This window comes from Rhodovarius lipocyclicus (genome assembly GCF_009900765.1).
In the GTDB taxonomy this organism is placed as follows: Bacteria; Pseudomonadota; Alphaproteobacteria; order Acetobacterales; family Acetobacteraceae; genus Rhodovarius; species Rhodovarius lipocyclicus.
The window spans coordinates 1-46,300 of record NZ_JAAABL010000032.1; the positions used below are offsets into that span (position 1 = coordinate 1).

Consider the following 46,300-nt stretch of genomic DNA (forward strand, 5'->3'; position numbering starts at 1 on the left):
ACCGCCCCCGCCACCGGCGTGCGGCAGCTGACCCCCCCGGGGCCGCCCGCCGCCCCCGCGCCCCGCCGCCCGGCCACGCCCCCCGGGTTCGAGCCCGCCGCCACCCCCACCATCCGCCGGACCGATGCCATCGTGCCGGGCCCCCGCGTCACGCTCGCATCCCATCCGATCGTCTCGGGGGATCCGCAGCTTGCGCCTCGATGAGCTGACCGCCGGCATCGCGCACGCGGCCGGGGATGCCGGCACCGCCGTCACGTCCATCACCGCGGACAGCCGCCAGGCCGGGCCGGGCGCGGTCTTCGCCGCCCTGCCGGGGGCGAAGCTGGATGGCCGCGCCTTCATCGGCGCCGCCGTCGCGGCCGGTGCCGCCGCCGTGCTGGCGCCCGAGGGCACCGTGTGGCCCCAGGATGTGCCCGCCCGCCCGCTGATCACCGCCGCCGACCCGCGCGCGGCGCTGGCCCGCATGGCCGCGCGCCTCGCGGGGCCGCAGCCCGGGGTGGCCGTCGCCGTCACCGGCACCAACGGCAAGACCAGCACGGCCGATTTCCTGCGCCAGATCTGGGGTGCCGGGCACGCCGCCAGCATCGGCACGCTGGGCATCCTGGCCCCGGGCTTCGAGACCGGCCCGGGCCTGACCACGCCCGACCCCGTGCTGCTGCACAACACGCTGGCGGCGCTGGCCCGCGCCGGCATCGGGCATGTGGCGATGGAGGCGTCCTCCCACGGCCTGGAACAACGGCGGCTGGATGGGGTGGCGCTGACGGCGGCGGGGTTCACCAACCTCACGCGCGACCATCTGGACTATCACGGCACCATGGCGGCCTATCGCGCCGCCAAGCTGCGCCTGTTCGACACGCTGCTGCCCCAGGGCGGGCCCGGCGCCTACAGCACGGAAATGGACGGCGAAACGCGCGACGCGCTGCTGGCCATCGCCGCGCGGCGCGGGCTGCGGCTGCTGGCGGTGGGGGCCGGGGGCGCCGATATCGACATCCTGCGGGCGCGGCCGCTGCCCGATGGGCTGGCGCTGGACATAGCCTGGTTCGGCGCGCGCGAGACCCTGCATCTGCCCCTGCCCGGCCGTTTCCAGGCGGACAACGCGCTGCTGGCCGCCGCACTCGCCGTGGCCTCTGGCACCGCGCCCGCGGCGGCGCTGGCCGCCATCCCGCGCCTGAAGGGCGTGCGCGGCCGGATGGAGCTGGCGGCCAGCCCGAACGGCGCCGCCGCCTATGTCGATTTCGCCCACACCCCCGATGCGCTGGAGCGCCTGTTGACCGCCCTGCGCCCGCACACCACGGGCCGGCTGATCTGCGCCTTCGGCGCGGGCGGGGACCGCGACCCGGGCAAGCGCCCGCTGATGGGCGGCATCGTCGCCCGGCTGGCGGATATCGCCATCATCACCGACGACAACCCCCGCAGCGAGGACCCCGCCCTGATCCGCGCCGCCATCCGCGCCGAGGCACCGGCGGCGCTGGAGATCGGCGACCGCCGCGCCGCCATCGCCCATGGCCTGGCGCTGCTGCGCCCGGGCGATGTGCTGGTCGTGGCCGGCAAGGGGCATGAGAGCGGCCAGACCGTGCGGGGCGTGACCACCCCCTTCGACGACGCCCAGGTGATCCGGGAGTGCCTGGCGTGACCGCGCTGTGGACCAGCGCCGAGCTGCGTGCCGCCACCGGCGGCGCCCTGGCCGCCGAGGTGGCGGTGCAGCGGGTGGGTTTCGACAGCCGGCAGGTGGCCCCGGGCGACCTGTTCGTGGCGCTGAAGGCCGCGCGCGACGGGCATGAATTCGTCCCCGCCGCCTTCACCGCCGGCGCCGCCTGCGCCCTGGTGGAGCACGGCGAGGACCCGCGCTGCCTGATCGTGCCCGACACGCTGGCCGGGCTGACGGCGCTGGGGGCCGCCGCCCGCGCCCGCAGCGGGGCGCGCTTCGTGGCCGTCACCGGCAGCGTGGGCAAGACCACGACGAAGGAGATGCTGCGGGTCGCGCTCTCGGCCTTCGGCCTGACGCACGCCGCCAGCGCCAGCTTCAACAACCACATCGGCGTGCCCGCCACCCTGGCCAACACGCCCCGCGACGCGGTGTTCGCGGTGAATGAGCTGGGCATGAACAACCGGGGCGAGATCGCGCCCCTGGCCCGGCTGGCGCGGCCGCATGTCGCCATCATCTCCAACATCGGCACCGCGCATCTGGGCCGGCTGGGCAGCCAGGCGGAGATCGCGGCCGAAAAGGGTGACATCATCGCGGGGCTGGAGCCCGGCGGCACCGCCATCCTGCCCGCCGACAGCCCCTTCCTGCCGGAGCTGCTGGCCCGCGCGCCCCGCGCGCTGACCTTCGGTGAGGCCCCGGGCGCCGATATCCGGCTGCTGGACTACACGGCCGCCCCGGAATCGGGCACCGCCCGCATCGCCACGCCACAAGGGCAGATCAGCCTCGCCCTCTCGGCCCCCGGGCGGCACCTGGCGCTGAATGCCTGCGCCGTGCTGGGTGCCGTGGTCGCGCTGGGGCTGGAAGCCGGGCGCGCCGCCCAGGCGCTGGCGGGCTTCGGCGCGGGCGCCGGGCGCGGGCTGCGCCGGTCGATTCCCCTGCCCCGGGGCGGCTCCATCCTGTTGATGGACGAAAGTTATAATGCGTCGGAGGCGTCGGTCCGCGCCTCGGTTTCCGTTCTGGCATCGCAACAGGGCCGGAAAATCGCTGTTCTGGGCGATATGCTGGAGCTGGGCGAGCAGGGCCCAGCCATGCACCGGGCGCTGGCGCCCGCGGTGGCCGCGGCGGCCGACCTCGTCTATGTGTGCGGCCCCCTGATGGGGGGCATGTTCGCGGACCTGCCCCCTGACAGGCAGGGTGCGGCAGCGCCCGATTCCGTTTCGCTCGCGCCCCTGCTGCGCGCGGCCCTTCAGCCCGGCGATACCGTGCTGGTGAAGGGAAGCCTCGGCATGCGCATGGCCACCATCATCCAGGCCCTGGACGCCCCTTCATGATCCCGTTCCTTTTCGGCCGCTTCGCTGAGGATTTCATCCTCTTCAACCTGTTCCGTTACACCACCTTCCGCGCGGGGGCGGCCTGCATGACGGCGCTGTTCATCGCGCTGGTCTTCGGCGGGCGGATCATCGCCTGGCTGCGCAGCTTCCAGCGCGGCGGCCAGCCGATCCGCGAGGATGGGCCCGCCCGCCACCTGATCGAGAAGAAGGGCACCCCCACCATGGGCGGTGTCATGATCCTGTTCGCGCTGGGGGTCTCGGTGCTGCTGTGGGGGGATCTGCGCAACCAGTTCCTGTGGGCGGTGCTGATCGTCACCTTCGGCTATGGCGCGCTGGGCTTCATGGATGACTGGCTGAAGGTCACCAAGCGCAACACCAAGGGCGTGTCGGGCAAGACCAAGCTGGTGGCGCAGGCGGGAATTGGCCTGCTTTCCGCGATCTGGATGCACTTCCTGCTGCCGCCGGCCATCGCCGATGGCGTGACGGTGCCTTTCCTGAAGGATGTGCTGATCCCGCTCTCCTTCGCCTTTCCCCTCTTCGCCATGTTCGTGATGATGGGCTCCTCCAACGCCGTGAACCTGACGGATGGCCTCGACGGGCTGGCGATCGTGCCGGTCATGATCGCGGCGGCGGTCTTCGCGCTGATCGCCTACCTCGTGGGCAACCGCATCTTCGCCGACTACCTGCAGCTGAACGCCGTGCCCGGCGCGGGTGAGCTGGCGGTGTTCTGTTCGGCGCTGATCGGCGCCTCGCTGGGCTTCCTGTGGTACAACGCGCCGCCGGCGGCCGTGTTCATGGGCGATACCGGCAGCCTGGCGCTGGGCGGGGCGCTCGGCGCCATCGCGGTGGCGACCAAGCATGAGATCGTGCTGGCCATCGTGGGCGGGCTGTTCGTGGTGGAGACGCTGTCGGTCGTCATCCAGGTGTTCTGGTTCAAGCGCACCGGCAGGCGGGTGTTCCTGATGGCGCCCCTGCACCATCATTTCGAGAAGAAGGGCTGGGCCGAGCCCACCATCGTGATCCGCTTCTGGATCATCGCCATGGTGCTGGCGCTGGTCGGGCTCTCGACCCTGAAGATCCGGTAGGAGGCTGGGATGAGCGGCTTCACCCCTTTCGCGGGCCGGCGTATCGCCGTGGTGGGGCTGGGCAAGGCCGGGCTGCCGGCGGCGCTGCGGCTGCGGGAATGGGGGGCCGCCATCACCGCCTGGGACGACAAGGAGAACGCCCGCGCCGAGGCCGAGCGCGCCGGCCTGACCGTGGCCGAGCCCGTGGCGGGCGGCTTCGACACGCTGCTGCTCTCCCCGGGCATTCCGCACATCCGCCCGCGTATCCACCCCGCCGCCGAAGCCGCGCGCGCCTGCGGCGCGCCGATCGTGGTGGATGTGGAGCTGCTGTTCGAGGCCGTCCGGGCCTCCGGCAGCCGGGCACGTTTCGCGGGCATCACCGGCACCAACGGCAAATCCACCACCACCGCGCTGCTGGGGCACATTCTGGAACAGGCGGGCGTGCCGGTGGCCGTGGGCGGCAACCTGGGCACGGCGGCGCTTTCCATGCCCATATTGCCTGACAACGGCGTGTATGTGCTGGAAATGTCCTCCTACATGCTGGAACGAATCGCCCATGTGCGATTCAACACGGCGGTGATGCTGAACCTCAGCCTGGACCATATCGACCGGCACGGGGACATGGCGGGCTATCGCGCCGCCAAGCTGCGCATCTTCGCCAGCCAGACGCCGGACGACCTGGCCATCCTGGGCGATGACGACGCCATGACCGCCGAGGTCTCGGGCCTCGTGGCGCACACCATCCATGTCTCGGGCGAGCATGCCTGCCCGGGCGGGGTTTGGGCCGAGAGTGGCGTGCTGCGCGACGATGCCGGCGTCATCATGGATTTGGCCGAGGCCCCCACCCTGCCGGGCGCGCACAACGCGCAGAACGCCGCCGCCGCCGCCGCCATGGCGCTGCATCTGGGCGTGCCGCGCGCGGGCCTGCCCGCCGCCATCCGCAGCTACCCCGGCCTGCCGCACCGGCATGAGCAGGTGGGCGTGATCCGCGGCGTGCGCTTCGTGAACGACAGCAAGGCCACCAACGCCGACAGCACCGCCCGGGCGCTCGCCAGCCACGCGAAGGTGGTCTGGATCGCGGGCGGCACCGGCAAGGAAGGCGGCATCGAGCCGCTGGTGCCCTGGTTCGGCCGCATCGCCCATGCCTTCCTGATCGGGCGCGACGGCCCCGAATTCGCCGCCACCCTGGCGCGGGAGGGCGTGCCCCACACCGTGCTGGACACGCTGGAACAGGCCCTGCCCGCCGCCGCCGCGGCCGCCTGGGCGGGGGCGGCCGATATCGTCCTGCTCTCCCCGGCGGCGGCCAGCTGGGACCAGTTCACCGGTTTCGACCAGCGGGGCGACCGCTTCCGCACCCTTGTGCAGCAGATGGGGGCCGCATGATGGATGTCTCGCGCACCGACACCTCGACGCTCGGCCGTTGGTGGTGGGGGGTGGACCGCTGGACGATGGGCGCGCTGTTCCTGCTCATCATCATGGGCTGCCTGATGGCGCTCGCCACCGGCAGCAGCCGCATGCGCGACCTGTCGGCCGCCGCCGCCACCTTCCGGCAGTTGTTCTTCCCCACCCTGGCCATCTGCATCATCGTCAGCGTCTCCCTGATGCCGGTGCGCGGGGTGGTGCGCTTCGCCTTCCTGGGCCTCGCGGCGGCGATCTTCCTCACCGCCCTGACGCTGGTCATCGGCACGGAGATCAAGGGCGGCCGGCGCTGGATCCATCTGCTGGGCCAGTCCATCCAGCCCTCGGAGTTCCTGAAGCCGTTCCTGGCGGTCTGCTGCGCCTGGCTGATGGTCTGGGGCCAGAAATACGGCAAGTTCGCCGCCATGCTGGTGGCCGTGATCCCGGTGCTGATCGCCGCCCTCATCCTGAAGCAGCAGCCCGATGTGGGCATGCTGGTCGTCATCGTCAGCGTGTTCATGGCGCAGTGCTTCATGGCCGGGCTGCCGATGATGCTGGTGGGCATCGGCGCCGTGGGCGCCGCGGCGCTGGGTGTGCTCGCCTATTTCATGCACGGGCATGTGCGCATGCGCATCGACACCTATCTGAACCCGCCCGCCCCGAACCCCGGCAGCATCACGCAGGAGGAACGCTCCCTGATGGCCTTCGGCAATGGGGGGTTGTGGGGGCGCGGCCCGGGCGAGGGCACCGTGAAGACCCACCTGCCCGACGCCGACGCCGATTTCGTCTTCGCCGTACTGGGCGAGGAATACGGGCTGATGTTCTGCATGGCCGTCATCACCATCTTCGCCTTCGTGGTGCTGCGCGGCCTCGCGCGGCTGACGAAGGAGCGGGATTTGTTCGTGGCGCTCAGTGCCTCCGGCCTGCTGGTGCAGTTCGGGCTGCAGGCCTTCATCAACATGGGCTCGACCCTGCGGCTGATCCCCACCAAGGGCATGACGCTGCCGCTGGTCTCCTATGGCGGGTCCTCCATGATCGGCATCGCGCTGGGCATGGGCATGCTGCTGGCGCTGACGCGGCGGCGGCACTACCGCTGGAATGAGGGCGCATGAACCGCCCCATCGCCATCGCGGCCGGGGGCACCGGCGGGCATCTGTTCCCCGCCGAGGCCCTGGCCACCGAGCTGCTGGCCCGCGGCCACCGCATCGTGCTGTTCACCGATGCCCGCAGCACCGCCTTCGTCTCCACCGCCTTCGCCGAGGCCGAGCGCTTCGTGCTGCGCGGCGAGGGCATGGCCGGGCGCGGCATCCGGCGCGCGCTGCGCGGCGGCGTGCAGCTGCTGGCCGGCACCTGGCAGGCCCGGCGCATCCTGAAGCGCATCGACGCGGCCGCCGTGGTGGGCTTCGGCGGCTATCCGGCCATCCCTCCGGCACTCGCGGCCTTCAGCCTGGGCGGGCGGCGGCCGAAAGTGGTGCTGCATGAGCAGAACGGCGTGCTCGGCCGCGCCAACCGGCTGCTGGCCCCGCGCGCGGATGCGCTGGCGCTCTCCTTCGCGCATACCAGCCGGGTGCCCGCCAATGCCCGGGTGCATGTGGTGGGCAACCCCGTGCGCCAGGCCATCGTCGAACTCGCCAGCCAGCCCTATCCCGCCCCCGATGTCGGGCTGCGCATCCTGGTGCTCGGCGGCTCGTTGGGCGCGCGGGTGTTCTCGGATCTCGTGCCCGGAGCCGTCGCCGCCCTGCCGCCCGAGTTGCGGGCGCGGCTGATGATCACCCAGCAGGTCCGCCCGGAGGACATCGACAAGGTGCGCGCCGCCTATCAGATGATGGGCGTGCCGGCGGAACTGTCTTCCTTCTTCCCCGACGTGGCGCGCCGGCTGGCGGGCTCGCACCTCGTGATCTCCCGCGCCGGGGCGTCCTCGATCGCGGAGCTCGCCTGTTCCGGGCGGCCCTCCCTGCTGGTGCCCCTGCCCGGGGCCATCGACGACCACCAGATGGCCAATGCGCGGGTGCTGGCGGATGCCGGCGCCGCGCGCATCCTGCCCCAGGCGGGGTTGACGCCCGAGGGGCTGGCGGCCGAGATCACCGCCTTCCTGCATTTTCCCGCACGGCTCGAAGCCGCGCACCAGGCCGCCGCCTCCCTCGCCCGCCCCGGCGCGGTGAAGGAGCTGGCGGATCTGGTCCTGAACCTGATCGGTACCCCATGATGCGCGCCCTGCCCCTGTCCATCGGCACCATTCACTTCGTCGGCATCGGCGGCATCGGCATGTCCGGCATCGCGGAGGTGCTGCACAATCTGGGCTATTCCGTGCAGGGCAGCGACATCGCGGAGGGTGCGAACGTGCTGCGCCTGCGTGAGCAGGGCATCCCGGTCGCGGTCGGCCATGCGGCGGAAAACCTGGGCCAGGCGCAGGTGGTCGTCGTCTCCTCCGCCGTGAAGCGCGACAACCCGGAGGTCCAGGCCGCCCGCAAGCGCCTGCTGCCCGTGGTGCGCCGGGCGGAGATGCTGGCCGAGCTGATGCGGCTGAAATGGTCCGTCGCCATCGGCGGCACCCATGGCAAGACCACCACCACCTCGCTGGTGGCGGCGGTGCTTGAGGCCGCGAAGCTGGACCCCACCGTGATCAACGGCGGCATCATCAACGCCTATGGCACCAACACCCGCCAGGGTGAGGGCGAGTGGATGGTGGTCGAGGCCGATGAGAGCGACGGCAGCTTCCTGCGCCTGCCCTCCACGGTCGCCATCGTGACCAACATGGACCCCGAGCACCTGGACCATTGGGGCACCGGGGAGGCGATGGCCGAGGGCTATCGGCAATTCGTCTCGAACATTCCCTTCTATGGCTTCGCGGTGCTGTGCATCGACCACCCGGGCGTGCAGGCGATGATCCCGAAGCTGGACCGCCGGATCGTGACCTATGGCTTCTCCCCGCAGGCCGATGTGCGCGCGGAGAAGCTGCTGACCGACCGGCTGGGGGCGACCTTCGAGGTGACGGTGCAGGACCGGCTCTCGGGCCGTTCGCGCCGGCTGAAGCCCTTCCGCCTGCCCATGCTGGGCGCGCACAATGTGCAGAACGCCCTGGCCGCCATCGCGGTGGGTGTGGAGATGGAGGTGCCGGACGACACCATCCGCTCCGCGCTGGCGGGCTTCAAGGGCGTGAAGCGCCGCTTCACCCGGGTGGCCGAGGTGGGCGGCATCAGCATCATCGACGATTACGGCCACCACCCGGTGGAGATCGCCGCGGTGCTGAAGGCCGCGCGCCAGGCCGGCGCGCGCGACGTGATCGCGGTGATGCAGCCCCACCGCTATTCCCGGCTGGAAGCGCTGTTCAACGATTTCTGCACCTGCATGAACGATGCGGGCACGGTGATCGTGGCCGATGTCTACGCCGCGGGCGAACAGCCCATCGAGGGCATGGACAAGGATGCGCTGGTGGAGGGGCTGCGCGCGCGCGGCCACCGCAGCGTGGTGCCGCTGCCTGGCCCCGAATCCCTGCCGGACATGATCCACGCCATCGCCAAGCCGGGCGACTATGTGGTGTTCCTGGGTGCGGGCAGCATCACCCAATGGGCGCACGCATTGCCCGAGAAGCTGGCCGCCCTGCAGGGCCCGCAGGCCCCGCGCCCCGGGACCGGCCGGGGATGATCGCCCTTCCCCCCCTGCGCGGGCGCGTGCAGCGGGATGCCCCCCTGGCCCCCGTCACCTGGTTCCGGGTGGGCGGGCCCGCCGAGATCCTGTTCCGCCCCGCCGATGCCGATGACCTGGTCGCCCTGCTGGCCGGGCTGGCCGAGGACGTGCCCCTGACCGTGATCGGGGCTGCCAGCAACCTGATCGTGCGCGATGGCGGGGTGCCAGGGGTGGTGGTGCGCCTCGGCGGTGCCTTCGGTGCCATCGAGCGCGACGGGGATGGCTTCATCGCCGGCGCCGCAGCGCTGGATGCCGTGCTGGCCGAACACGCCGCCGCCGCCGGGCTCGCGGGGCTGGAGTTCCTGTCGGGCATTCCGGGCAGCATCGGCGGCGCGGTGGCGATGAATGCCGGGGCCTACGGCGCCGAGGTGAAGGACGTGCTGGACTGGGTGGAGATCGCCACCGCCGCGGGCCTGCGAAAACATTCCGTACCCGAACTGAATTGCCGCTACCGCCATAGCGATCTGCCGCCGCGCGGGGTGGTGGTGCGGGCGCGCTTCCGCGCCCATCCGGGCGATTCCGCCGCGATTTCAGCGCGCATGGCCGAAATCCGCGCGAACCGGGAGGCCAGCCAGCCCGTGCGCGCCCGCACCGGGGGCAGCACCTTCCGCAATCCGCCGGGGGCGAAGGCCTGGGCGCTGATCGACGCGGCGGGCTGCCGAGGCATGGTCCGGGGCGGCGCCCAAGTCAGTGAAAAGCACTGCAATTTCCTGCTCAACACCGGCACCGCCACGGCGGCGGATATCGAGGGACTCGGCGAGGATGTGCGCGCTCACGTCAAGGAGCATTGCGGCACGGAGCTGATTTGGGAGATTATCCGCCTGGGGGTGCCGGCGTGATGCGGGAGGGGTTCCGCATGATGGTCCGGCAGAGTGTTTTGGGGGGCGCCCGGGCGGTCATCCGCCGGCGCGCATGAGTGACATGAAACAGGTTGCAGTCCTTTACGGCGGGATCTCCGCTGAACGCGACGTGAGTCTCGCCACCGGCGAGCAGGTGATCGCCGCCCTCGAACAGGCGGGCTTCGCCGTGCGCCCGATCGACGTCACCGAGGATCTGGGGGCGCTCGTCTCCGCCCTGACCCATCCGCGCCCCGATGCCGTGTTCAACGCGCTGCATGGCCGCTTCGGCGAGGATGGCTGCGTGCAGGGCGTGCTGGACTGGCTGAACCTGCCCTACACCCATTCTGGCGTCCGGGCCTCCGCCATCGCCATGGACAAGACCGCCGCCAAGGCGATCTTCAAGGCGCATGGCCTGCCGCTGGCGCGCCACCTGGAAATCACGCCCGAGGAGCTGGAGGCCCAGGACCCCTTGCCCCGCCCCTATGTGGTGAAGCCCATCCAGGAAGGCTCCAGCGTCGGCGTCTCCATCATCCGCACCGGCGACAACCGGCGCGGCGATGTGGCGCGCAGCTGGAAGCACGGCCGCATGATGGTCGAGGAATTCATCCCCGGCCGCGAGCTGACCGTGGCCGTGATGGGCGACCGGGCCCTGAACGTGACCGAGATCAGCACCCATCTCGCCTTCTACGACTATGAGGCGAAATACGCCGATGGCGGCAGCCAGCACGTGCTGCCCGCCCGCGTGCACCCCGAGATCCTGGCCCAGGCCAAGGAAGTGGCGCTGGCCGCCCACAAGGCGCTGGGCTGCCGCGGCGCCTCGCGCTCCGATTTCCGCTATGACGACACGGCGGGCGAACCCGGCCGGCTGGTGCTGCTGGAAGTGAACACCCAGCCTGGCATGACCCCCACCTCCCTGCTGCCGGAACAGGCGGCGCATGCGGGCATCAGCTTCCCCGAACTGTGCCGCTGGCTGGTGGAAGAGGCGCTGCATGGCACGTGAGCCCAAGGCGGCCCCGCGCGCACCCCGCAACGTCCCCGCGCAGCGCGCCACCCAGGCCCCCGCGCCCCAGCGCCCCAACCCCTGGCGCATGTGGTGGCGCCGGCAGCGGCAGGCCGCGCGCCCCATCCTGGTCTTCGCCATGGGGGCCGCCGGCGTGGGCCTGCTGGCCGCCGGCGTCATGGCGGCCGACCCCGCCGCCCGGCTGAACCAGCTCGCCTCCGCCCTCACTTTCGGCGGCACCGGCTTCACCGTGAACCGCATCCTGGTCGAGGGCCGCGAATACACCCCGCGCGAGGTGTTCGAGAGCGCCCTGAACGTGACCGAGGGCGACAGCACCCTGGCCTTCAACCCCGCCGCCGCCCGCGCGCGGCTGGAGGCCTCGGCCTGGATCGCCAGCGCCCATGTGGAACGCCACCTGCCCGGCACCATCCTGGTGCGCATCACCGAGCGCCGCGCCTTCGCGATCTGGCAGAAGGACGGCCGCTTCCAGGTGATCGACCGCGAGGGGCGGGTGATGCAGGCCGACAATATCGGCGCCTTCGGCCCGCTGCCGCTGGTGGTGGGCGCGGGGGCCGACACCGCCGCCGCCAACCTGATCGACCTGCTGCGCGGCGTGCCGGACCTCGCCGCCCGGGTGGAGGCCGCCGTGCGGGTCTCCGAACGGCGGTGGAACCTGCGCCTGGCCTCGGGAGCCGATGTGCTGCTGCCCGAGGGCCAGGAGGCCGCCGCCATCCAGCGCCTGGCCGAGCTGCACGCCCGCGAGCGCCTGCTGGACCGCCCGCTGGCGGCCCTCGACATGCGCCTGCCGGACCGGCTGGTGCTGCGCCCCCAGCCTGTCGCCGCCCCTTCTTCACCCACACCTGCCCCCCCGAACCGGAGCACGCGCGGATGAACCAGATCGTTCGATTCTCCCCGCCCGAGGCCGAGGCGCCGGCCCGCATGCGCAAGCGCGCCCAGGCGCGCGGCGGCAATTTCGGGGTGCTGGATATCGGCTCCTCCAAGATCGTCTGCATCGTGGCCCGCATCGAGAGCGACGGCACGCCGCGCGCGCTGGGCTTCGGCTGGCGGGGGGCGGCGGGGGTCAAGAACGGCTCCGTCATCGACCCGGCGGAGGCCGAGATCGCCATCCGCGCGGCCGTCGCCCAGGCCGAGGAAATGGCCGATGTGCAGCTGCGCGGGGTGATCGTGAACCTCTCCTGCGGGCAGCCGGAGTCGCGCTCGCTGAACGTGCAGTGGCCGGTGGGCGGGCGCGCCGCGACCGAGATCGACATCGCCGCCATGCTGCATGAAGGCCGCCGCCGGGCCGAGGCCGAGGGCCGCGCCCTGGTCCATGCCCTGCCGCTGGGCTTCACCGTGGACGCGACCCCGGGCGTGCCCGACCCGCGCGGGATGGTGTGCGACAACCTCTCCGCCCGGCTGCATGTGGTGGACGCGGCGGAGAACGCGCTGGCCAACCTCGCCTTGTGCCTGGGCCGCTGCGACCTGGATGTGGAGGAGGTGGTGAGCGCCCCCTTCGCCTCGGGCCTGGCGTGCCTGGACGGCGACGAGATGGAGCTGGGCACCGTGATGATCGAGATGGGGGCGGGCACCACCTCCGTCGCCGTCTTCAACGAGGGCCAGCTGTGGCACACGGCGCAGCTGCCGATCGGCGGCTGGCACGTGACCAACGACCTGGCCCGCGGGCTTTCCACCCCCATCGCCCATGCCGAGCGCATCAAGACCATGCACGGCAGCGCGCTGGAGGGCGACGACAAGGGCGAGATGCTGCCGGTGCCCCAGGTGGGCGATGCCGGCGACCATCTGGCCCGGGTGCCGCGCCGGATGATCGTGAACATCATCCGCCCCCGGCTGGAGGAAACCTTCGAGCTGCTGCGCGACCGGCTGGATGGCGCGGGCCTGCCCCGCGACACCACGCGGCGCATCGTGCTCTCGGGCGGCGCCAGCCAGCTGATCGGGGCGACGGAGCTCGCCTCACGGGTTCTTGATCGGCCCGCGACGCAGATCCGCGTGGCGCGCCCGCACCGGGTGCGCGGCCTGCCGGAAACGGCCCTGGGCCCCGGTTTCGCAACCACCATCGGTCTGCTGCATTGGGCTGGTGGGCACGGGCGCCCGGTGATGGACCTCGGTGCGGCCGCGCCGCATGCGGGAACTCTCCGCCGACTCGGTGACTGGCTGAAGCGGTGGTGGTAGGACTGGTGCGCAAGGGGGGAGTCGCGAACGCGTTGCGAAGCTTTCCTGTGGATAAGGTGAATGACGGGAATTTTCCGGTCATGAACGCAGACACGAATCGTCAAATTTCTTTAGGTTCGCGATACGGAGAGAGCCAATGACCCTCAACCTCACACTGCCTGTCGCGAATCACACCGACTTCAGCCCACGCATCGCCGTCATCGGCGTGGGTGGCGGTGGCACCAACGCGGTCAACAACATGATCGCCATGGGCCTCGAGGGTGTGGAGTTCATCGTCGCCAACACCGACGCCCAGTCGCTGCTGCACAGCCGCGCCGACCGCCGCGTGCAGCTGGGCCCCCACCTGACCCAGGGCCTGGGCGCGGGTGCGAAGCCCGAGATCGGGCGCGCCGCGGCCGAGGAAGCCACCGATGAGCTGGCCAAGCACATCGAGGGTTGCCACATGGTGTTCGTCACCGCCGGCATGGGCGGCGGCACCGGCACCGGCGCCGCCCCCGTCATCGCCCGCATGGCGCGCGAGCGGAACATGCTGACCGTCGGCGTGGTGACCAAGCCCTTCGATTTCGAGGGTGCGAAGCGCAAGCGCGCCGCCGATGTCGGCATCGAGGAGCTGCAGCAGTTCGTGGACACGCTGATCGTGATCCCGAACCAGAACCTGTTCCGCCTGGCCAATGAGCGCACGACCTTCGCCGAGGCGTTCAAGATGGCCGACAACGTCCTGTACATGGGCGTGAAGGGCGTGACCGACCTGATGGTCAACCCTGGCATGGTGAACCTGGACTTCGCCGATATCCGCACCGTGATGGCGGAAATGGGCAAGGCCATGATGGGCACCGGCGAGGCCGAGGGCGACGACCGCTCCGTGAAGGCGGCCGAGGCCGCGATCAGCAACCCGCTGCTCGAGGACACCTCGATGCGCGGCGCCAAGGGCGTGCTGATCAGCCTGACCGGCGGCTACGACCTGACGCTGTTCGAGGTGGACGAGGCCGTGAACCGCATCCGCAAGGAAGTGGACGACGAGGCCAACATCATCTTCGGTTCCTCCCTGGATGAGAACCTGAACGGCCGCGTGCGGGTTTCCGTGGTGGCCACCGGCATCGACGCGGTGCCCAGCGTGGCCGCCCAGCCGGTGCAGGCGCCCGAGGCCGCCCCGCGCCTGTCCATCGTGCAGCCGGGTGCCGCCGCCCGCACCGCGCAGCAGGCCGCGGCGATCCGCCGCCCGGTGGTGCCGAACACGCATGCCGGCATGCCGGGCACGCTGCGCACCGCCGCCACCACCAGCGCGGCGCAGCCCGCCCCCAGCCAGGGTTCGCTGGCTATCCAGGCCAGCGCGGCCCAGGCCACCCAGGCGGCCTATGCCCAGGCCTACGCCCAGCAGCCGGAGGTGGTGCAGGAGCCGATGCCCCAGCCCATCCCCGTCGCCACCCAGCCCATGCCGATGCGTGAGGCCCCGGCGATGCGCCCGGCCGCCATGCAGCATGCGCCCCAGCCGCAGCCCGAGGCGCAGCAGCCCGCCGGTTTCCGCCGGATGTTCCACAACGTCACCGGGCTGATGAAGCGCCAGGTGCCGGTGCAGCCGGAACACCCGCAGCACCGCGCGGAACCGCAGGCCCAGCCGCAGCAGATGGCCCCCCGCGCCGCCGCCCCGCGCGCGCCGCAGGACGACACGGAGATCCCCGCCTTCCTGCGCCGCCAGAACAACTACTGAGGCCAGGCCGGATGGCCGGAACGCGAAAGGCGCCCTCACGGGCGCCTTTTTCGTGTCAGGGCCGCTGTCCTGCCCTTTTTCCGCCGCCGGCCGCCGGCATATAGGCTCCCGATGCGCATCCTCTACGTCTCCCGCCATGAGATCCTGGAATACGACGAGGTCCGGCTGCTGACGGAGCTGGGGCATCAGGTCTTCCCGCTCGGCCATTACCACATGCCCGGCCCTTATCCGGGCGGGCTGCGGCCGCAGCTGGATCTGGGACCGGAGCACGCGGAGCTGCAGCGCCGCTTCCAGGAGAGCGGGAGCCATTTCGACTTCTATGGCCCGCCGGATGCGTCTTTCCTGGCGCCGGAATTCGTGGCGCTGTTCGACCTGACCATCGTGATGTTCGACTGGCCCTTCATCAACACGCAGCACAAGGCCCTGTTCCAGCGCCCCGTGGTGCTGCGCACCATCGGCCAGGGGCTGCATGAATGGGAGGGCGTCTACACCGCCCTGCGCCAGCAGGGTGTCATCATCCTGCGCTACGCGGAGGCCGAGGCCGACCAGCTGGGCTATGCGGGCGGCGACGCCACCATCCGCTTCTACAAGGACCCGGACGACTTCCTGCCCTATCGCGGCGGCCAGCCCAGCGTGCTGAGCTTCGCGTCGAATTTCGACCTCCGCTATCCGGAGGAATACGCGCTGTGGCAGGCCTCCGTCAGCGGCCTGCCGGTGAAGCTGGGCGGGCAGGGCAATGAGGCCGAGCCGAACGCCATCGGCCCCGTCACCCCCCGGGAACAGATCGAGCTGCTGGCGGATTGCCGGGCGTATTTCTACTGCTCCGGCCTGAACCTGCCTTACTCGCTGAACTTCATGGAAGCTTGGATGGCCGGGATCCCGGTGGTGCTGATGAGCGATGAGCTCACGCCCCGCCCGGTCCGCTGTTCCGAGATCGCGCGGGTGATCACGCCCGGAGAGGATGCGCTGGTGGTGCATTCCGCCGCCGAGGCGAATGACGCGCTGTTCCGCCTGCTGTCGGACCCCGCCCTGGGGCGGCGGATCGGGCAGGCGGGCCGGCGCAGCGCCATCGCCCATTTCGGGCGGCAGCAGATCGGCCGGCAATGGGAACAGTTCCTGGAACGGTTCGAGCCGCGGACGGCATCATGACGCACCGCAAAATTATGGCTGAAACAAGGCACGTCCAGACGCAAAAATACACTTTAAAATCAATAGTTTATAACGAAATATCAGGTAACAAGGCTTGACTGGCCTGGACGCAATCGGGCTGCCATCAACAATCCCGGGAAGGCCCGGTGGCGTTACCGGTTGTGACGCTTTCGGTATGTCATCAGGGGACAGCGGGTTCGTGACCCGCCAGGACAGGGGTTTGATGGACGGATTTGTGACATCCGGTGCCGCCCGACGACGGACACTGCGCCAGGCGATCAGCTTCGCCGGCATCGGCCTGCATTCGGGCCGGCGCATCCGTGGGCGGATCACCCCCGCGGCCGCGGGTGCCGGCATCGCCTTCCTGCGCACCGACCTGGGTGTGCTGATCCCCGCCCGCCACGACCATGTGGTGGACACGCGGCTGTGCACCGTGCTGGGCGTGGACGGCGCCAGCGTCTCCACCGTGGAGCACGTGATGGCTGCTCTGGCCGGCAATGGCGTGGATGACGCGGTGGTGGAAGTGGATGGCGCGGAGATGCCCATCCTCGACGGTTCCGCCGAACCCTTCCAGTTCCTGCTGGATTGCGCGGGCATCGTCTCCCGCCCCGGCATCGCCCGCAGCATCGAGATCCTGCGCCCCATCCGCGTGCAGCAGGGCCAGGGCCCCGACGCCGCCTGGGCCGAACTGCACCCCGTGGACGGCCCCTGGTTCGAGGCCCAGCTGTCCATCGATTTCGCGGCCACCGCCATCGGCCGCCAGGAATTCGCCCTGCGCGTGACGCCGAATAACTTCCGTGAGGATCTGGCCAGCGCCCGCACCTTCACCCAGGCGGAGGAAATCTCCCGCCTGCGCAGCATGGGCCTCGCCCTTGGCGGCACGCTGGACAATGCGGTGGTGGTCGATGGCCCGCTGGTGCTGAACCCCGGCGGGCTGCGCAGCCCCGACGAATTCGTGCGCCACAAGCTGCTGGATGTGGTGGGCGACCTGGCCCTGGCGGGCGCGCCCATCGCGGGCCGCTTCGTCGGCAGCCGCACCGGCCACGCGCTGAACAACCGCCTGCTGCACGCCATGTTCGCCGACCGCGGCGCCTGGCGCTACAGCCATGGCCACGCGGTGGCCGGCGGCGTCTCCGCCCGCCTGCCGGCCGTGGCGGCGGCATAGTGTATCTGTCTTCCTGGGGCCCTCGCGCAACGCCCCGCCCCTTGGTATAGACGCGCCATGTCGCGCATCCTTCCGGTTCTGGCCCTCGCCCTTGTCCTGCCTGGCTGCGGTTTGCAGCAATGGGACGGGCGCGTGGGCTCCCTGTTCGAACGCTCCCGCACCAATTCCGCGCTGGTGGACCAGACGCCGGAGGGCATCTACGCCGCCGGCATCGACGCCCTGCAGGGCGGCCGCTATCCGCAGGCGGTGGAGCTGTTCGACCGGCTGGAGCGGGACCATCCCTTCTCCACCTGGGCGACCAACGCGAAGATCATGGGCGCCTATGGCGAGTACATGCGCAATCGCTACACGGAAGCGATCGGCGCGCTGGACCGCTTTATCCAGCTGCACCCGTCGCACCGCGACATCGCCTACGCCTATTACCTGCGCGCGCTGTGCCTGTATGAGCAGATCAACGACTCCGAGCGCGACCAGCGCACGACGGAACAGGCGATCGCCGCACTGCAGGACGTGGCCAACCGCTTCCCCGACACCGCCTATGCCCGCGATGCCCGGCTGAAGATCGACCTGGGCCGCGACCACCAGGCGGGGCATGAGATGAATATCGGCCGCTACTACCAGCGCCAGCGTCTCTACACCGCCGCCATCGGCCGCTATCGCCGCGTGATCGAGAACTACCAGACCACGAACCATGTGCCCGAGGCGCTGCACCGCCTGACGGAAGTCTATCTGGCGCTGGGCCTGACCGAGGAAGCGCGCAGCACCGCCAGCGTGCTGGGCCACAACTTCCCGGGCAATCCCTGGTACCAGGACAGCTACGCCCTGCTGGTGGAGGGCGCGCCGCGCGGCCCGGATACCCCGGGCTTCTTCGCGCGCACCATCGGCCGCATCTTTTAGGGCCATCACATGCTGGCGTCGCTGGCCATCCGCGACGTGGTGCTGATCGAGAAGCTGGACCTTGCCTTCGGTCCCGGCCTCTCGGTGCTGACGGGCGAAACCGGCGCCGGCAAATCCATCCTGCTCGACAGCCTGGGGCTCGCGCTCGGCGCGCGGGCCGAATCGGGCTACGTCCGCGCCGGGCAGAAGCAGGCGGCGGTCATCGCCGTCTTCTCCCCGCCCCAGGGCCATCCGGCCTTCGCCGAACTCTCCGAACAGGGGATCGAGGCCGAGGATGAGGTGGTGCTGCGCCGGGTGGTGACGGCGGAGGGCAAGTCCCGCGCCTTCATCAACGACCAGCCCGTGGGGGTGGCGCTGCTGCGCCGCATCGGCGCGCTGCTGGTGGAAGTCCAGGGCCAGAACGACCAGGTGGGCCTGGCCGACCCCGCGACCCATGCCGCGCTGCTCGATGCCTTCGGGGGGCTGGGCGTCCGGCGCGCCGGGGTGGGCACCGCCTGGCGCGCCTGGCGCGGCGCCGAATCCGCGCTGGAAGAAGCCCGCGAAGCCACCGCCGCCGCCCTGCGGGACGAGGAATGGCTGCGCCACGCCGTAGCCGAGCTGACCGAGCTTTCCCCCGAGGAAGGCGAGGAGGAGCGCCTCGGCCAGGAACGCCAGCACCTGCAACAGGGTGAGCGCCGGGCGGAGGCGATCTCCGCCGCCCTGTCCGAATTGCAGCCGCGCGACCGCCGCAGCCAGGGCCCGGGTGCAGCCCTGCGCGCCGCCGCCCGCGCGCTGGAACGCACCCAGGGCCTGAACGAGACCGCCGCCCCCATCCTGACCGCCCTCGGCCAGGCGCAGGATGCGCTGGCGGAGGCCGAATCCCTGCTGGAACGCCTGGTGGGCGCCGAGGGCCCCGACCCGCGCCGGCTGGAGCAGCTGGAGGACAGGCTGTTCGGCCTGCGCTCCGCCGCCCGCAAGCATGGGGTGACGGTGGCCGAACTGCCCGGCCTGCTGGTGGCGCTGCGGGAAAGGCTGGCGGCGCTGGATGCCGGCACCGGCCGCGTCGCGGCGCTGGAACGCGCGCGGGAAGCCGCCCGCGCGGCCTATGTCACCGCGGCCGCCGCCCTGTCCGAGGAACGCCGCGCCCATGCCCGGCGGCTGGAACAGGCGCTGGGCCAGGAATTGCCGCCGCTGAAGCTGGACCGCGCCCGGGTGGTGGTGGAAGTCGCCGCCCGCGACGAGCCCGGCTGGGGCGCGGAGGGCATGGACCGCGTGGCCATGCTGGTCTCCACCAACCCCGGCCAGGCGCCCGGCGCGCTGGACAAGGTGGCGAGCGGCGGCGAGTTGTCGCGGCTGATGCTGGCGCTGAAGGTGGTGCTGGCCGCCGGCAGCCCGGTGCCGACGCTGGTCTTCGATGAGGTGGACGCCGGCATCGGCGGCGCCACGGCGGCCGCCGTCGGCGAACGCCTGGCCCGCGTGGCCGAGGGGCTGCAGGTGCTGGTCGTGACCCATTCGCCCCAGGTGGCCGCCCGGGGCACCGCGCATCTGCGCGTGGCCAAGGCGGTGCGCGACGGGCGCGCCGAAACCCGCGTGGAGCCGCTGAGCACCGCCGAGCGGCGGGAGGAGATCGCCCGCATGCTGGCCGGCGAGACCGTGACCGAGGCCGCCCGCGCCGCCGCCGAAAGCCTGCTACAAGGCCGCGCATGAGCGACACCGAGCCCGCCCGCGAGATCGCGGACCTGACCCGCCAGATCCGCCATCACGACCGCCTCTACTACGAGAACGACGCGCCGGAGGTCTCCGACAGCGAGTATGACAGCCTCATGCAGCGCCTGCGGGCGCTGGAGGCCGCGCATCCTGAGCTGCTGAGCCCCGACAGCCCCACCCAGCGCGTGGCCGGCCGCGTCGCGGAGGGCTTTGCCAAGGCGCGCCATGGCGTGCCCATGCTCAGCCTGGGCAATGCCTTCGACGAGGCCGATTTCACCGAATTCCTGGCCCGCATCCGCCGCTTCCTGGCCCTGCCGGAGGATGAGCCGATGGCCATCGTGGCGGAGCCCAAGATCGACGGCCTCTCCTGCAACCTGCTGTATGAGAACGGCCGGCTGGTGCGCGCCGCCACGCGCGGCGACGGCACGGAGGGCGAGGACATCACCGCCAATATCCGCACCATCGCGGATATCCCCCAGACCCTGCGCGTCGAGAACCTGCTCTCCCCCGCCCCCGCCCGCATCGAGATCCGCGGCGAGGTGTTCATGACGCGGGCGGATTTCCTGGCCTTCCGCGAGCAGCAGATCGCCGCCGCCGCCGAGCGCGAGGCGCGCAAGGAACGCGGCGAGAAGCTGGGCCCGGCCATCGTGCCGCCGGTGAACGCGCGCAATGCCGCGGCCGGCTCGCTCAGGCAGCTCGATGCCTCCATCACCGCCTCCAGGCCGTTGAAATTCTTCGCCTATGCGATGGGCGAGGCCTCCGAGCGCCCGGCCGAAACCCATTCCGGCTGGCTCGACCAGCTGCGGCGCTGGGGGTTCGAGGTGAACCCGCTCTCCACCCTGATCCAGGCCGCCGAGGCGCCGGAATTCCAGCGGAAGATGGCCTCCGAGCGCGCCGCGCTGGCCTATGAGATCGACGGCGTCGTGTACAAGATCGACCGGCTGGACTGGCAGGGGCGGCTCGGCTTCGTGGGGCGGGAGCCGCGCTGGGCCATCGCCTGGAAGTTTCCCGCCGAGCGCGCCCGCACGAAACTGCTGCGCATCGAGATCCAGGTCGGCCGCACCGGCGCGCTGACCCCGCGCGCGGTGATGGAACCGGTCTTCGTCGGCGGCGTGACCGTGACCCACGCGACCTTGCACAATGAGGACGAGATCGCCCGCAAGGATGTCCGCCCCGGCGACACGGTGGTGCTGCAACGCGCCGGCGACGTGATCCCGCAGATCGTCGAGGTGGTGGACGCCGACCGCCCCGATCGCGGCCCGCCCTTCGTCTTCCCCGACCATTGCCCCGCCTGCGGCAGCCAGGCCGTGCGCATCGGCGGCGATGTGGTGCGCCGCTGCACCGGCGGGCTGATCTGCCCGGCGCAGACGGTGGAGCGGCTGAAGCATTTCGTCTCCCGCCGCGCGCTCGATATCGACGGGCTGGGGGATGAACGCATGGAGCTGCTCCATGACAAGGGCTGGGTGCTGGGCCCGGCCGACCTGTTCCGCCTGCATGAACACCGGGCGGAGCTGGAGGCGCTGGAGGGTTGGGGCGCCAAATCCGTCGCCGCCCTGCTGAAGGGCATCGACGCCCGCCGCGACCCGCCGCTGGAACGTTTCATCTTCGCCCTCGGCATCCGCCGCATCGGCGAGCAGAACGCCAAGCTGCTGGCCCGCCATTACGGTGAGGTGCGCCCCTGGATGGAACGCATGCGGGCGGCCGCCATCATCGGCAGCGAGGCGCGGGAGGAGCTGGGCTCCATCCAGGGCATCGGCCCCTCCATCGCCGAGGAGCTGGTGGATTTCTTCGCCGAGGAACGCAACCGCGCGGCGCTGGAGGACCTGCTGGGCCAGGTCTCGCCCCGCCCCGCGACGGTGGCCGAGGGCAGCGCCCTGGCCGGCAAGACCATCGTCTTCACCGGCACGCTGACCACCATGACCCGCGACGAGGCCCAGGCCCGGGCGGAGGCGCTGGGGGCCAAGGTCTCCAAAAGCGTGTCGAAGAAGACCGATTATGTGGTGGTGGGCGAGGATGCCGGCAGCAAGGCCGCGAAGGCCGCCGAGCTGGGTGTCGCGGTGCTGAGCGAGGCCGAGTGGCGGGAGATGGCGGAAGTCTGAGGCTCGCTCAAGGCGCGACCATCTTCATCTTCCGCACCAGATCCACCTGCCGCCACAGATACCAGGCGGCCACGCTGCGGAACGGCGCCCACTCCGCCCCGATCGCGGCCAGTTCCTTGGGCTTGGGCTGCGCCTCCAGCCCCATGGCCATGCGATATCCCTCCCGCACGCCGAAATCGTCCACCGGCAGCACGTCCAGCCGGCCGAGGGAGAAGATCAGCAGCATCTCCACCGTCCAGCGCCCCACCCCGCGCAGGGCCACTAGGCGCTCGATCAGTTCCTCGTCCGGCAGGCGCATGGCGGCGCGGCGGGTGGGCACCCAGCCGGCCGCGGATTTCTCCGCGATGTCCAGGATCGAGGCGCATTTGGCCGCCGAGAAACCGCAGCCGCGCAGCTTCTCCGCACCCGCGTCCAACAGGGCCGTGGGCGGGGGGAAGCCGTCGGCGGGATGCAGCGCGATCAGCCGGCCCAGCATCGCCTCCGCGGCGCGGCCGTGCACCTGCTGGTGGGCGATGGCGCGCACCAGCGCCTCATAGGGTTCGCGCTTCTCGGGCTTGAGCGCGCAGCGGCCCACCTGGGCGATGATGGGGCCGAACAGCTCGGTCCGGGCCAGGGCGGCCCTGCCTTGGGCATATGTCATGATCCGAGGATAGCGGCGCGCGGCGCATCCGGGCAGATAATGGCGCGATGATGCTGGAGAATCTCGCGGCCACCGAGGCGCTGGCCGCCCGCCTCGCCACCCTGGCCCGGCCCGGGGATGCCATCCTGCTCTCAGGCGAGCTGGGGGCGGGCAAATCCGCCTTCGCGCGCGCCTTCCTGCGGGCGGCGGCGGGGGATGCGGGGCTCGAAGTGCCCTCCCCCACCTTCACCCTGGTGCAGTCCTATGCCTTGCCCGGCGGCGGCCAGGCGCACCATCTGGACTTGTACCGGCTGGGCGATGCCTCGGAACTGGCGGAGCTGGGGCTGGAGGAGATGGCGCAGGACATCATGCTGATCGAATGGCCCGAACGCATGGCCGAACCGCCCGAAGGCGCGCTGCGCCTGCATCTGTCCATCCTGGACGAGGACCGGCGCGAGGCGCGCCTCGAAGGCTGGGAGGGGCGGCTGTGAGCGCGGATTTCCTGACCGAGCACGGTTTCGGGGCGGCCACGCTGGCGCCCTTGCCCTCCGATGCCAGCTTCCGCCGCTACACCCGGCTACTGGATGGGCCCTCCCCCGCGCTGCTGATGGATGCGCCCCCGCCCGAGGATGTGCGCCCCTTCGTGGCGCTGGCCCGGCATCTGGGCGCGCATGGCCTGCGCGCGCCGCGCATCCTGGCTGAGGACGCGGCGCGCGGGCTGGTGATCGTGGAGGATCTGGGCCGGGCCACGATGGCGGAGGCGCTGGATGCCGGCGCCGTCCCCCTGCCCCTGTACCTGGCGGCCACCGAGGCCCTGGCCGCCCTGCATGCCGTGCCGCCCCCGCCCGGCCTGCCCGGCTGGGGCGCGCCCGAGATGTGCCGCGCCACCGCCGCCACCTTCCTGGACTGGTGGTGGCCCGCCGCGATGGGGGCGCCCGCCGACGCCGCCCTGCGCGCCGGGCTGGACGCGGCGCTGACCGCCATGCTGGCGCCCTTCGCGGGCACCACGCTGGTGCACCGGGATTTCTTCCCCGCCAATCTGGTGCCGGGGCCCCAGGGGATGGGCCTGCTGGATTTCCAGGACGCCGGGCTGGGCCATGCGGCCTATGACCTCGTCTCCCTGGTCGAGGACGCGCGGCGGGACGTGGCGCCGGAGGTCCGCGCCGCCTGCGTCGCGCGCTATGCGGCGCTGACCGGCCAGACGCCCGCCGCGCTGGAGGCCGCGATGGCCGCGATGGGCGCACAGCGGCATCTGCGGGTGGCGGCGCTGTGGGTGCGGCTGGCCCGGCGCGACGGCAAGACGCATTACCTGGCCCATGGCCCGCGCTGCTGGGCGCTGCTGGCCCGCGCGCTGGAGCACCCGGCCACCGCCCCCTTGCGGGATTTCCTGGACCGGAACATCCCCCCCGCGCTCAGGGCGAACCCGGCATGAAGGGCATGGTTCTCTCGGCTGGCCTCGGCACCCGCATGCGGCCGCTGACCAACGACACCGCCAAGCCGCTGCTGCCGCTGGCGGGCCGCACCCTGCTGGACCACGCGCTGGACCGCTTCCAGGCCGCCGGCATCGAGGAAGCCGTGGTGAACGCGCATTGGAAGGCCGAGCGCGTGGTCGCCGCCACCCAGGGCCGCGCCGCCCCGCGCCTGCGGGTGCAGTTGGAGCCCGAATTGCTGGAGACCGGCGGCGGCGTGCGCCGCGCGCTGCCCTTGCTGGGCCCCGGCCCCTTCTGCGTGGCCAATGGCGATGCCTTCTGGCTGGACGGCCCCACCCCCGCCATCGCCCGGCTGCGCGCCCGCTTCGACCCCGAGACCATGGACGCGCTGCTGCTGCTGGTGCGCATGGTGGCGGTGGAAAACGCCCCCGGGCGCGGCGATTTCATGATGGACCCGCTGGGCGGCCTGCGCCGCCCCCGCGCGCATGAGATCGCGCCCTTCCTGTATGGCGGCGTGCAGATCCTGCACCCGCGCCTGCTGGAACCCGAACCGGTCGAGCGCTTCAGCCTCAACCGCTGCTACGACCGCGCGATCGCGGAGGGCCGGCTGTTCGGGCTGGTGCATGACGGGGTGTGGTTCCACCTCTCCACCCCCCGCGATCTGGCGCGGGCCGAGATGCGGCTGGCCGACGGGCGCTTCTATGGGGAGAAGGGCTAGCCGCCCCTGCCCGCCCGCGCCATCCTCCCGCGAAACTCTGTGGGAGAAACATCATGGAACTCGGTATCGCCGGCCGCACGGCCATCGTCTGCGCGGCCTCCAAGGGGTTCGGCCGCGGCTGCGCCATGGCCCTGGCGCGCGAAGGGGTGAACCTGGTCATCGCGGCCCGCGGCGGAGAGGCGCTGGAAGCCACCGCCGCCGAGATCCGCGCCGCCACCGGCGTGCAGGTCACGACCGTGCAGGCCGATGTCACCACCGAGGAAGGCCGCGCCGCCCTGCTCGCCGCCTGCCCCAACCCCGATATCCTGGTGACCAATGCCGGTGGCCCGCCCCCGGGCGATTTCGCCAGCTTCACCCTGGATGACTGGCGCCGCGCGGTGGAAGCCAACATGCTGACGCCCATCGCCCTGATCCAAGCCACGGTGCGCGGCATGGTCGAGCGCGGCTTCGGCCGCATCGTCAACATCACCAGCGCCTCCGTCCGCGCGCCCATCGCGTCGCTGGAACTGTCCAACGGCGCGCGCGCGGGGCTGACGGGGGCGGTCTCGGCCCTCGCGCGCAAGGTCGCCTCGCACAACGTGACCATCAACAACCTGCTGCCGGGGCCGTTCGACACCGACCGCATCAAGAACAACTGGACCAAGGCCGCCGCCACCTCCGGCCGCAGCCTGGAGGAAGTGGGGCGCGAGAGCATCAAGCACATCCCCGCCAAGCGCCTGGGCCGGCCGGAGGAATTCGGGGCGGCCTGCGCCTTCCTGTGCTCGGGGCATGCCGGGTTCATCACGGCACAGAACATCCTGCTGGATGGCGGGGCCTATCCGGGGACGATGTGAGGCCGGGGGCGCTGCCCCCGGTACCCCCGCCAAAGGGCTCCGCCCTCTGGACACCCGCAAAGGGTCGTAGCGACCCTTTGAACCCATGGATTGGCGCCTTACCTTCGCAGGTAGGGCGCCACTTTCATTATAAATATCAATAAGAAATACCTTGGCAAGACCAGCGCCAAACTGATGGGGTCCAGGGGCCTTTCGGCTCCTGGCGGGGGAGCGTGAGGGGGCAGCGCCCCCTCACGGCCTTACTCCGCCCGGATATTCCCCGCCCTCACCACCTGCCGCCACCGCTCGATCTCCGCCACCTGGAAGCTCGCGAATTCCTCGGGCGTATTCGCCACCACATCGAAGCCCAGCTCCGTCAGGCGCGGCGCCACGGCGGGGCTGCGCAGGGCGGCCACCGCGGCCTCATGCACGCGGGCCAGCAGGGCGGGCGCCATGCCGGGCGGGCCGCCGAAGCCTTGCCAGGAATACACCACGAAATCCCGCAGCCCGGCTTCCAGCGCGGTCGGGGTGTCCGGCAGGTTGGCCGCGCGGCGGTCGCCGGTGATCAGGATGGCGCGCAGGCGCCCGTCCAGGATGTGCGGGATGACGGCGCCCAGGTTCTGGAACGAGACCTGGGTGTCGCCCGCGATGATGCTGGTCATGGCCGGCCCGCCGCCGGTGTAGGGCACATGGGCCATCTCGGTGCCGGTGGCGATCTTGAACATCTCGCCGGTCAGGTGGTCGGAGGACCCCACGCCGCTGGAGGGATAGGCGGCGGTCGCGGCATTGCGCTTCAGCCAGTCCACCAGGCCGGGCAGATCCGTCACCGGCACCTTCTGCGGGTTCACCACCAGCACATTGGGGGTGCGCACGGTCTGGGTGATGCGCGTCAGCTGGTTGACGGGGTCATAGCCCAGGTTCGGGCGCAGGGCGACGTTGATGGCCCAGGTGCTGATGGGCGCGTGCATCAGCGTGTGGCCGTCGGGGGCGGAGCGGATGACCTGGCGCGCGCCGAGCTCCCCGGTGGCGCCCGGGCGGTTTTCCACCACGAAGGACCGGCCGAGCGCGATCTGCATCTGCTGCGCCATGGCGCGGGCCACGATGTCGGAGGAACTGCCGGCGGCGAAAGGCACCACGATGGTGCTGGCGGCGCTGGGCCAAGGGGATTGGGCATGCGCGGCCCAAGGGACAGCCGAGGGTGCGGCCAGGCTGGCCGCCAGCAGGGTCCTGCGTTTCATTCTTCTGGTTCCTCCGTTCTGCCCGCGCGGCCTTCATGGCCGGGCCGCGTCGGGCGTGGTTGCAGGCTACACCGGGTCCAGGGCCTCCTGGCCGGAAAGAACCGCCGCGATGTTGTCCAGCGCGCGGAAGCCCATGGCGTCGCGTGTCTCCACCGTGGCACTGGCGCAGTGCGGGGTCAGGAACACGTTGGGCAGCTCGTTGAAGCGCAGGTCGAAGGCGGGCTCGTCGCGGAACACGTCCAGCCCCGCGGCGAACAGGTGGCCGGAGCGCAGGGCGTCGATCAGCGCGTCCTCATCCACCAGGGAACCGCGGGCGGTGTTGATGAAGACCGCGCCCGGCGGCAGCAGGGCGAAGGCGTCGCGCGTCATCAGCGTGCCGGCCTCGCCGCCCGGCAGATGCAGGGAGAGGATCTGCGCGCGGGGCAGCAGCGCCTCCAGGCTCGGGACATATTCGGCACCCTGCTCCAGCTCGGGCGGGAGGCGGGAGCGGTTGTGATACAGCACCCGCATGCCGAAGCCGCGCGCGCGCGCCGCCATGGCCCGCCCGATGCGCCCCATGCCCACGATGCCCAGCGTGCGGCCCGAGACCTTGAGGCCGAGATTCTCCGCGAAGCCGATGCCCCGCCGCCAGCCATCCCGCATGATGGCGGCCGATTCACTGGCCCGGCGGCAGGCGTTCAGCAGCAGCATCATCGCCAGGTCGGCCGTGCAGTCGCTCAGCGCGTCGGGCGCGTTGGTCACGGCCACGCCGGCGGCCCGGGTCGCCGCGACATCCATGTGGTCGAAGCCGGCGGTCGGGTTGGCGATGATGCGCAGGCTGGGCGGAAAGGCGGCGGCATGGGCGGCGGTGATGCGCACGCGCGGGCCGGTCAGCACGCCCTGGATCGCGTGGCTGGCCACGGCCTCCAGCATTTCGTCGGCGTCGAGGTCCCGGCCGGCCACCAGGGCGTCGAATTCGGACAGGGCGCGGAATTCCACGGCCGGGGGCACGCGGCGGGCGATGAGGACACGGTGCTTGTTGGCCATGGGTCCTGGCAATACATCCTCCGCGCCTGGTCGTCGTACCGGGCCAGTTCTGTTATCTGATATATGAGTTCAGGCCGTCAATCGGCAAACACAGCGGGTGGCGCGCCCCCTCGGCTTGCGCTAACCCCCGCGCCATGGATCACATCCCCCAGGTGGCGGCCGAGGCGGCCCGCCGGCGCAGCTTCGCCATCATCGCCCACCCCGACGCGGGCAAGACCACGCTGACGGAAAAGCTGCTGCTGAAGGGCGGCGCCATCCAGCTGGCCGGCGCCGTGCGCGCCAAGGGCAATGCCCGCCGCACGCGGTCGGACTGGATGAAGATCGAGCAGGAGCGTGGCATCTCGGTCGCCACCTCCGTCATGACCTTCGAGCGCGACGGGGTGGTGTTCAACCTGCTCGACACGCCGGGCCACGAGGATTTCTCCGAGGACACCTATCGCACGCTGACGGCCGTGGACGCGGCCGTGATGGTGCTGGACGCCGCCAAAGGCATCGAGAGCCAGACCCGCAAGCTGTTCGAGGTGTGCCGCATGCGCGACATCCCGATCCTGACCTTCGTCAACAAGATGGACCGCGAGGCGCGCGACCCGTTCGAGCTGATCGACGAGATCGAGAGCACCCTGGCGCTCGACGCCGCCCCGGTGAACTGGCCCGTGGGCCGGGCCGCCGAATTCGCGGGCGTGTACGACATCGCGCGCAACCGCTTCCTGCCGGTGGACAAGGAAGACGGCCAGGCCATCCAGATGGAAGGCCCCGAGGACCCGAAGCTGGCCGCCCTGGTCGGCCAGGAACGCGCCACCACCCTGGCCGAGGAACTGCTGCTGGCCGAGGCGGGCCTGAAGACCTTCGACCTGGAAGCCTTCCGCCAGGGCAGCCTGACGCCGGTCTATTTCGGCTCCGCCCTGCGGGATTTCGGCGTGGCGCATCTGCTGGAGGGGCTGGCCCAGTTCGCCCCGCCCCCCGGCATGCGTGAAGCCGACACCCGCGAGGTGCAGCCCGATGAGCCCGCCCTGACCGGCTTCGTCTTCAAGATCCAGGCCAATATGGACCCCAACCACCGGGACCGCGTGGCTTTCGTGCGGCTGTGCAGCGGCAAGCTCTCCAAGGGCATGCGGCTGAAGCAGGTGCGCACCGGCAAGCAGGTGCCCGTGAACGCGCCCCTGTTCTTTTTCGCCAAAGACCGCCAGGTGGCCGAGGAAGCCTGGCCGGGCGATGTGGTGGGCATCGCCAACCACGGCATCCTGCGCATCGGCGACACGCTGACCGAGGGCGAGAACCTGAACTTCCGCGGCGTGCCCAGCTTCGCGCCCGAGATCCTGCGCAATGTCCGCCTGGATGACCCCATGCTGGCCAAGAAGCTGCGCACCGCGCTGGACCAGCTGGCCGAGGAAGGCGTGGTGCAGCTGTTCCGCCCGCTGGATGGCAGCCCCCCCGTGGTGGGCGTGGTCGGCCAGCTGCAGCTGGACGTGCTGGCCAGCCGCCTGAAGGCCGAATACAGCGTGCCGGCCGGCTTCGACGCCACCATGTGGAACGAAGTGCGCTGGATCACCGGCGACAAGGCGGAGATGGCCCGCTACGCGGAAGTGTACCGGCGCGACGCCGCCGAAGACCACGACGGCGCCCTGGTGGGGTTCTTCACCAGCGCCTGGCGGCTGGGCAAGGCCGCGGAGGATTTTCCGAAGCTGGCTTTCCATAAGGTGCGGGAACAGCACGCTGTCGGGGCGGCGGCTTGAGGGCTCCGCCCTCAGACACCCGCTCGGGGGGAAATGACTTTCCCCCCGAGAACCCCCCATTACTTTTTGGGAGTTTGGGGACAGCTCGGAACCAGCGAAGGGTTTTCCGGTAAATTTATATAATAATATCAATTATATAAGATCAGCACTGTCTCCAAACTTCTCGCAGGGGCCTGGGGAGATCTTATCTCCCCAGCGGAGGGGTCTGGGGAGGTGGCGCCTCCCCAGCGCGCCCCCCACAGCCAAAAACCGCCACCCGGGGGGACTCCCGGGTGGCGGTTCTGCCGCACCCCATCCAGCGGGGGTGCTGAGGGCCGGCCCATCCAGCGGGGCGGCCTGGCGGCCCGTCCAGCGGGGCCGCTCATTCAGTGGCGGGGCGCGCCTTCCTCGGTGCTGGCCCAGCGATGTCCGTGGACCAGGCCATCGTCGTGGTCCTGTTCCGGGCGGGTGGTCGGCGCGGGTTCGGCCTTGCGGCCGCGGTCCCGGCAGGCCCAGCCATGGTCATGGACCAGGCCGTCATCGTGTTCGCGTTCCATGTCTCGGTCCTTTCCTGCTCAATGGGTCCTGCTCAATGGGTCGCGTCGTGGAACTGCGCGGCCTCGGTGCTGTGGGCCATGGCGGTGGTGCTCGCCTGCCCGCCGCTGGCGGCCATGGCCACCGCGTCGAAATACCCCACGCCCACTTCGCGCTGGTGGCGGACGGCGGTGAAGCCCTCGGCCTCGGCGGCGAATTCGGCCTGTTGCAGCTCGCTGTAGGCACCCATGCCGCGCTCGGCGTAGCCGCGGGCCAGCTTGAACATGGACAGGTTCAGGCTGTGGAACCCGGCCAGCGTCACGAACTGGAACTTGTAGCCCATGGCGCCCAGCTCACGCTGGAACCGGCTCGCGGCCTCGACACCCATCTTCCGCTGCCAGTTGAAGCTGGGCGAGCAGTTGTAGGCGAGCATCTTGCCCGGGAACTGCTTGTGGATGGCCTCGGCGAATTCCCGCGCATCGTTCAGGTCGGGGTCGGAGGTCTCCCACCACAGCAGGTCGGCATAGGGGGCATAGGCCAGGCTGCGGGCGATCGCGTATTGCTTGCCCATGCCCGGGGTGATGCGGAAGAAGCCCTCGGCCGTGCGCTCGCCGTTGATGAAGGGGCGGTCGCGCTCGTCCACGTCGGCGGTCAGCAACTGGGCCGATTCCGCGTCGGTGCGGCAGAGCAGCACGGTGGGCACGCCCTCCACATCGGCGGCCAGGCGGGCCGCGTTCAGGGTGCGGATGTGCTGGCTGATCGGGACCAGCACCTTGCCGCCCAGGTGGCCGCACTTCTTCTCGCTGGCCAGCTGGTCCTCGAAATGCACGCCGGCGGCGCCGGCCTCGATCATGCCCTTCATCAGCTCATAGGCGTTCAGCGCGCCGCCGAAGCCGGCCTCGGCATCGGCGATGATGGGGGCCATGTAGTGGGTGTCGTCCTCGCCCTTGCCGGTCAGGCGCTCCAGGGTGGAGATCTGGTCGGCGCGGCGCAGGGCGTTGTTGATGCGGCGCACCACGGTCGGCACGCTGTCCACCGGGTACAGCGACTGGTCGGGGTACATCTGGCCGCCGGAATTCGCATCCGCCGCCACCTGCCAGCCCGACAGGTAGATGGCCTTCAGCCCCGCCTTCACCTGCTGCAGCGCCTGCATGCCGGTCAGCGCGCCCAGCGTGTTCACGAAGGGCTCCTCGGCCAGCAGGCGGCGCAGGCGCAGCGCGCCCTGCTCGGCCAGGGTGTGGCTCACCCGGAAGCTGCCGGCCAGGCGGCGGACATCCTCGGGCGAGTAGTCGCGGCGGATGCCGTCACCCCAGCCCGGGGCGCCGCCGCCGGGGCCGCGGGTGGTGCCATCGGGGGCCAGGGTCGGGTTGGTCTCGGGGCGCATCGTCATCTCCGTGTGAAAGCCTGTTTCGTGCCCGCCCAGCTGTGCCAAGGGTTTCGGCGTGGGCTTCGGCGTGAAGTGAAGATTTCACATTGCAGCCCGATGGCGAAAGAGGGATAAGCGTTGTCAAGCTGCAAGGCGGTAAAGCGCCCGTTTTCCCGCACTGCAAAATAGTAAAGAATGTAAAACAGGAACGCCGGAAACAACCATGTCAAAGCCGCTGATCGGGCGCGTCGTGCGCCGGCTGCGCACCGAACAAGGCATCGCCCAACAGGCGCTGGCCGCGCGGCTGGGCATCTCCGCCAGCTATCTGAACCTGATCGAGCACGACCAGCGCGCCGTCACCGCCGCCATCCTGATCAAGCTGACGGAGGCGCTGGGCGTCGATCTCGCCACCCTGTCGGGCCATGCCGAAAAGGCGCTGGAAACCAGCCTGCGGGAGGTCTTCGCCGACCAGGCCCTGGGCACGGAGGCAGTGCCGGATGTGGAGGTCGCCTCCCTCGCCGCGTCCTCTCCCAACGCGGCGCGCGCGGTGCTGGCGCTGTACCGCGCCTGGCGCGTCGCGCGGGAGGACAGCGCGGGCCTCGCCCTGCCCTCCGGCCGGCGGCTGGTGCTGCCGACCGAGGAGACGCGGGATTTCTTCCACGACCGCGCCAACCACTTCCCCGCCATCGAGACCTTCACCGAGGCGCTGGGCCAGGAGCTGGGCGCGCAGCCGGCCGAGATGAACCACGCGATCGCCGAACGCCTGCGCAAGCGCCACGGCGTGCGCGTGGTGGTGGGCCCGCTGGAGGGCGCGCTGCGCCGCTACGACCCGCAGAACCGCATGCTGGCGCTGTCGGAGACCCTGCCGCGCGAAAGCCGCGGCTTCCAGATGGCCTTCCAGCTGCTGCTGCTGGAGGGGCGGGAGGCGGTGGAATCCCTGGTGGCGGACGCGCATCCGGCCAGCCAGGATTCGGCCGCGCTGATGCGCATCGGCGTGCTGAACTACGCCGCCGGCGCGCTGCTGATGCCCTATCAGCCCTTCCAGCATTCCGCCCGCGCCCTGCGCCATGACCTGGAGGCGCTGGCGATGCGCTTCGGTGTCTCCTTCGAGCAGGCGGCGCATCGGCTTTCCACCCTGCAGCGAGAGGGGCATCGCGGCGTGCCCTTCTTCTTCCTGCGCGTCGACCTGGCGGGGAATGTGGACAAGCGCTTCTCGGCGGCGGGTTTTCCCTTCGCGCGCTTCGGCGGCAGCTGCCCGAAATGGGTGGTGCACCAGGCCTTCACCACCCCCGGCACCCTGCGCGTGCAGCACGCGGCCCTGCCGGACGGCGCGCGCTTCCTGTGCTTCGCCCGTACCGTGCAGGGCCAGGCGCGCGGGTGGGGCGAGCCCCCGCCCCTGCATGTGATCGCCATGGGCTGCGACGCCGCCCATGCCGCCGAGATCGTCTACGCCGACGGCATGGACCTGCGGCACGATCCGGTCGGCATCGGCCTGTCCTGCCGGTTGTGCGACCGGATGGATTGCCGCAGCCGGGCCTTCCCACCACTCGAACACAGGCTCAAACTCGACCCCAATGAGGACGGCGCCACACCGTGGCGCTTCGAGAAAGGCTGAGCATTCCAACATGCTGACGATTCTGGGCCGCGCGAACAGCGTGAACGTGATGAAGGTGCTGTGGTGCCTGGATGAGCTGGGCTGGCCCTATGAGCGCCACGACGCCGGCATGCAGTACGGGGTGGTGAACACCCCCGAATACCGCGCGAAAAACCCCAATGGCCGCGTGCCCACCCTGGTGGATGGGGATTTCGTGCTGTGGGAGAGCAATTCCATCCTGCGCTACCTGTGCCTGAAGGCGGGCGGCGATGCGGGGGGCCTGTATCCCGCCGCCCCCGCCGCGCGCGCCAGCGTGGACCGCTGGCTGGACTGGCAGCTGTCCATCGTCAGCCCCGCCGAGCGCAACCTGTTCTGGGGCATGGTGCGCACGCCGGAAGACAAGCGCGACTACACCCTGATCGACACGGCGGTGAGGGACATGGCCACGAACTGGGCCATCATCGAGGACCGGCTGGGCGACGGCCGCGCCTTCCTGGAAGGCGAGCACCTGACCATCGCGGATATCGTGCTGGGCTGCTACGCGCGGCGCTGGTTCGGGGCGGAAGTGCAACGGCCCGGCATGCCGGAACTGCCGGCGATGCGGGCGTGGTACGGGCGGCTGGAAGCACGGCCAGGGTTCCGGACCTTCGTGGCACCGAAACTGTTCTGACAGGGCGCATTGGGGAAGGCGCCGCCTTCCCCAAACCCCATCCGCTGGGGAGATAAGATCTCCCCAGGCCCCTGCGAGAAGTTTGGGACCGGCACCAATCCTATATAATTGATATTATTATATAAATTTACCAGAAGAACCTTCGCAGGTTCCGCGCCGTCCGAAAACTGATGGAAAGTAATGGGGGGTTCTCGGGGGGAAAGTCATTTCCCCCCGAGCGGGAGCCCGAGGGCGGCGCCCTCGGCCTACCCCCTCCGCTGCCCGCTCACCTCATGCCCGATATCCTTGGGCAGCCTTGCGTAGAACGGCGTGGCCAGTGCCACCACCAGTGCCGCCACCACGAAGCCCGCCGAGAAATCCTGCACGGCCAGTTCGTGCCGCCCGTGCAGGTGGGCGCTGAATTCCAGCGTGGCGGTGGCCAGCACGGTGCCCAGGGCGGGTGCCATCTGCTGGGCCATGCCCATAAACCCCGTGGCGGCCGACAGGCGGCTCTGCGGCAGTTCCGCGAAGGACAGCGTGTTCAGCGAGGTGAATTGCAGGCTGCGCGCCAGGCCGGACAGGGCCAGCCAGATGAACATGCCCCAGATCGGCCAGTTCGGCGTGAACAGCGCGGAGCCGCCCAGCGTGACCGCGGCCGCCAGCCCGCCCCACATCACCGTGCCGCGGAACCCGGCCCAGCGCAGGATGGGGCGGGCCAGGGGCTTCATGAACAGCGCGCCCAGGGCGGTGGCGAAGCTGACGAAGCCGGCCTCGGAGGCCGCCCAGCCGAAGCCCACCTGCAGCAGCACCGGCACCAGGAAGGGGCTGGCCCCCGCGCCGATGCGGAACAGGGAGCCCGCGAACATCGCGGCATGGAAGCTAGGCACCCGCAGCAGGGAGAGGTCGAGCGCGGGGCGCTCCGCCCGCCGGCAATGGCGCCAGGCGATGACGCCGAGCGCGATGCCCAGCAGCAGCCCGGCCTCGGGCCAGCCGGGGGGCATCACGCCGCGGCCGATGGTCTCCAGGCTGAACATGAACAGCGTCAGCGCGCCGCCCACCAGCAGCAGGCCGCGCGTGTCCGGCGGGCCCGGGTGCTCGGTGACCATGCTGGGGATTTTCCAGGCGACCAGGATCAGGCCCAGTATGCCCACGGGCACGTTGATCCAGAACACGCTGCGCCAGCCGGCCAGGTCCGTCAGCACGCCGCCCAGCATGGGGCCGCTGATGGGGCCCAGCATGCCGGGCATGGTCAACCAGGCCATGGCGGTCAGCATCTGGTCCTTGCGCAGGCCCCGCAGCAGCAGCAGCCGGCCCACGGGCACCATCATGGCCCCCGCCAGCCCCTGCACGATGCGCGCGGCGACCAAGCCCGGCAGCCCGCCCGCCAGCCCGCACATCGCGGAGGAGGCGGCGAACAGCGCGATGGCGAACATGAACACGCGCTTGGGGCCGTAGCGATCGGCCACCCAGCCGGAGACAGGGATGAACACCGTCAGCGCCACCAGATAGCTGGTGATGGCGACGCCAAGGCGCGCGGGTTCCTCGCCCAGGTCGCGTGCCATGGCGGGCAGGGCCGTCGTCACCGCCGCGCTGTCCAGGTTCTGCATGAACAGGGCGCTGGCCACGATGATGGCGGTCAAACGGGGATCTTTGGACGTTGCCTCGGACATGCCCCTTATGGATACGCGGGCCCGGGGCGAGCCGGAAGCGGGCAGTTGCGCCCGCACGGCGGTGGGGGGCCGCTTTCGCATCACCAGAACATAGTATTCACAGGCATTGGAAATCGTGTTTCATGAACGGGTTTGATGAAAGGGGCGCATTGCGGTGATATGATTTGTCCCGGCATCCCGGGTTCAGATTGCGCGGAGTTGTTCCCGCCGACATGGGCGGGGCAAGTCGGCCTCTTCAGGAACGGGTGTCATCTCGCTTGTCTTTTGCAGTACATCACAATATCGTGAAAACCGGCTTCGTATTGAATGTCGGGGAATATTTGGCCGCGCCACACACTAGGGTGTTGCAGTGCGGAAAAACTCGTATCCCGCGTGTATCGCCAGCACAGTTCTGGCGGATGCGACCGGTCCGAGCGGAGGTGGCATGAGCGAAGCGCCTTTGACAGGAGAGCGTGAGCGGCACTGGAGCCTGCTTTCCCATGTGATTCCGCGCGTCAGCCACGCCTCGGCCGCGCGCATCTATGGCCATGTCCGCCTGTCGCCGAAGCTGCTGCCGCTGTCCCATACCGTGCGCCTCGGCTGGTTCCTGACCCCGGCGGGCTCCGAACTCGCCGGCCATCGATTCGCCGAGGGGCGGATCCAGCTCATGTCCACCGACGAGCCGGACCGCTTCGCCTTCACCGTCGATGCCGCCGCCATCGCGGAACAGCACGGCGCGGCGCTGGCCACGCTCTGGATCGACCTGGTGCATGAGGGCGAGTTCTGGTTCTGCGACGTGGACTGGAACGCGCTGCGCATCGACCTGGCCATGCCCCGCCCGCTGCTGGGCTCCCCGCTCGGCGCCGGGCTGCTGCAACGCACCCTGCTGGGCGCGGGCCAGCTGGAATTGCTGAACGCCATCCAGACCGCGGAACAGCGCCACAATATCGGCCAGGCGCTGCGGCGCGGGCTGCTGGCCAGCGAGGGGCTGCTGCCGGCCTCCGCCCCCCGCCGCCGCGCCTTCACCCCGCCTGAGCCCGCCTTGGATGGGCTGCGCCCGCAGGCCACGCCCGCCGGCGGCTACATGGGCTCCCGCTCCATGGGCACGGTGGCCAGCGCGCAGCCGCGCCAGCTGATGGCCGCCATCCTGGCGCATGAGCCCTGGCCCGCCTTCGAAGTGGCGGACACCGACTATTTCCAGCGCTCCCGCGTGGAGCACCACCATCTGCGCCAGCCGCTGACGGCCGCGATGCTGGATGCGCTGGCCACCCAGTCCAGCACCGTGATGGCGCGCGCCTTCTCCTCGCCGGAGGCACTGCGCCACTGGTGGCTGTTCGACATCGTGCTGCCCCACCCCCTGCCGGCCGAGGCCCTGCCGCACGACCACCGCCGCCACTGGCAGCGGCTGGTGGTGGCCGATGCCATCGCGCCCGCCAACCGCTATGTGATGGAGGCCTGGGAACAGCAGCAGGCCCGCCATCCGGGCCAGGGCGGCTCCCTGCAGGATGCGGCGGACCGGCTGGCCTTCCAGCTCTCGCTGCTGCTGGAAAGCTGGCGGGACCATCGCCGCCTGGCGCTGCTGGGCGATGATGCGATCGGCTTCTGGGCCCAGCGCATCGCCTTCGGCGGGCGGTTCCTGTCCCTGTTCACCCTGCTGGCCAGCATGGCCGCGGAGGCCGGGGAGCCGGTGGACGTGATGGGCGCCGAGGAAGCCCTGATGGCCCAGGCCGACAAGGTGGAGGCGCTGGTCGCCGAGCAGTGCCCGGCCATGCTGCCCCTGCTGGGCCAGGGTGCCGCGCGGCGCGGCCGCCCGCGCCAGAACCCCGTCTATCTGGTCGGCCAGCGCCACGCGCTGGGCATGGGCCAGGCCCTGCGCCTGAGCGCGGAGGCGCTGGACCGCCTGGGCGTCACCACCCGCATCTTCGACGCCGATGAGGCGCAGCCGCTGATCATCGCGCCCTCCGGCAGGCTGCTGCCCTGGCAGCCGGACCAGAACCAGGCCGCCCCCGCGCGGCAGGCCACGACCCAGGGCGTGGAAAAGCCGGTCAGCCTGTTCTTCTGCGCGGCCGACGCGATGAAGGACCTGCTGCGCAACCAAGCGTTCTCCGGCATCACGGCGCGCGGCCGGGTGGGGGCCTTCCCCTGGGCCTTCGCCGATGTGCCCGCCCCCAGGCTGCCGGCCTGAAGGAGGTGGACACGCTGTGGGCGCCCACCGAATTCGTCCGCCAGGCCTTCGCCCGCACCAGCAACCGGCCGCTGGCCACGCTGGGCGTGCCGCTGGAACTGCCCGAGGGCTTGGCCGACCCCTATGCCGAGCTGTTGCCAGACCGCGCCTCCACCTTCGTGTTCTTCTCCGCCTTCAACCCGGCGGCGGGGCTGCGGCGGAAGAACCCCTCGGCGGTCATCTCCGGCTTCATCCAGGCCTTCCCCAACGGGACGGAGCCGGTGGCGCTGGTGCTGCGCCTGCCCGATGGCGGGGTGGACGAACAGGCCGCCCCCTATGGCGAGTGGTCGCTGATCCAGCAGGCCGCGGCGCGGGACCCGCGCATCATCCTGCTGGAGGAACGCGGCACGGATGAGCGCGCCCTGTCCTTCGTGCGGCATGCCGATGCCGTGGTCTCGGCCCACCGGTCGGAAGCCTTCGGCCTGCTCTGCGCCCAGGCGCAGTATTACGGCCGGCCGCTGATCGCCACCGGCTATTCCGGCAACATGGACTACTGCAACCAGGACAACAGCTGGCTGCTGGATTTCAAGCTGCGGGACGTGCAGCCGGGCGAGCTGGCCTTCGACATCCGCACCCAATGGGCGGATGTGAAGATCGACCACGTGGCGGTGCAGATGCTGGCCGTGCTGCACCAGCGGGAACATGCGCGGGAAAAGGCCCAGCGCGGCCAGGACCTGGTGCGGGACCTGTATGCCCCCGCGCGCTTCGACCAGATCCTGAAGCAGCAGCTGAGCCTGGCCTGAGCCATGGCGCGCCCCCGTCCCCCGGGGGCGCCGCGCACGAAAATATCGTCGGTTAACCGGCTGGAAACCCATTCCGTGCTTTGGCACGATTCTTGAATGTTTCAGAGTGTAGGGGCGGTTGACCCCGGGCCGCGCCACCCCTCATAGGAAGCCCGTGGACCAGTCCGTACCCTCCTCCTCCCACCTCGCCGTCGGCCGGCAGGTGCTCATCACCGAAGCCCAGGCGCTGCAGGCGCTCGCCGAAGCCCTGGGTCCGGAATTCGACCAAGCCGTGGAGACACTGGCCGCCTGCACCGGGCGTGTCGTGGTTTCTGGCATGGGCAAGTCCGGCCATGTCGGGCGCAAGATCGCGGCCACCATGGCCAGCACCGGCACGCCGGCCATCTTCGTCCATCCCGGCGAGGCGAGCCACGGCGACCTGGGCATGATCCTGCAGGGCGATGTGGTGCTGGCCCTGTCCAACAGCGGCGAGACGGCCGAACTGTCGGATCTGGTGGTCTATACCCGCCGCTTCGGCCTGCCGCTGGTGGGCATCACCGGCCGGGCCGGTTCCTCCCTGACGCGCGACGCCGACATCGCCCTGGTGCTGCCCCCGGTGCCGGAGGCCTGCCCGATGGGGCTGGCGCCGACCACCAGCACCACCATGCAGCTGGCGCTGGGCGATGCGCTGGCGGTGGCGTTGCTGACCCGGCGCGGCTTCACCGCCGCCGATTTCCGCGTCTTCCACCCCGGCGGCAAGCTGGGCGCGCAGCTGATGCGCGTGGAACAGCTGATGCACCGCGACATGCCGCTGGCCGAACCCGGCATGGGCATGGACGCGGCGCTGGTGGCCATGACCTCCGGCCGGTTCGGCTGCCTGGGTATCCTTGAGGACGGGCGCCTGGCGGGCATCATCACCGACGGCGACCTGCGCCGCGCGATGAAGCAGGGGGGCGACCTGCTCTCGCGCTCCGCCGGGGATGTCATGACGCGCAACCCGCTGGCGATCGCACCCAGCATGCTGGCGGCCGAGGCCCTGCGCATCATGAACGAGCGCAGCATCACCACCCTGTTCGTGGTGGATGCCGCGCGGGTGCCCCAGGGCATCCTGCACATCCACGACCTGCTGCGGACAGGTGTGGCGTGAGCGGTTCCCGGCGCGAACCCGGCCTGACACCCGGCGTCACGCCGCTGGCCACGCGGCGCGGGGCGATGCTCACCCCCTCCCGCGCGCGGGTGGCGCCCAGCGCGCGCTCCATGGCGCGCCGGCGCGGCTTCGTGCAGGCGGTGAAATACCTGCTGCCGGGGGCGGCGCTGATCCTGATCGCGCTGATCCTGTTCTGGCAGGATATCGAGGGCAAGGACGGCCGCCTCTCCTTCCGGCGGGGCACGGGCATGGAACCCGCCGCCCTGCAGGTGACCAACCCGCTCTATCAGGGCCGGGACGAGCTGAACCGCCCCTATACCGTCACCGCCAACCTGGCCCGCCAGGCGGAGGGGCATCTGGAACCGGGGCAGGAAGTGATCAACCTGACGGCGCCGCGCGCCGATATCACGCTGAATGATGGCGCCTGGATCCTGCTGGAATCGCGCGATGGCGTGTATGACAGGGGCCGCAATCTGCTGGATCTGGCTGGGGACGTGACGGTGTATCACGACAATGGCACGCGCTTTCAGAGCGACACGGCCCATGTGGACCTGACCGCGGGCACCGCCCAGGGGGACAGGCCCACCCAGGCCCAGGGGCCCTTCGGCACCATCGTCTCCGAAGGCTTCGAGATTCAGGAACGCGGCGCCGTGGTGGTGTTCACCGGCCGTGCCCACGCCGTGCTGGAAGGAACCCAGCGATGAGCCGCCTTCGCCTCGCTTTCGCCCCTCGCCTCGCTGTGGCGCTGTCGCTGCTGGCCACGCCGGCGCTGGCGCAGAACATCGACCTCTCCCAGGGCGGGCCGGTGGATGTCACCGCGCGCGACGGCATCGAATGGCGGCAGGAACAGCGCGTGGTGGTGGCGCGCGGCAATGCCCGCGCCATCCGCGATGGCGTGACGGTGGATGCCGCCCGGCTGCTGGCGCGCTATCGCCCCCAGGCGGGTGCGGCGGCCCCCGCCCCCGCGACCCCGGGCAGCCCCGCCGACAGCCCGCTGTCCGGCGGCAACGAGATCTGGCGGCTGGAGGCGGAAGGCGATGTCCGCATCTTCACCGCGACCGACGTCGCCACCGGCGACCGCGCCGTCTATGACATCGACCAGGCGGTGCTGGTGCTGACGGGCCGCGAATTGACGCTGACCACGCCGCAGCAGCGCATCACCTCCCGCGACAGCCTGGAATACTGGTCCCAGCGGCGGCTGGCGGTGGCGCGCGGCAATGCCGTGGTCATCACCCAGGATGGCCGGCATATCGGCGCCGACACGCTGGTCGCCTATCTGGAGCCGGACGGCGCGCCCCGCCCCGCCCCGGCCGCCGCCCGCCCGGGCCAGCCCGCCGCGCCCGGTGCCGCAGCCCCGCCCCCGGGTGCCGGCCGCATCGACCGGGTGGAACTGTTCGGCAATGTGGAAATCCGCACGGAAACCGAGGTCGTGCGCGGCGACCGCGGCGTCTATCAGGCCTCGACCGGGCTCGCGCGGCTGCTGGGCAATGTGCGCATCACCCGTGGCGACAACCAGGTGAATGGCGAGGAAGCCATCACCAACCTCAACACCGGCGTCTCGCGCCTCGTCAGCCAGGGCGGGCAGCGCGTGCGCGGCACCATCCAGCCGCAGCAGGGCGGGGCCAACCCGCTGGCACCCGCGACGCCCAGCCCCACGCCGGGCGCCAACGCCCCCAGGAGCACCCCATGAACGCGCTGTCCGCCATTCCGGGCGAGGGCGGCCTCGTCGCCACCGGCCTCGGCAAGCGCTATCGCAAGCGCCCCGTCGTGCGCGGCGTGTCGCTGAACCTGAAGCGGGGGGAGGCGGTGGGCCTGCTCGGCCCCAACGGCGCCGGCAAGACCACCACCTTCTACATGATCACCGGCCTGGTGCAGCCCGATGAGGGCATGGTGACCATGGACGGGCATGACGTGACACGCCTGCCCATGTACCGCCGCGCGCGCCTCGGCCTGGGCTACCTGCCGCAGGAAGCCAGCATCTTCCGGGGCCTGTCGGTGGAGGACAACATCCGCGCCGCGCTGGAGGTGGTGGAGCCCGAGCGCGACCGGCGGGAGCAGATGCTGGACAACCTGCTGGCGGAATTCGGCATCGGCCACCTGCGCCGCGCCCCCGCCCTCGCCCTGTCGGGCGGCGAGCGCCGCCGCTGCGAGATCGCCCGGGCGCTTGCCACCCACCCCGCCTATATCCTGCTGGACGAACCGCTGGCGGGCATCGACCCCATCGCGGTGGCCGAGATCCGCGACCTGGTGAAGCACCTGAAGAACCGCGGCATCGGCGTGCTGATCACCGACCACAATGTGCGTGAGACGCTGGAGATCATCGACCGCGCCTATATCATGCATGACGGCAAGCTGCTGATGGAAGGCACGCCGCAGGACATCGTGGCCGATGAGGGCGTGCGCCGGGTTTACCTGGGCGAAAGGTTCAGCCTGTGATGGTGGCGCCACCCGCCAACATCAGCCCGTAACACCGCCCCATGTCGCTCGGCCCTCGCCTCGATCTGCGCCAGAGCCAGTCCCTGGTGATGACGCCGCAGCTGCGGCAGGCGATCAAGCTGCTCCAATCCTCGAACCTGGAGGTCCAGGCCTTCGTCGAGGAGGAACTCGAACGCAACCCGCTGCTGGAACGCGACGATGCGCGGGACAGCGTGGCGGTGGCCCCCGAGCCCCCGCCGCCCGACGCCGCCACCGCCGTGGCCAGCGACACGCCCCTGCCCGACAGTGCCGCGCCGCTGGACGCCGACTGGTCCAACGCGGTGGATACCGGGGAGCCTTTCGCCCCCATTTCCGGCCCCATCGCGGGCAGCGGCGGGCGCAGCGATTTCTCCGATGACCTGTCCTCGATCGAGGAAACCGCCGAGGCCCACACCACCCTGCGGGAGGATCTGGCCCAGCAGATCCGGCTGGAATTCCACACCGCGCAGGAGCAGCTGATCGCCGGGCTGATGCTGGCGATGCTGGAGCCCTCCGGGCGGTTGACGGTGGATGTGCCGGCGCTGGCCGCGCGGCTGGGCTGCGACGCCGCGCGGGTGGAGGCGGTGCGTCGCCGCCTGCAGCGGCTGGAACCCTGCGGCATGTTCGCGGCCAACCTGTCCGAATGCCTGGCCGCCCAGCTGGCCGAGAAGAACCGGCTGGACCCGGCCATGCAGACCCTGCTGGACCATCTGGAGCTGGTGGCCCGGCGCGACCTGCGCACGCTGATGGAGATCTGCGGCGTGGACGCGGCCGACCTAGCCGACATGATCGCCGAGATCCGCCGGCTGGACCCCAAGCCCGGCGCCGGGCGCGACGCCCCGCCCCCCGCCCCGGTCGTCCCCGACGTGCTGATGCGCGCCACCCCCGATGGCGGCTGGGCGCTGGAACTGAACGCCGAGACCATGCCCCGCGTGCTGGTCAGCCAGGGCTTCGCCGCCCGCGCCATGCTCGCCTGCAACGACCGGGAGCAGCGGGCCTTCGTCACGGAAAAGCTCGCCACCGCGAACTGGCTGGTGAAAAGCCTGGAACAGCGCGCCGGCACCATCCTGAAGGTGGCGGCCAGCATCGTGCAGCGGCAGGACGCCTTCTTCCGCCACGGGGTGGAATTCCTGAAGCCGCTGATCCTACGGGACGTGGCGACGGAGGTGGAGATGCATGAGAGCACCGTCTCCCGCGTTACCTCCAACAAATACATCGCCACCCCGCGCGGGGTGCTGGAGCTGAAGTTCTTCTTCACCACCGCCATCGCCGGCACCGCGGGCAGCGAGGCCGTGAGTGCGGCCGCCGTGCGCCACCGCATCAGGCAGCTGATCGACGGCGAACCCCCGGCGGCCATCCTGTCGGACGACGCGCTCGTGTTGCGGTTACGTGAAGAAGGTGTGGACATCGCCCGCCGGACCGTGGCCAAATACCGGGAAGCGATGCGCATACCAAGCTCGGTACAGCGCAGACGTGAGAAAGACGGGAAGGCCTTGACGGCCTGAGATGACCTCTCCGGCCGACGCGGCCTGACCGCGAAGGCAGGAGGATGTGAGCTTCATGCAGATCACCGTCGCCGGAAAACAGGTGGATACGGGCGATGCCATCCGCTTCCATGTGGAGCGTGGCTTGGGCACGATCGCTGATAAATATTTCGACCAGGCGCTCGAGGCACGGGTCGTGTTCAGCAAGGATCGCGGCTTTTTCGCCTGTGACATCAACCTTCATGCCGGCCGCAACGTGACCATGCAGGGCCATGGCACCGGCACCGATGCCCATCGCGCGTTCGACGAGGCGTGCGACCATGTGGGCAAGCGGCTGCGGCGCTATCGCCGCCGTGTGAACGAACATGCCCGCAGCCGCGCGAACCAGCACATGGTGCGCAGCAGCATCCCCATCCTCTCCGCGCCGATGACGCGCGAGATCGAGGAGGATGACGAGATGGAGATCCCCAACGACATGATGGGGCCCGCCGTGGTGGCCGAGGCCGCTGCCCTGCAACGCCTGACCGTGAGCCAGGCCGCGCTGCAGCTGGATGGCCATGGGGCGCCGCTGTTGATGTTCCGCAACCATGCCTCGGGCGAGGTGAATGTGGTCTACCGCCGCCCGGACGGGCATGTGGGCTGGCTCGATCCCGGAATGTGATAGCCGGGGGGAAAGGGGGCTTCGGCCCCCTTTTTCATGTCGTGACGCGGCGTTCCACCCGGCGCAGCACCGCGCACAGCCGGGAAAACGCCAACCAGAACCCGCCATGCCCGGGCGCGTCGTCGGGCTTGCCGTTCACGAGCGGCTCTCCCCGGCGCAACAAGCCCAACCGCGATTCCAGCCGCCCGCGCATGTTCTCCTGAAACGCATCGCTGGCGGACAGGTATTGTTCCAGCAGGTCGGCCGCCAGTTCGATCTCCTGCCGGGCCTGGCCATTGAGGGAATAGCGCTTCCAGCCGCGGGCCTCCGCCAGCAGGGCCAGATGCAGCTTGTGCAGTTCAGCCAGATGGCGGGCCAGCCGGGCGCGGGTCTCGCGCAGTTCCTGCTGCGCTGCTTCCTGCGCGGCTTCCTGGGGTGTCATGGTGTCCTCCGGCCGCGCAGCCTCCGCCCGGATGTTTAAGGTTGCATGAAGGCCTTTCGTCCGGGGCCGGACTGGCGCTAGGCTGCGGCCATGCAATTGACCATGCCCGAGGAAATCGTCCTTCTCCTGCTCGATGACCGCACCGGGCGGCCTGTCGGGCTGCCGCCGCCGGCCGCGGATTACGCGATCGCCGGCGCCGTGCTGATGGAGCTGTCGCTGCTGGGCCGGATCGACACGGACCTGGAACGGGTGGTCGTTTCCGACGCCAAGCCGACCGGCGACGCCGTGCTGGATGAGGCGCTGGAGATGATCGCCGCCGCCCCCGGTATCGAGGACAGCCGCCACTGGATCTCCGAGCTCGGCCTGAAGGGCGAGCATTTCCGCGACGCGCTGCTGGGCCGCCTGGTGGGCCACGGCGTGCTGCGCATGGAGGAAGGCAAGTTCCTGTGGGTCTTCGCCGACCGCCGCTATCCCAAGGCCGTCGGCGGCGCGCAGGAAGTGAAGGAAGTGCGCGCCCGCCTGCGCGACCTGATCCTGTCCGACGACATCCCCGAGCCGCGCGACGCGCTGCTGCTGGGCCTGTGCCGGGCCACCGGCCTGGTGCCCCTGCTGCTGACGCCGATCGAGTTGGATGAGACCGCGGCCCGGGTGGACCAGATCGCCGACCTGGAGGAGCTGAACCGCTCGCTGTCGGAGGTGATCCGCCAGGTGCAGACCTCCATGGTGGCGTTCGGCGGTTTGGCATAACGCCGCTTTCCTGATCACTTTTCGCGGGCGGGGGCCCAGGCCGGGGCCCCCTGCCCGCTTCTCAAAGCGTTACGGATAAAGGAACCTTGCGCATCAGCAGGAGGTTCCGATGCCAGCCACCCATCATATCCCCGCCAAGGCCGAAAACATCCGCTTCGGCAGTTTCGACGCCAGCTTCGGCCCCGTGCTCACGGTCGACAGCGGCGATCTGGTGGTCCTCGAATGCGTCTCCGGCGGGCCGGAGCAGATGCCCCCCGCGGGCAGCGGCTTCACCATCCCCGAGAAGATGACCGCCATCCACCAGGCCCATGCCGAGGGCCGGCTGCCACGCCTGGGGCCCCACCTGATCACCGGCCCCGTGGCCGTGAAGGGTGCGGAGCCCGGCGACACGCTGCGGGTGGATATCGAGAAGATCGAACTGGGCAATGACTGGGGCTTCTGCGGCTTCCGCCCGCTGGGCGGCACCCTGCCCGAGGATTTCCCCTATCGCCGCGTCATCCACATCCCGGTGGACCATGCCGAGCGCACCTGCACCGTGCCGATGGGCGGCGGCATCAAGCTGCCGCTGGCGCCCTTCTTCGGCGTGATGGGCGTGGCCCCGCCCAAGGATTGGGGCAACATCTCCACCAAGGAGCCGCGCGCGCATGGCGGCAATCTGGACAACAAGGAAATCGGCGAGGGCGCCACCCTGTTCCTGCCGGTGCATGTGCCGGGCGCCCTGTTCAGCGCCGGCGACGGCCACGGCCTGCAAGGCGATGGCGAGGTGTGCATCAACGCGCTGGAGATCTGCCTGACCGGCCATTTCCGCCTGACGCTGGAAAAGGGCACGGGCCAGCTCTACCCGCGCGCGGAAACCAAGACCCACTTCATCACCATGGGCATGCACGAAGACCTGGACGAAGCCATGAAGAAGGCGCTGCGGGAGATGATCAGCTTCATCACCAGCCGCACCAACCTTTCGGCGGCGGATGCGTATCAGTTCTGCTCGCTGGCGGTGGATTTCCACGTGACGCAGACCGTGAACGGGGAGAAGGGCGTGCATGGCATGCTGAAGAAGGGGCTGCTGTTCTGATCGGGGGCGTTGCCCCCTGTTCAGACTGGAGAGATATTTGACAGGTGTACGGAGACATCCCTGACGGTTTTGAGATGGGGTGTTTCGTCCCTGAGGTCGAGTGTGGCGAGAGGAAATCGCGAGAAGAACACCTGCCATACTCCATCCTGGCTGGTGGCCCTGA

Annotated in this window: 41 protein-coding genes and 1 pseudogene; 35 read left to right on the top strand and 7 right to left on the bottom strand. The window is 70.6% G+C overall.

Annotated elements, in window-relative coordinates; all coding sequences use genetic code 11:
- The 18 genes and pseudogenes from GT007_RS22230 to ligA all read left to right on the top strand — a co-directional run.
- A pseudogene (locus GT007_RS22230) lies at positions 1-204 on the top strand (hypothetical protein); the annotation flags it as partial.
- A complete protein-coding gene (locus tag GT007_RS16845) occupies positions 191-1,633 on the top strand; it encodes a UDP-N-acetylmuramoyl-L-alanyl-D-glutamate--2,6-diaminopimelate ligase (RefSeq protein WP_236571718.1) in 1,443 nt (480 codons plus the stop codon). The pseudogene GT007_RS22230 and the gene GT007_RS16845, both read left to right, overlap by 14 nt.
- On the top strand, positions 1,630-2,976 hold the full coding sequence (locus tag GT007_RS16850; RefSeq protein ID WP_160122824.1) for a UDP-N-acetylmuramoyl-tripeptide--D-alanyl-D-alanine ligase: 1,347 nt from the start codon (positions 1,630-1,632) through the stop codon (positions 2,974-2,976). The genes GT007_RS16845 and GT007_RS16850 overlap by 4 nt, the downstream gene beginning before the upstream one ends.
- Positions 2,973-4,061, top strand: a complete 1,089-nt coding sequence (gene mraY, locus GT007_RS16855; RefSeq protein ID WP_160122825.1) for a phospho-N-acetylmuramoyl-pentapeptide-transferase — start codon at positions 2,973-2,975, stop codon at positions 4,059-4,061. The genes GT007_RS16850 and mraY overlap by 4 nt, the downstream gene beginning before the upstream one ends.
- A 9-nt stretch (positions 4,062-4,070) precedes the next feature.
- Complete coding sequence (murD, locus tag GT007_RS16860) at positions 4,071-5,423, top strand: UDP-N-acetylmuramoyl-L-alanine--D-glutamate ligase (protein WP_160122826.1); 1,353 nt, start codon at positions 4,071-4,073, stop codon at positions 5,421-5,423.
- The gene (locus GT007_RS16865) at positions 5,420-6,550 is read left to right on the top strand and encodes an FtsW/RodA/SpoVE family cell cycle protein (RefSeq protein WP_236571719.1); all 1,131 of its coding nucleotides are present in this window, start codon (positions 5,420-5,422) and stop codon (positions 6,548-6,550) included. Before murD ends, GT007_RS16865 begins: the two co-directional genes overlap by 4 nt.
- On the top strand, positions 6,547-7,644 hold the full coding sequence (gene murG / locus GT007_RS16870; RefSeq protein WP_160122827.1) for an undecaprenyldiphospho-muramoylpentapeptide beta-N-acetylglucosaminyltransferase: 1,098 nt from the start codon (positions 6,547-6,549) through the stop codon (positions 7,642-7,644). The genes GT007_RS16865 and murG overlap by 4 nt, the downstream gene beginning before the upstream one ends.
- Complete coding sequence (gene murC / locus GT007_RS16875) at positions 7,644-9,083, top strand: UDP-N-acetylmuramate--L-alanine ligase (protein WP_160122861.1); 1,440 nt, start codon at positions 7,644-7,646, stop codon at positions 9,081-9,083. The genes murG and murC overlap by 1 nt, the downstream gene beginning before the upstream one ends.
- Entirely contained in the window at positions 9,080-9,964 is an 885-nt protein-coding gene (gene murB / locus GT007_RS16880; RefSeq protein WP_160122828.1) for a UDP-N-acetylmuramate dehydrogenase, read from the top strand. Before murC ends, murB begins: the two co-directional genes overlap by 4 nt.
- A gap of 82 nt (positions 9,965-10,046) precedes the next feature.
- Positions 10,047-10,964 (top strand): D-alanine--D-alanine ligase, encoded by a 918-nt coding sequence (locus GT007_RS16885; protein ID WP_160122862.1) that lies wholly within the window; start codon positions 10,047-10,049, stop codon positions 10,962-10,964.
- Positions 10,954-11,856 carry a cell division protein FtsQ/DivIB gene (locus GT007_RS16890; protein ID WP_160122829.1) on the top strand — a complete coding sequence of 301 codons (903 nt, stop codon included), beginning with the start codon at positions 10,954-10,956 and terminating at the stop codon, positions 11,854-11,856. Before GT007_RS16885 ends, GT007_RS16890 begins: the two co-directional genes overlap by 11 nt.
- Positions 11,853-13,154 carry a cell division protein FtsA gene (gene ftsA / locus GT007_RS16895; protein ID WP_160122830.1) on the top strand — a complete coding sequence of 434 codons (1,302 nt, stop codon included), beginning with the start codon at positions 11,853-11,855 and terminating at the stop codon, positions 13,152-13,154. The genes GT007_RS16890 and ftsA overlap by 4 nt, the downstream gene beginning before the upstream one ends.
- A 136-nt stretch (positions 13,155-13,290) precedes the next feature.
- Positions 13,291-14,862, top strand: a complete 1,572-nt coding sequence (gene ftsZ, locus GT007_RS16900) for a cell division protein FtsZ (protein ID WP_160122831.1) — start codon at positions 13,291-13,293, stop codon at positions 14,860-14,862.
- A 111-nt stretch (positions 14,863-14,973) separates the two neighbouring features.
- Positions 14,974-16,011: a glycosyltransferase gene (locus GT007_RS16905; RefSeq protein ID WP_160122832.1), complete on the top strand. Its 1,038-nt coding sequence runs from the start codon at positions 14,974-14,976 to the stop codon at positions 16,009-16,011.
- A 223-nt stretch (positions 16,012-16,234) separates the two neighbouring features.
- On the top strand, positions 16,235-17,176 hold the full coding sequence (gene lpxC, locus GT007_RS16910) for a UDP-3-O-acyl-N-acetylglucosamine deacetylase (RefSeq protein ID WP_160122833.1): 942 nt from the start codon (positions 16,235-16,237) through the stop codon (positions 17,174-17,176).
- Positions 17,177-17,233: 57 nt separating this feature from the next.
- On the top strand, positions 17,234-18,073 hold the full coding sequence (locus tag GT007_RS16915; protein ID WP_160122834.1) for an outer membrane protein assembly factor BamD: 840 nt from the start codon (positions 17,234-17,236) through the stop codon (positions 18,071-18,073).
- 9 nt (positions 18,074-18,082) lie between these two features.
- Positions 18,083-19,759: a DNA repair protein RecN gene (gene recN / locus GT007_RS16920; RefSeq protein ID WP_160122835.1), complete on the top strand. Its 1,677-nt coding sequence runs from the start codon at positions 18,083-18,085 to the stop codon at positions 19,757-19,759.
- Positions 19,756-21,858, top strand: a complete 2,103-nt coding sequence (gene ligA, locus GT007_RS16925) for an NAD-dependent DNA ligase LigA (protein WP_160122836.1) — start codon at positions 19,756-19,758, stop codon at positions 21,856-21,858. Before recN ends, ligA begins: the two co-directional genes overlap by 4 nt.
- A 7-nt stretch (positions 21,859-21,865) precedes the next feature.
- On the opposite strand, the gene GT007_RS16930 is transcribed toward ligA, so the two are convergent.
- Complete coding sequence (locus GT007_RS16930; RefSeq protein WP_160122837.1) at positions 21,866-22,498, bottom strand: DNA-3-methyladenine glycosylase family protein; 633 nt, start codon at positions 22,496-22,498, stop codon at positions 21,866-21,868.
- A 47-nt stretch (positions 22,499-22,545) separates the two neighbouring features.
- Here GT007_RS16930 and tsaE point away from each other — a divergent pair, with 47 nt between their 5' ends.
- The 4 genes from tsaE to GT007_RS16950 are packed head-to-tail and all read left to right on the top strand — an operon-like array spanning position 22,546 to position 25,458.
- Entirely contained in the window at positions 22,546-22,968 is a 423-nt protein-coding gene (tsaE, locus tag GT007_RS16935) for a tRNA (adenosine(37)-N6)-threonylcarbamoyltransferase complex ATPase subunit type 1 TsaE (RefSeq protein WP_160122838.1), read from the top strand.
- A complete protein-coding gene (locus GT007_RS16940; RefSeq protein WP_236571720.1) occupies positions 22,965-23,909 on the top strand; it encodes an aminoglycoside phosphotransferase family protein in 945 nt (314 codons plus the stop codon). The genes tsaE and GT007_RS16940 overlap by 4 nt, the downstream gene beginning before the upstream one ends.
- Entirely contained in the window at positions 23,906-24,625 is a 720-nt protein-coding gene (locus GT007_RS16945) for a nucleotidyltransferase family protein (RefSeq protein ID WP_160122840.1), read from the top strand. The genes GT007_RS16940 and GT007_RS16945 overlap by 4 nt, the downstream gene beginning before the upstream one ends.
- Before the next feature lie 53 nt (positions 24,626-24,678).
- Positions 24,679-25,458, top strand: a complete 780-nt coding sequence (locus tag GT007_RS16950; protein WP_160122841.1) for an SDR family oxidoreductase — start codon at positions 24,679-24,681, stop codon at positions 25,456-25,458.
- 239 nt (positions 25,459-25,697) lie between these two features.
- Here GT007_RS16950 and GT007_RS16955 read toward each other — a convergent pair whose 3' ends face one another.
- Both GT007_RS16955 and GT007_RS16960 read right to left on the bottom strand, forming a co-directional pair.
- Positions 25,698-26,675 carry a Bug family tripartite tricarboxylate transporter substrate binding protein gene (locus GT007_RS16955; protein WP_160122842.1) on the bottom strand — a complete coding sequence of 326 codons (978 nt, stop codon included), beginning with the start codon at positions 26,673-26,675 and terminating at the stop codon, positions 25,698-25,700.
- Between the two features lie 66 nt (positions 26,676-26,741).
- On the bottom strand, positions 26,742-27,701 hold the full coding sequence (locus tag GT007_RS16960; protein ID WP_160122843.1) for a 2-hydroxyacid dehydrogenase: 960 nt from the start codon (positions 27,699-27,701) through the stop codon (positions 26,742-26,744).
- A gap of 134 nt (positions 27,702-27,835) precedes the next feature.
- Between GT007_RS16960 and GT007_RS16965 the strand changes: the two genes are divergently transcribed.
- Positions 27,836-29,434 carry a peptide chain release factor 3 gene (locus GT007_RS16965; protein WP_160122844.1) on the top strand — a complete coding sequence of 533 codons (1,599 nt, stop codon included), beginning with the start codon at positions 27,836-27,838 and terminating at the stop codon, positions 29,432-29,434.
- A 365-nt stretch (positions 29,435-29,799) separates the two neighbouring features.
- On the opposite strand, the gene GT007_RS16970 is transcribed toward GT007_RS16965, so the two are convergent.
- Positions 29,800-29,970, bottom strand: coding sequence for a hypothetical protein (locus GT007_RS16970; protein ID WP_160122845.1), 171 nt, complete (start codon positions 29,968-29,970; stop codon positions 29,800-29,802).
- A gap of 32 nt (positions 29,971-30,002) precedes the next feature.
- Positions 30,003-31,337: an isocitrate lyase gene (gene aceA / locus GT007_RS16975; protein WP_236571721.1), complete on the bottom strand. Its 1,335-nt coding sequence runs from the start codon at positions 31,335-31,337 to the stop codon at positions 30,003-30,005.
- Positions 31,338-31,536: 199 nt separating this feature from the next.
- Here aceA and GT007_RS16980 point away from each other — a divergent pair, with 199 nt between their 5' ends.
- On the top strand, positions 31,537-32,928 hold the full coding sequence (locus GT007_RS16980; protein ID WP_160122846.1) for a helix-turn-helix domain-containing protein: 1,392 nt from the start codon (positions 31,537-31,539) through the stop codon (positions 32,926-32,928).
- 10 nt (positions 32,929-32,938) lie between these two features.
- Positions 32,939-33,577 (top strand): glutathione S-transferase family protein, encoded by a 639-nt coding sequence (locus GT007_RS16985; protein WP_160122847.1) that lies wholly within the window; start codon positions 32,939-32,941, stop codon positions 33,575-33,577.
- 245 nt (positions 33,578-33,822) lie between these two features.
- Here the strand turns inward: GT007_RS16985 and GT007_RS16990 are convergent, their stop codons facing one another.
- Positions 33,823-35,196 (bottom strand): MFS transporter, encoded by a 1,374-nt coding sequence (locus GT007_RS16990; protein ID WP_236571722.1) that lies wholly within the window; start codon positions 35,194-35,196, stop codon positions 33,823-33,825.
- 454 nt (positions 35,197-35,650) lie between these two features.
- On the opposite strand from GT007_RS16990, the gene GT007_RS16995 reads away from it, so the two are divergent.
- The 8 genes from GT007_RS16995 (at position 35,651) to hpf (ending at position 43,897) form a co-directional block, all read left to right on the top strand.
- Positions 35,651-37,390 carry a hypothetical protein gene (locus tag GT007_RS16995; RefSeq protein ID WP_160122849.1) on the top strand — a complete coding sequence of 580 codons (1,740 nt, stop codon included), beginning with the start codon at positions 35,651-35,653 and terminating at the stop codon, positions 37,388-37,390.
- A gap of 5 nt (positions 37,391-37,395) precedes the next feature.
- Entirely contained in the window at positions 37,396-38,172 is a 777-nt protein-coding gene (locus tag GT007_RS17000) for a glycosyltransferase family protein (RefSeq protein ID WP_160122850.1), read from the top strand.
- 154 nt (positions 38,173-38,326) lie between these two features.
- Complete coding sequence (locus GT007_RS17005) at positions 38,327-39,298, top strand: KpsF/GutQ family sugar-phosphate isomerase (RefSeq protein WP_160122851.1); 972 nt, start codon at positions 38,327-38,329, stop codon at positions 39,296-39,298.
- A complete protein-coding gene (gene lptC, locus GT007_RS17010; protein ID WP_160122852.1) occupies positions 39,295-40,002 on the top strand; it encodes an LPS export ABC transporter periplasmic protein LptC in 708 nt (235 codons plus the stop codon). Before GT007_RS17005 ends, lptC begins: the two co-directional genes overlap by 4 nt.
- Positions 39,999-40,988, top strand: coding sequence for an LptA/OstA family protein (locus GT007_RS17015; RefSeq protein ID WP_160122853.1), 990 nt, complete (start codon positions 39,999-40,001; stop codon positions 40,986-40,988). The genes lptC and GT007_RS17015 overlap by 4 nt, the downstream gene beginning before the upstream one ends.
- Positions 40,985-41,734, top strand: coding sequence for an LPS export ABC transporter ATP-binding protein (lptB, locus tag GT007_RS17020; RefSeq protein WP_160122854.1), 750 nt, complete (start codon positions 40,985-40,987; stop codon positions 41,732-41,734). Before GT007_RS17015 ends, lptB begins: the two co-directional genes overlap by 4 nt.
- Before the next feature lie 41 nt (positions 41,735-41,775).
- Positions 41,776-43,257, top strand: a complete 1,482-nt coding sequence (gene rpoN / locus GT007_RS17025) for an RNA polymerase factor sigma-54 (RefSeq protein WP_160122855.1) — start codon at positions 41,776-41,778, stop codon at positions 43,255-43,257.
- Positions 43,258-43,312: 55 nt separating this feature from the next.
- Positions 43,313-43,897, top strand: a complete 585-nt coding sequence (gene hpf / locus GT007_RS17030) for a ribosome hibernation-promoting factor, HPF/YfiA family (RefSeq protein WP_160122856.1) — start codon at positions 43,313-43,315, stop codon at positions 43,895-43,897.
- A 34-nt stretch (positions 43,898-43,931) separates the two neighbouring features.
- On the opposite strand, the gene GT007_RS17035 is transcribed toward hpf, so the two are convergent.
- Positions 43,932-44,318 (bottom strand): hypothetical protein, encoded by a 387-nt coding sequence (locus GT007_RS17035; protein WP_160122857.1) that lies wholly within the window; start codon positions 44,316-44,318, stop codon positions 43,932-43,934.
- 90 nt (positions 44,319-44,408) lie between these two features.
- Between GT007_RS17035 and GT007_RS17040 the strand changes: the two genes are divergently transcribed.
- Positions 44,409-45,065, top strand: a complete 657-nt coding sequence (locus GT007_RS17040; RefSeq protein WP_160122858.1) for a GOLPH3/VPS74 family protein — start codon at positions 44,409-44,411, stop codon at positions 45,063-45,065.
- 109 nt (positions 45,066-45,174) lie between these two features.
- Positions 45,175-46,137: an acetamidase/formamidase family protein gene (locus GT007_RS17045; protein ID WP_160122859.1), complete on the top strand. Its 963-nt coding sequence runs from the start codon at positions 45,175-45,177 to the stop codon at positions 46,135-46,137.
- The last annotated feature ends 163 nt before the right edge of the window (positions 46,138-46,300 follow it).

What these genes read in the sequence shown, in the direction of transcription:
- GT007_RS16960 (WP_160122843.1), bottom strand. Translation starts at nt 27,701, where the DNA reads ATGGCCAACAAGCACCGTGTCCTCATCGCCCGCCGCGTGCCCCCGGCC.
- tsaE (WP_160122838.1), top strand. Translation starts at nt 22,546, where the DNA reads ATGATGCTGGAGAATCTCGCGGCCACCGAGGCGCTGGCCGCCCGCCTC.
- lpxC (WP_160122833.1), top strand. Translation starts at nt 16,235, where the DNA reads ATGGACGGATTTGTGACATCCGGTGCCGCCCGACGACGGACACTGCGC.
- GT007_RS17035 (WP_160122857.1), bottom strand. Translation starts at nt 44,318, where the DNA reads ATGACACCCCAGGAAGCCGCGCAGGAAGCAGCGCAGCAGGAACTGCGC.
- GT007_RS17015 (WP_160122853.1), top strand. Translation starts at nt 39,999, where the DNA reads ATGAGCCGCCTTCGCCTCGCTTTCGCCCCTCGCCTCGCTGTGGCGCTG.
- murG (WP_160122827.1), top strand. Translation starts at nt 6,547, where the DNA reads ATGAACCGCCCCATCGCCATCGCGGCCGGGGGCACCGGCGGGCATCTG.
- lptB (WP_160122854.1), top strand. Translation starts at nt 40,985, where the DNA reads ATGAACGCGCTGTCCGCCATTCCGGGCGAGGGCGGCCTCGTCGCCACC.
- ftsZ (WP_160122831.1), top strand. Translation starts at nt 13,291, where the DNA reads ATGACCCTCAACCTCACACTGCCTGTCGCGAATCACACCGACTTCAGC.
- rpoN (WP_160122855.1), top strand. Translation starts at nt 41,776, where the DNA reads ATGTCGCTCGGCCCTCGCCTCGATCTGCGCCAGAGCCAGTCCCTGGTG.
- GT007_RS16985 (WP_160122847.1), top strand. Translation starts at nt 32,939, where the DNA reads ATGCTGACGATTCTGGGCCGCGCGAACAGCGTGAACGTGATGAAGGTG.
- mraY (WP_160122825.1), top strand. Translation starts at nt 2,973, where the DNA reads ATGATCCCGTTCCTTTTCGGCCGCTTCGCTGAGGATTTCATCCTCTTC.
- GT007_RS16995 (WP_160122849.1), top strand. Translation starts at nt 35,651, where the DNA reads ATGAGCGAAGCGCCTTTGACAGGAGAGCGTGAGCGGCACTGGAGCCTG.
- GT007_RS16970 (WP_160122845.1), bottom strand. Translation starts at nt 29,970, where the DNA reads ATGGAACGCGAACACGATGACGGCCTGGTCCATGACCATGGCTGGGCC.
- recN (WP_160122835.1), top strand. Translation starts at nt 18,083, where the DNA reads ATGCTGGCGTCGCTGGCCATCCGCGACGTGGTGCTGATCGAGAAGCTG.
- GT007_RS16885 (WP_160122862.1), top strand. Translation starts at nt 10,047, where the DNA reads ATGAAACAGGTTGCAGTCCTTTACGGCGGGATCTCCGCTGAACGCGAC.
- ligA (WP_160122836.1), top strand. Translation starts at nt 19,756, where the DNA reads ATGAGCGACACCGAGCCCGCCCGCGAGATCGCGGACCTGACCCGCCAG.
- murD (WP_160122826.1), top strand. Translation starts at nt 4,071, where the DNA reads ATGAGCGGCTTCACCCCTTTCGCGGGCCGGCGTATCGCCGTGGTGGGG.
- hpf (WP_160122856.1), top strand. Translation starts at nt 43,313, where the DNA reads ATGCAGATCACCGTCGCCGGAAAACAGGTGGATACGGGCGATGCCATC.
- GT007_RS16965 (WP_160122844.1), top strand. Translation starts at nt 27,836, where the DNA reads ATGGATCACATCCCCCAGGTGGCGGCCGAGGCGGCCCGCCGGCGCAGC.
- GT007_RS16930 (WP_160122837.1), bottom strand. Translation starts at nt 22,498, where the DNA reads ATGACATATGCCCAAGGCAGGGCCGCCCTGGCCCGGACCGAGCTGTTC.
- GT007_RS17045 (WP_160122859.1), top strand. Translation starts at nt 45,175, where the DNA reads ATGCCAGCCACCCATCATATCCCCGCCAAGGCCGAAAACATCCGCTTC.
- GT007_RS16945 (WP_160122840.1), top strand. Translation starts at nt 23,906, where the DNA reads ATGAAGGGCATGGTTCTCTCGGCTGGCCTCGGCACCCGCATGCGGCCG.
- murB (WP_160122828.1), top strand. Translation starts at nt 9,080, where the DNA reads ATGATCGCCCTTCCCCCCCTGCGCGGGCGCGTGCAGCGGGATGCCCCC.
- ftsA (WP_160122830.1), top strand. Translation starts at nt 11,853, where the DNA reads ATGAACCAGATCGTTCGATTCTCCCCGCCCGAGGCCGAGGCGCCGGCC.
- GT007_RS16980 (WP_160122846.1), top strand. Translation starts at nt 31,537, where the DNA reads ATGTCAAAGCCGCTGATCGGGCGCGTCGTGCGCCGGCTGCGCACCGAA.
- aceA (WP_236571721.1), bottom strand. Translation starts at nt 31,337, where the DNA reads ATGACGATGCGCCCCGAGACCAACCCGACCCTGGCCCCCGATGGCACC.
- GT007_RS16950 (WP_160122841.1), top strand. Translation starts at nt 24,679, where the DNA reads ATGGAACTCGGTATCGCCGGCCGCACGGCCATCGTCTGCGCGGCCTCC.
- GT007_RS16905 (WP_160122832.1), top strand. Translation starts at nt 14,974, where the DNA reads ATGCGCATCCTCTACGTCTCCCGCCATGAGATCCTGGAATACGACGAG.
- GT007_RS17040 (WP_160122858.1), top strand. Translation starts at nt 44,409, where the DNA reads ATGCAATTGACCATGCCCGAGGAAATCGTCCTTCTCCTGCTCGATGAC.
- GT007_RS16915 (WP_160122834.1), top strand. Translation starts at nt 17,234, where the DNA reads ATGTCGCGCATCCTTCCGGTTCTGGCCCTCGCCCTTGTCCTGCCTGGC.
- GT007_RS16955 (WP_160122842.1), bottom strand. Translation starts at nt 26,675, where the DNA reads ATGAAACGCAGGACCCTGCTGGCGGCCAGCCTGGCCGCACCCTCGGCT.
- GT007_RS16890 (WP_160122829.1), top strand. Translation starts at nt 10,954, where the DNA reads ATGGCACGTGAGCCCAAGGCGGCCCCGCGCGCACCCCGCAACGTCCCC.
- GT007_RS16865 (WP_236571719.1), top strand. Translation starts at nt 5,420, where the DNA reads ATGATGGATGTCTCGCGCACCGACACCTCGACGCTCGGCCGTTGGTGG.
- murC (WP_160122861.1), top strand. Translation starts at nt 7,644, where the DNA reads ATGCGCGCCCTGCCCCTGTCCATCGGCACCATTCACTTCGTCGGCATC.